Source organism: Streptomyces dysideae, assembly GCF_001514305.1.
In the GTDB taxonomy this organism is placed as follows: domain Bacteria; phylum Actinomycetota; class Actinomycetes; order Streptomycetales; family Streptomycetaceae; genus Streptomyces; species Streptomyces dysideae.
On record NZ_KQ949076.1, the window covers coordinates 472,759 to 530,429 of the forward strand.

The window sequence follows — 57,671 nt, forward strand, 5'->3', positions numbered from 1 at the left end:
CGCCGGTGACCACTTCGTGCTGCCGCAGCTCATCACGGGCGCGGTCCGGGACGAACTTCCGGAACAGCCCCTTGAATACCATGAGTTGCAGCTCGGCTGGCCCCTGGAGCCCTTCGGCCCGGTCGCCGAGGTCGAGGAGGCCAGTGACGCCGAGGACCGGCTGATCGAGGCGCTGTCCGGTGCGGACGTGCTGGTCACCCAGATGGCACCGGTCACCGAACGCGTCCTCGCCGCCTGCCCCGACCTGCGGCTGGTCGTGGTCTGCCGGGGCGGCCCGGTCAACGTCAACCTCGACGCGGCCAAGTCCCGTGACGTACGGGTGTGTTTCGCGCCCGGCCGCAACGCCGCCGCCACCGCCGAGTTCACCGTCGGCCTGATGCTGGCGGCCCTGCGCCGAATCCCCCAGGCCCATGACCTGCTCGCCCGGCAGGGAAGTTGGGCGGGGGCGACCTACTACACGTACGAGCACAGTGGTCTGGAACTGGAGGACCTGCCGGTCGGGCTGATCGGGTACGGGGCGGTGGGCAGCAGGGTCGCGCGGGTGCTGTGCGCGTTCGGGGCGCGGGTGATGGTCTACGACCCGTATGTGCACCATCACGAGATCCACGGTCTGCGGGTCGCCTCGCTCGACAAACTCCTGCGCGCCTCCCGGGTGATCACCCTGCACGCCCGTCTCACCGCCGAGACCCGCGGCCTGATCGGCGCCCGCGAGCTGGCGCTGCTGCCGCCGGGGTCGGTGGTGGTGAACGCGGCGCGCGGACCGCTGCTGGACGAGGGCGCGCTGTGCGACGCGCTGGACAGCGGGCAGGTGTCGGCGGCGGCACTGGACACGTACGAGAGGGAGCCGGTGCCGTCCGGTTCGCGCCTGTTCGGATTCGGCGAGCGGGTCGTCCTCACTCCGCATCTGGGCGGGGCCAGCCGGGCCGTGGCGGAGAAGGCGGCGGCGATCGCGGCCGCGGAGGTGGGGCGTTGGGTGCGGGGGGAGCCGCTGGCGCACCGCCTGACGTGAGTGTCGTACAAGGGCTCGGCTTTCGGATCGGCCCGACTCCGAGAGGCGGCGCCTGATGACGCGGGCGAGTGCGGGCGACGGAGGTCCCCGCGCGAAGTCGGGAGGGGCGTCGGCGGCCGACGGCAACGCGGCGGATTCGCGTGCCGGACCCGCGGCCCCGGATGGATCCGAAAGACAGGCCCTTGGCGCTGAGGAGGCCCTGATGTACATAGGCATCGACGTGGGCACGTCCATGGTGAAGGCCGCGGCCTTCGACGGCACCGGCCGGGAACTGGCCGTCGCGGCCCGCCCGGTGGGCCTCGCCCTGCACGGCGGGGTCGTCGAGCAGGACATGGAGGAGGTGTACGCGGCGGTCGTCGCCGTGCTGGACGAGGTGACCTCGGGGGTGCCCGAGGCGGTCGAGCTGGCCGGGCTGACCGGGCAGGGGGACGGGGTGTGGCTGGTCGACCAGGAGGGGCGGCCGGTGCGGGCCGCGGCCTCCTGGATGGACGGGCGGGCGCACGAACTGGTCGACCAGTGGCTGGCGGACGGCACCTTCGAGACGGTGTTCCGGCGGACGGGGAGCGCCATGTTCCCGGGGTGTCCGGGGCCGCTGCTGGCGTGGCTGGACAGTCGCGAGCCGAAGGCGCTGGATGCCGCGGCCGCCGCCGTCTACTGCAAGGACATGGTGTTCCAGCGGCTGACGGGGCGTTCGCGGGCGGCGACGGATGTGTCGGACGCGTCGATGCCGTTCCTGGACCCGAGGACCCGGGCGTACGACAACCGGGCCGTGGAACTGCTCGGCCTCACCCACCGACGCGGTCTCCTCGCGCCCGTCAGCGATCCGCTGGCGACGGCGCAGACGCGGGGTGAGGGGCTGCCGCCCGGGACGCGGCTGGCGAACGGGCCGTACGACCTGCCGGCCTGTGCGCTGGGCGCGGGGGTGACGGCTCCCGGGGACGGTCTGTTGATCGTCGGGACCTGTCTGGCCAGCCTGGTGGCCACCACCGACCTCGACCTCACCGGCGAACCGGCCGGCCTGTACATCTCCACCGACCGTCCCGGTCACTGGCTGCGCGCGATGCCGGCGATGGTCGGCACGGCGGCCCTGGACTGGGTGCTGTCGACTACGGGCGTCCGGCACGAGGAGGTCGACGGGCTGCTGGCGGAGAGCCCGCCCGGCGCGCACGGGGTCCGCGTCCTGCCGTACTTCGCGCCGTCCGGCGAGCGCGCCCCGTTCGTCGAGCCGCGCCTGCGTGCCGAACTCACCGGCGTCTCCCTGGAGTCGACCCGCGCCGACCTGGTCCGCGCCACCTGCGAGGGCATCGGCTACGCCGCCCGGCACTGTCTGGCTGCCGCCGGCCTGACGGGCTCCCTCGCGGTGTGCGGCGGCGGTACGCGCAGCCCCGCCTGGATGCGGCTGCTGGCGGACGTGCTCGGCCGGCCCCTGCGGGTGGTCGAGGGCGAGGTGGGCGCCCGGGGCGCGGTCCTCGCGGCGGCGGAACGGTATGGGGTCGCGCTGGACGCGGAGGCCTGGACGCGGCCGACGGCGGTCGTCGAGCCGGACGCGGGGCGGGCGGCGTACTACGCGAAGGGATACGAGGAGCATCTGGCGCGGCTGGCGGAGGCGCGCGAGCGGGCGCGGCGCTGAGCCAGAACTCCCGCGCCCATCCCGCAGCCGCCAAGGCACCGGGAACGCGCGCGGCGCCGAGCCCGATCTCCCCCGCCCGACCCCCGGCCGACCAACGCACACGAGCGGGCACGACACCGAGCCAGAACTCCCACGCCCATCCCGCAGCCGCCAAAGCACCGGGAACGCGCGCGGCGCCGAGCCCGATCTCCCCCGCCCGACCCCCGCCCGACCCCCGCACACGAGCGGGCACGACACCGAGCCAGAACTCCCACGCCCATCCCGCAGCCGCCAAAGCACCGGGAACGCGCGCGGCGCCGAGCCCGATCTCCCCCGCCCGACCCCCGGCCGACCAACGCACACGAACCGGCGCGGCACGGGCCGGATCTCCCACGCCCTTCACCCTTCACCTCACGGCCATCCGTACGTCGCCGCACGCATCCCATGATGGCCGTCCAACCGCCCTCCTAAGAAGGGAAGTTGCATGCCCACGCACACCATGAGACGCCGTTCCCTGCTGCTCGCGGCCGCCGCCACCCCGGTGGCCGCGGCCGTACCCGCGTCGGCGGCCGAGGGCCGTCCGGGCGGCCCCGTGGTCATCGGTCACCGCGGTGCCGCCGGCTGGCGCCCCGAGCACACGGCCGCCTCGTACACGTACGGCGTGCAGACCGGCGCCGACTGGATCGAACCGGACCTGGTGCCGACCAAGGACCACGTCCTGGTGGTCCGGCACGAGAACGAGATCTCGCAGACCACGGACGTCTCCTCGCGGGCGGAGTTCGCGGACCGGCGTACGACGAAGACGGTCGACGGGCGGTCCGTGACCGGCTGGTTCACGGAGGACTTCACGCTGGCCGAGCTGAAGACGCTGCGCGCGGTGGAGCGGCTGCCGCTGGTCCGCAACCGCAACACCGTCTTCGACGGCCGCGAGCAGGTGCTCACCTTCCAGGAGGTGGTGGACCTGGCGCGGAAGTTGTCGAGGACGTACGGCCGGACGATCGCCGTGTTCCCGGAAACCAAGCACCCGACCTACTTCCGCTCGATCGGCCTGCCCCTGGAGCCGAAGCTGGCGGAGGCGATCCGCCGCAACCGGCTCGGCCCGCGCGAGTGCGTCGTCCAGTCCTTCGAGCCGACGAGCCTGAAACGGATCGCGGCGCAGCGGCTGGGCGTGCCGCTGTGGCAGGCGCTGGGGACGACGGGCGGGCCGTACGACCTGGTCTCGGCCGGGGATCCGACGACGTACAAGGACATGATGACCCCGGCGGGCCTGGCGCGGATCGCGGAGTACGCGGACTGGATCGGGCCGGACAAGACGTCGATCGTGCCGCTGACCAGCGACGGCACCCTGGGGAGCCCGACCTCGCTCGTGCCGGACGCGCACGCGGCGGGGCTGCGGATCGGGCCGTACACCTTCCGGGCGGAGAACCAGTTCCTGGCGGCGGACTTCCGGCGGGGTACCGGAGGGGGTGATTTCGGGGACGCGTTCGCCGAGTACGCGCTGTACTACGGGCTGGGGGTCGACGCGGTGGTGACCGACTTCCCGGATCTGGCGGTGATCGCACGGTGAGCCGTAGGGGCGCGCCAAGAGAAGAAGGGGAGGGGTTCTTGATCGAGAGAGAATGCCTGACCTGCCGGAGCAGGCAGAAGTTCCAGAAGCTCAACAGCGACGAGAAGGCGGCGGTCCGTGCGGAGAAGGGGGACCGCTACTACGTGGACAACCTCTGGCGCTGCACCGCCGTCGGTTGCCGGTGGTACCAGCCGTACCTCCACCGGGGCGGCGGCGGTCTCCTCCCCGAGGAGTTCCGGATCGAGGAGGCCGCCGCCACCGACTGAGCCCTACAGATTGCTGAAGTCCGGCCCCTTGGTACGGGTCCGCTTGATCTCGTAGAAGCCGGGGACCGAGGCCACGGCGAGGGTGCCGTCCCAGAGGCGGGCGGCCTCCTCGCCCTTGGGGGCGGGGGTGACGACCGGGCCGAAGAAGGCGATCTGCTCGCCGTCGGCGCCGGGGACGGCGATGACCGGGGTGCCGACGTCCTGGCCGACCTTGTCTATGCCCTCCTTGTGGGAGGCACGCAGCTCGGCGTCGAACTCGAAGTCCTTCTGCTCGGCGTAGTCGATCAGGTCGGCGGGCAGACCGGCGTCCGCCAGGGCCCCGGCGATCGCCTCCAGGGTCACGCCCTCGTCGTTGTTGTGGAAGCGGGTGCCGAGCGCGGTGTAAAGGGGGCCGAGGACGTCGGCGCCGTGCTTCTGCCAGGCCGCGGTCACCACACGTACCGGCTGCCACGCCTTGACCTCGAGCATCTCCCGGTACTCCGCGGGCAGCTCGTCGATCTTGTCCTCATTGAGCACGGCCAGGCTCATGATGTGCCAGCGGACCTCGATGTCGCGGACCTTCTCCACTTCCAGCACCCACCGGGAGGTCATCCAGGCCCAGGGGCAGAGGGGGTCGAACCAGAAGTCGACGGGGGTCTTGGCGGTCTCGGACATGGCTCTCCTAGGGATACGCACGTTTGAAGATGCAACAACGCGCCCGTCGCCCGCTTCATTCCCTGCTGCCGGGTGTCAGGGCCGCATGGCAGGATCAGTGCCGTCCGCATGCTGAACACCACCCGAGGGAGTGCCACCCGTGCCCGGTGAGAATCTGTCCCGCGACGAGGCCCGGGAGCGGGCCGCCCTGCTGTCCGTCGACGGGTACGACGTGTCCCTCGACCTGCGTTCCGCGGTGGGCGACAGTGCCGGGGACGGGCCGCGGACCTTCCGGTCCGTGACCACGATCCGGTTCCGCTGCGCCGAGCCGGGCGCGGCGAGCTTCGCGGACCTGATCGCGCCGGGCGTCACCGCGGTCTCCCTGAACGGCCGGGACCTCGACCCCGGTGAGGTCTTCGACGGCTCCCGGATCGTCCTGGAGGACCTGGCCGCCGACAACGAGCTGACCGTCGACGCGCAGTGCGCCTACTCCCGCACCGGCGAGGGCATGCACCGCTTCGTCGACCCCGAGGACGGCGAGGTCTACCTCTACACCCAGTACGAGCCGGCCGACTCCCGCCGGGTCTTCGCCAACTTCGAGCAGCCGGACCTCAAGGCGCCGTTCCGCTTCGAGGTGCGGGCGCCGGAGGGGTGGACGGTGTGGAGCAACGGCGCCGGTGAACTCGTCGACGGGGTGTGGAGGTTCGCCGAGACCAAGGCGATCTCGACGTACATCACCTGCTTCGTGGCGGGCCCGTACCACTACGTCACGGACTCCTACACCAGGGTCTTCGACGACGGTACGACGCTGGAGATCCCCCTCGGCGCCATGTGCCGCAAGGGTCTCGCGCCGTACTTCGACTCCGACGACGTGTTCCTGGTGACCAAGCAGGGCCTGGACTTCTTCCACGACCACTTCGACTACCCGTATCCGTTCGGGAAATACGACCAGGCGTTCGTCCCCGAGTACAACCTCGGGGCGATGGAGAACCCGGGGATGGTGACCTTCCGCGAGGAGTTCATCTTCCGCGGGAAGGTGACACGGGCGTCCTACGAGGGCCGCGCCAACGTCGTCCTGCACGAGATGGCGCACATGTGGTTCGGCGACCTGGTCACCATGGAGTGGTGGGACGACCTGTGGCTGAAGGAGTCCTTCGCGGACTTCATGGGCGCGTTCTCGCTGGTCGGCGCGACCCGCTTCAAGGACGGCTGGATCACCTTCGCCAACCGCCGCAAGTCATGGGCGTACCGCGCCGACCAGCTCCCGTCCACGCACCCGATCACGGCGGACATCCGCGACCTCCAGGACGCCAAGCTCAACTTCGACGGCATCACCTACGCCAAGGGCGCCTCCGTACTGAAGCAGCTGGTGGCGTACGTCGGCCAGGACGCGTTCCTGGAGGGCGCGCGGCGCTACTTCAAGCGGCACGCGTACGGCAACACGCGCCTCGGTGACCTGCTGTCGGTGCTGGCGGAGACCAGCGGCCGGGACATGGGCACGTGGGCGCGGGCGTGGCTGCAGACGGCGGGCGTCAACTCGCTGACCCCGCAGGTGCTGCTGGACGCCGAGGGCCGCGTCGACGAGGTGGCCGTCCTCCAGGAAGCCGCCGAGTCACACCCGGAGCTGCGGCCGCACCGGGTGGCGGTGGGCCTGTACCGGCGGGGCGCCGGGGGCGCGCTGGAGCGGTACGCGCGCGTGGAGACCGACGTCGAGGGGCCGCGCACGATCGTGGCGGAGCTGGCCGGTGCCGAGGCGCCGGAGCTGGTGCTGGTCAACGACGACGACCTGACGTACTGCAAGATCCGCTTCGACACGGCCTCGCTGGAGACGCTGAAGGAACACCTCGGCGCGCTCACCGACCCGCTGGCCCGTGCCCTGTGCTGGTCGGCGCTGTGGAACATGACGCGGGACGCGCTGCTGCCGGCGCGGGACTTCGTGGACCTGGTGCTGCGGTACGCGGGGCGCGAGTCCGACATCGGCGTGCTGCAGATGCTGCACGCGTGGGCGAACTCCTCGCTGGTCAACTATGTGGCGCCCGACTGGCGTCCGGAGGGCGAGCGGCTGCTGGCCGAGGGTGCCCTGCGGGAGCTGCGGGACGCCGAGCCGGGCGGCGAGCCCCAGCTGGCGTGGGCGCGGTTCTTCGCGTCGGTGGCGTCCCGCGCGTCCGACTTCCAGCTGCTCCAGGGCCTGCTGGACGGCACGGCGAAGATCGACGGTCTTGACGTGGACCAGGAGCTGCGCTGGGCGTTCCTGCAGCCGCTGGCCGCGCACGGGATCGCCGGCGAGCCGGTGCTGGCGGCCGAACTGGCCCGCGACGACACGGCGTCCGGCAAGCGCCACCAGGTCCGCTGCCTCGCCGCCCGCCCGTCGGCGGCCGTCAAGGCGCAGGCGTGGGCGCAGGTCGTGGAGTCCGACGCCCTCTCCAACGCCCTGGTCGAGGCGACCATCGCGGGCTTCACCCAGCCGTCCCAGCGGGAGCTGCTCGCGCCGTACGCGGCGAAGTACTTCGCGGCGATCGAACGGGTGTGGGAGCAGCGGTCCATCCAGATCGGCATGGACGTGGTCGGAGGCATGTTCCCGTCCCTCCAGCACTCACCGGAGACCCTCGACGCGACGGACGCCTGGCTCGCCGCCCACGAGGACGCGGCACCGGCGCTGCGCAGGCTGGTGCTGGAGGCGCGGGACGATCTGGCGCGGGGGCTGCGCGGACAGGCGTGCGACGCGGAGACGGCCGACCAGTGACCTCCGGCCTGGTCTCTGGCCCGTGATTCGGCTTTCCGGCACCGTTACGGAATTCAGGCAACAGGAGCCGTAACCCCTGGTCCACCCCTAATGGACCAGGGGTTTCCCTGCCTACTCGGCAACCGAACACCCGTCCTTTAGGGCTGTCTTGTCTGGATTTGTCGACGGGCGTGTAACAGCGGTTAAGGGACGGATCGGATGCGGAAGCCTCCGAGCCATGAACCACAACACGCCACTCCCCCCGCTCTCGCCCCGCCCCCTCCGCCACCTCTCCGAGGTGCACCGCCGGGTACTGACGGCCGCCCAGCTGAAGGCGCACGGCGTCTCGTCGGCGGAAGTGAACGAGCAGTGCCGCCCCGGCGGCCCCTGGCAACAGCTCCTCCCCAGCGTCTACGTCCTCCACCCCGGCCCGCCGACCAGCGAGGAGCGGTTGCACGCGGTGCTGATGTTCGCCGCGCGGGAGCGGACGGCCGGGGTCCCGGTCCAGCCGGGCGCGGAGGAACCGCACCGCCCGGCCTACGCGGAGGCGATGATCACCGGCCTGGCGGCGCTGACCCTGCACGGCTTCTCCGCGACGCCGCCCCTGACCGCCCTGGACACGTTCGACGTCCTGGTCCCGAGGATGCGCCGGCTGCGCTCCACGGGCAGCGCCCGCATCGTCCGCACCCCGGCCATGCCGACCCCGCAGCAGGTGACGGGCGTTCCGGTGGCCCCGGTGCCGCGCGCGCTGGCCGACGCGGTCTCCGAACTGACGGACGCCGGCGCCGTACGCCGCCTCCTGACCGAGGCGGTACGCGGTAGGCACTGCGAACCGGCGTCGGTGGTAAGGGAGTTGAACCAGGCCAAGCTGCTCAGCCGCCCGTATGTGGTGGACGCCGTGGAGTCACTGATCGCGGAGGGCCGGGCCATCTCGGAGGACCGCCTGTACCGGATGGTCTACGAGTACGGCCTCCCCGACCCGGTCTGGAACGTCGATCTGCGCCTGCCGGGCGGCCCGCACCTCGGCGGCCTGGACGCCTACTGGCCGGAGCAGGCGGTGGCGGTGGAACTGGACACGCGGGCACCCCGCCAAGGCCATCGGCAGGACGACGACGCCCTGTGGTCGGAGTACGCCCGCAAACGCGAGCACCTGGAGCGGCTGGGCATCACGGTCGTCCACCTCACGCCGAAGAAGCTGCGGGACGCGATGGAACAGCAGGCGACGGTGGTCCGTACGGCCCTGATGGCGTCGGCGGACCGTGATCCGGCGGCGTATGTCGTGGTGCTGCCGCGCTGACCACCGCGGACGGGGTGCCCCATGAGTGGGGCACCCTGACCGGTGCCGACGGCAGTCCCTGCTGAGGGCCGTCCCCTTGGCCGCGCTCAGAGGTCGTCCACGTCGACCAGGCCGTCCTGGATGGCGCGGGCCACCAGGCTTGCCTTGGTGCGTGCGGGGCGGCCGACGTTCGCGTACTTGATCCGCACCCGGTCCAGATACGAGTTGACCGTCCGTACGGAGATGCCGAGACGCTGCGCGACCAACTCCTTCGACTCCGACTGGAACCACTCGATGAGCACGTTCTCCTCGCGCAGGGAGAGCTGGGGGCGGTCGGCGCGGGTGTTCGTGCCCAGCGCGCCGGCCAGCGCGGGCGGCATGTAGGGCCGCTCGTCCGCTGCCGCCAGCGTCGCCTCGACCAGGTGGTCTCGGCCCTCGCTCTTGGTCAGATAGGTCGCGGCTCCCAGGTCCAGGCAGCTGAGCGCTGTCTTCTCGTCGTCCCGCATCGAGTAGACGACCACCTGCCGCCCGGCGTCGACGAGTCTTCGGAGGCTGCCGAAGGCGGGGCCGCCTTCGCCCAGTTGCAGATCGAGGACGACGACATCGGCCGTGCTGCCCGGCTCGGTCCAGGCTTCCCGTACGGAGTCGCCGGCCGCGACCACGGTGATGGGCCGCCGTGATGCGGCGTACCACGCCTCCACACCCGAGAGGATGGCGGGATGGTCGTCGACGACGACCACGCTGACCGGTGCGTTGTCACTCATGTGAGGTCAACTCCAGAGGCTGCGGGTCTTCTCCAGTCGGCCTCCACCCACACACTTCCGCCGCGCGTCGTTCGCGCCACGGTCACCTTCGCGTCCGTGGCACGGTCGTGTGCCTGAGCGGCCTCTTCCGTGCCGCGGCCGTCGGCGCAGTCCTCGCTGACCACGCTCACGCGTACCGCGCGGGGCGTCCACACGACAGTCACCCGCGCGGTCGAGCGGGTACGGCCCAGAATCACCGCCACCGGGTCGACCAACTCCCTGCGTACCTCCACGGGCACCTCACCCGGCCGACCTCGTACGGCCAGGCTGACCGTCACCCCCTGGTGCTCGACCACCTCGACGCATGCCCGCAACTCGTTCAGCAGCGGGTCGGAGACGGCATCGCTCTCCGCGAACAGGCGGCGCATACGGGCGGCTTCCACGCCGCACCGCAGCCTGACCTCCTCGTCGTGCGGGCTCAGCACACCGTGGCCGAGGCCCACGAGCAGCGGCACTGTCGTCGCCGTCAGCGCGCGGTAGCGCTCCTTGTGATCACGCTGCATGTCCTCGTGGATGCGTTCCCGGGTACGCAGTTCTTCCTCCTGTGCGGCCGCGGTCCCCGCTGCCGGCGCCGTACCGTGCAGCAGGTACGTCATTAGTACACCGACGGAGAGCTGGAAGCCGCAGGCGGATATCGTGGAGATCCCCATGACGGCCGACTCGGCGGCGGTGGGCGCCCCCGACAAGAACACAGCGGTCGCGTTGAGCCCCATATGCGCCCCGAGGAACGCCGCGTACACCCTGACCCGCAGGTCTGCCAGCAGGAACAGCGCATGCCAGCCGACCACTCCGAACGCCCAGTCCGCCGGACCTGTCGACTGCTCCGGCGGGAGCGTGAACGCGCATACCGCCGAAACGGCCAGCACCGAGCCCAGGCTCCACCCGCGCACCCTCGGCGGGATCTGCCTGCCGCGCAGCAGATAGGCGCCCCCGGTCACCGCGACGGCGGCGAGGCAGACGAAGGCGGCTGTCTGGGCCCACGCAGGGCGGTACACGTCCTGGTGGACCATGAGCCGGCGCAGCGAGATGGCGAACTGCCACACCAGGCTGATCAGCAGCACAGCCAGTTGGGCCCCGTAAAGGAGCTGCCCGCGGATGAAGCGGACGACAGCCGTGTGCTGTGGCTGGGCGCGGGGCGGGCGCGGTACGCCCGTCATGTGCGCTCCGTCCCCTGCCTGTGACGCCCGGGCCCCGCCGTGCCAGCGCCACTGCACGCGGGTCCCGGTGCCCGGATGCGAGGTGACGCAAGCGGAGCCTCCGACCGCGTGCATCCTGCCGATGATGGAACCGGAAATGCCCCGGCGCCGTGCGGGGACGGACTCCGGGTCGAAGCCCCGTCCCGCGTCGGACAGTTCGACGACGACGCCGTCCCCCTCCGTCCATGCCCTGAGCTCCGCTTCCCGCACCCCGGCATGGCGTGCCACATTGGTGACGGCCTCCCGGACCCCGTTGAATATCGCGAGCCCAGGGCCGGACGGAATCGCGAGCGGACCATCGACGCGCGTCTTGAGTTGCACCCTGGCCTTTCCCTCACCCTCGGGCACGCAGCCGAGAAGCGCCGCGAGGTCGATGCTCCCCGTCTCGAATCCGGGCACGGCGGACAATGCCTCCAGATCCTGTCTGGCACGTGGAGGCAGCCACGACCAGTCCCGGCCGTCGCCCTGGGAGACCATCAGCAGCGTCGCGCTCGCCGTGTCGTGCAGGGTCGCCAGGTACTCGCGCTCGGTCGCCCTCCGTGCGGCGGCGGCATCTGCCTCCCGGCGCGCCGCCGCCCTGGCCGCGGCCGACCGGTCAGCCGCCCTGGCCAGCGCCCGAACGATGAGGTAAGCGGCCCTCGACAGGGTCACCTGGACAAACATGCGCACCAGGGGGATCAAGTCCGGGCTGTGGCCAGGCGAGGAGAGGACATCGCCCAGCACGCAGACGACGGCCCCCGACGCGGCCAGGGCAGCCCCGGCCACTGGGCGCGTCGCCCACTCGTACTGGAAAGCGACGACGCTGATGCCGACAACCGCCTCCACCATCACATTCCCGCCGTCGCCGCCGAGCACGGGCTGAGACAGCCCCGTCAACACCAACACGGCCGCGTCCAACGTCCACAGCAGGGCGAGCGGGAACAGGCGCGGGCGGCGCAGCGCGTAGAGGCGCACACCACAGGCGAGAAGAGCGGGCACCAGCAGAGACACCGCCAGGGGAATGTCCGCCACGTCCGCCGAGACGACGCCCAGCGCACCGCACAGGCAGACCACCGTGGACCGGAGCCACACCCCGAACCGCTCCAGGGCCAGGTTCAACAGGCGCTCGCTGGACCTGGGGCCGTCCAACGGCTCGGCGGCTCCATCACCGTTCCCCTCGTACCCCCCAAGCCGCATGGAGCCAAGCGTAGTTGACCGGTGTGGGGCGGCCGCTCCTTGTGGGGCGAACGACCGGCACACCCAGTGACCGGGCCGGGCTACTGTCCGCCCAGGCCGCGGCAACCTGGCAAGCCCACGACAAGAACTGCAAGACCTTCACGGACGCCAACGCCCAGAGCCTCGGTTCGGCCTGCGCGGAGGTGCAGAAGCGCGTCACCGACGCCGACTCGGTCAACGGTTACCGCGGGAGAGTGACCGTCAACCCCACTGCGGGTAACTGGATGAAGCCGACCACCTACGTCTTTGGTAGTTGTTGACTTTTCGATCTTGAGGGATGCGCGTCGAACGGGAGTCCCGATTGGGTGATCGTGGGGCGCTTGGCGCATACGGACAGGGCCTCCTGAACAGCTCGTTGGTGTCGAATCACCGAGCAGCAGGAGGCCCTGATGCAGCAGTCTTCCGTGCCGACGGCCGGGCAGTCCAGCTCGGTCACCTGGGAGTGTGACTGTCTGGCTCACCGGTTCGGAAACGCCGCCGACAACGGGTTGCGGCAGCCGCGCTACCCGACGGACATGACGGACGTGGAGTGGGCGGCCGTCCGGCCGTTGCTGCCGGTGCCGGGCTGGATGCGCGGTCGCGATGGCCGGCCGGAGGCGTACTGCCACCGGGCTGTACTCGATGCGATCCGCTACCTCGTCGACAACGGCATCAAGTGGCGGGCGATGCCGGCCGACTTCCCGCCGTGGGACCGGGTGTACGCGTTCTTCCGCCGCTGGCGCGACCATGGCCTGGTCAAGGAGTTCCACGACCGGCTACGTGCGCAGGTCCGCGAGAAGGCGGGCCGCGACGCGGAGCCGACGGCCGCAGTGATCGACTCGCAGTCGGTGAAGGCGGACCGCCCCGTCAGCCACGACGCCACGCTCTACAAAGATCGCAACACCGTCGAGCGCGCCATCAACAAGTTCAAGGAATCGCGAGGGCTGGCCACCCGCTACGACAAGACACCCGAGAGCTACGCCGTAGGACTCCACCTGCGCGGATCCATCCTCTGGCTACGCAGCCTGCCAGCCCTCCCGTGATCTCAACTCAGAACAGGCCCTAGTTTGAGGGGTCTTCGAAGTTGAGCGGTGCGCGGACGCCGACTGGTAAGCCGCGAGGATGTGACAGTTTCCGCGGGAGTGTCACATCCCCGGCTTGCGAGGGCCCTGGAGGCGGACGCCGACCAACAGGGGCGCACCGCTCAAGTTCGAAGACCCAGTTTGAGCAAAGTCAGGTCCTCCGCCTCGCACAGCACTGGCCCGGGAACGGCGTCATCACAGACGCCCTCGGCCGGCTCGAAGCTCTGCCGAACCCAGGCTGACCAGCAGCACTTCGTCCCCACGAGCGGCACCACCACGACCGGAGCCGTGGAACCCGGCGCCCACCCGGTGCGACAGCCGGGCCACCCGCCTGCCCGCAAGCAGAGATCTCCCCTACGAACAAGCAGAAAGGGCCCGTCAGCAAGCTGACGGACCCTCATGCACGATCGATGTTACCTGGAGGCATGGTGATAAACAGCCAGGCGCGCTCTCTCCAGTGGCGCAGCTACCTGGAAGTAGTCGGACCACTCGCCGCCGTTCTTGACACGGCCCCTGTGCGTATCCGAGTACTCCTTCCTGAGAGCGTTGTGGTCATCACTGCCGGGCAGATTCGAGTACTGAATCTTGTGCTCCGCATATGGGTAAACACCGGAGACTTCACCGACGGTGCCATCGTTGAACGACGACATCACGGTCCAGTCGGTGCCCATATCTGAATCGTACGTAACTGGGCCGAGATTTTCGAGGAAACTGCCCCCCCGTGTCATCTGCCGGCACTGGAGTTTGTCGCGGCAGAGCCAGACGTAATTCGAGTTCGCGCCATTGTGGGGGGTGCCGAGCGTCACGACATCCTCAACATAGAGGTACGGCGGCCAGCCGGTCGCATTGAGCGCGACGTGGCGCAGCATGGTGCGAACAATCAGGCCGCCCATGGAGTGGGCGACGATGTCGACCTTCTTACTGTTGTTGCTCGAGTACTTGTCGTAGATGTGCCACGCCATCTTCTTGGCAATGGTGTTGAGCGACGTATTGCGATCGGTGATGTGCCCATCATGGTAGGAGATGTTCCATGAGCAGTTCGTGTTGCCATGGTAGTACCCGTACGTGTATAGGTTTCCGTCCCAGTTTTTCTTGTCCTTGAAGTAGTTCCGAGCTTTCCTCCAGTAGTCGGCGCAGTCGAACTCTGCTTCACCGAACGGATCATATCCGTGGATGAAGATGACGGTTCCCTCGGTGTTGCCGCGGCTCGGCGCGGCGTTTGCGGGAGCGGCCGCAATCCACGTGATCGCCATGGCCACCAGGGCGCTGATGAACAGCCTGGCAAGTCTTCGGGTTCGTCGCATGGACGGGTCCTTTCAAGGAGGCGAGGTGAGCGGGGTTGCACGGGAGGCACCGCGGCCGGTGCCAGTCCCGAACTGCGGACACGCTAGCCAGACTCGGTCGCTGAGTGTGCCGGTCGTTTGCCCCACAGCCGCCCGCGACCATGCTCCTGGGCGACTATCCTGGTTGGGTGTAGCACTTGGTCGGGTAGCCCGGGGGTGAGATTCCCCCGGGCTACTCAGGTTGAACTCGTAGACGTCGCGGGGCGTGACGCTTCGTGATCCCTGCGGTACGACACGACCATGCGGTACGCACAGCGCGGCGGATACACCCCTGTCAATCCCCTCGAGCTGTGGAGATCTTCTAAGCGGCCAGCCCCAGCGGGGAGTTGAAGAGATTCTGTGACCAGGGGTGGCGGTTCGCCGACGGCGAGATCGCGTTCCTCGGCGCATCCAGCGTCAAGATCGAACGCTATCGCTACCGCGGAGCACGTATCCCGACTCCGTGGACCATCGAACCGGCAGCCGGAACAGGCTGACTACAGGGCAAGACGCGTGGAGAGCCGGATGCGTGGAGACACGCACGTCCGGTTCGGGTCGGCGGCTCGGGGAAACGGAACGACGGCAACGTCGTCACCGCGCCCCGAGCCGACCGCACACCTTCACTACACACGTACCCCGCTCGCCCGCTGGCACGTCGGACGGGTGACCCTGCTGGGCGACAGCGCCCACGCGATGGTGCCGTTCCAGGCCCAGGGCGCGGCGCAGGCGATCGTGGACGCGGCCGTACTCGGCGACGCCCTCACGGGTGCGGTCCGGCCCAGGTGCCCGCCGCGCTCGACCGGTATGTGCGGCGACGGCTGGCGACCGCCACGCGCATGCAGGCCGGTGCCGCGCGGGCGGGCGAGGATTTCCACCTGCCGGACGGGCCTCAGGCCGAGGCGCGGAACGCCCGGATGGCGGCGTACGCGGCCGAGCACCGGTTCCTGCCGCAGGCGACCGGGTGGGCGGTCGACGTCCTCGACGAGCCGGCGGGGCCGTGAGGCCGGCAGTTGAGCCCGTTTCAGTCCTTCTTGAGCACCAGCTCCGTGTTCCGGTCGTTCCGGTCGCCCGCAAGGTCCGTGCGCGCCCCGGGGGCGTTGAAGGACAGCTCGCGGTACAGCGCCGCCAGGCCCGGCTGGGACAGGTCCGTGAAGTCGGTGCGGTGTGGGGCCGAGGACTCGATCAGCGTCGTGAAGAGGGAGAGCGTGCCGTCCTTGTTGTCCACCACCTCGATGATGCGGGCGAGTTGGGGGAAGTCGACGTGGGAGGCGGTGGAGATCTCCCAGAAGGAGCGGCCGTCGGGGGCGGAGTGCGGGGTGATGACGTTCTTGTGGATGTGGCCGTTCACCCAGGCGAGGACGTTGCGGTGACTGGCGAGCAGGGCGACGACCTCGGCGCCGCCGACGCGCCGCTCGTTCGGGCGGGCCGGGTCGCGGCGGGTGTTGTCCATCGTCTTGCTGGTGTGATGGCTGAAGACGATCGCGTACGAGTCCTTGTTGTCCCGCAGCGTCTTGTCCAGCCACTTCAACTGGCCCGATCCGATGGACCCTTCGTAGTGGCCGCCGGCGTCGGTGGTGTCGAGGCTGATGCCGATGACGTCGTCGGCGATGCGGAAGCTGTAGTACTGGGTGCCCGCGTCGAGGTTGGCGGTGGAGTAGCCGTGGCCGACGGGGCCGTGACCGCGGTGGGCGGGGTCGAGGTGGGCCCGGATGTACTCGGCGGGGGTGTAGGGGGCGCGGCTCTCGTCCGGCGTGACCGAGCGCATGGAGCGGGCCTGGGCCTTGAGGAGGTCGCGGAAGGCGACGCCCTTGGGGTCCTTGGCGTTCTTGATGGCGTCCTGGAGCTTCTTGGCCTCGGAGGCGGGCAGGTTCATCAGCTTCTTGCCGCCGACGGCGTACTCGGTGAGGTAGTTGTCGCCGTGCGAGGCGTAGCAGCCGAGCGGCATCGAGTCGTGGTTGCCGACCGTCGAGTACCAGGGGATGTTCAGGCCGGGGCTGCGCAGTTCGCGGATCGCGGCGGCGAGGAAGCCCTCGACGTGCGGGAAGCCGAGCTGCTTGTCGGCGTCGCGGACGGCGTCGTCGGGTTGCCAGTACTGCTTGACGCCGCTGTTCTGGACGCCCTCGTACTGGCGCGGGTCACCGGTGTTGGGGGTGATGCGGCCGCCGCTCATCACCTTCAGGAACCAGTCCAGCTCGGACTTGGCGTTGTTGTCGGTGTTGTCGCCGGTGGTCATGGCGAAGTGCAGAGGGGAGCCGGTGACGGGGCCGCCGCGCAGGGCGTTGACCCGCTCTACGAGCGACACCGCGCCCGGCACGGTCAGCGCCTCCTGCGGGCGCCAGGCGTGCACGTCGGTGGAGCGCAGGTACTCCAGGCGCAGCGGGTGCTGACTGTCGATCAGGTGCAGGTCGGTGAGCTGCACGAAGGCGGCGAGTGCGGTACGGCGGTTCGTACGGCCGGACTTGGGCGTGGCGAGGTCGTCGCGGACGACGCGCTTCCAGCCGGGTCCGTCGCCGAGCCGACGGTAGCCGCCGGTGCCACGCGGGCTCGCGAGCGTGGCGAGGGTGGTGCCCCGGGTGTACGGGGCGAGGGGCAGGGCCCATGCCTTGCCGGACGCGGCGAGCGGTGCCTCGTCGGCGGCGGCTGCGGCCGTGGCCGGGTGGGTGGTGGCGGCCTGGCTGTCGGTGGGCCGCAGGGCGTAGCCGACGCCCGCGGAGAGGGACACGGCTCCGGTGGCGGCGAGCAGGGTACGGCGGTTGACCCCCAGCGCTGAGCTGGCGACAGAGCGTATGCGCGACATGGCGCGATCTCCCCGGGTGCGAACGCGTCGGCAGTGGTCGCGGGGCGGTCGCTGTCGCGAACTTCCCGCTCACTTGGGATCGTTGGCACCGGGGATGACCTGCGCATGAACGGGACGGCAACGCGCAGCGCCGATCACCGTACGTGGATCTTGGCTCACCTTCCGCGTCCACGACCGCTCGTCGAACGGCCCGGAGGCGGTCACTCAGTGTTCATCTTCCGGGGTAGTCAAGCTGTTCCGCCACAGCGTCAGCGCGATGTCGATCAGCGGCACCCGGATCAGTCCGGTCACGTCGTCGAGCGGATGCCAGGCCGCCATGTCCGTGGAGCCGCCGGTCTCGTACCGCAGTTCACCGCCGGTGATCCGGCCCTCGTAGACCAGCCGTACGCCGTGGTGGTCGACGCCGGGACGGAACCGACGGGCACGGACGCGCCGAATGGAGTCCACGCCGAGCAGCCTGACCGGCTCGATGCGATACCCGGTCTCCTCCTTGACCTCCCGCCGGACGGTGTCACCGGGATCCTCCCCGTGCTCCATGCCCCCACCGGGCAACACCCACTCGAAGCCATCGCTGTAGAGGGCCGGAGACCGGGCGAGCAGGACCTGCCCGTCGCGGACGCATATGGCGTAGGCCGCCACCCGTAGTTTCTTGCGCACGTACGGAAGTTAATCCGCCGGGGCCGGACAGACGCCCGGGACGTCAGTTGACTTATCACCATTCAGCATCACTCATCCTCCTAAAACTCATCGCGGGTTTTCCCCATACATCCATTTCGATTCGGTCAACTCTCCCCAAACACCAGCCCCTTGGGTAAAGCTGTGCGATCGTCCGGGGTCGTATACCGGACACCCGCGACCAGGGTTGATCGACCCGGGTCGCTCGACGCACGTTCCTTTACCTACAAGGGATGCCGATGACCCTCACCCCCCAGCGCGACCCGAAGCCGGGCGCCAGACGCGCGGCGCGTATAGCCGTGGCCGCAGGTCTGGTCGCCGCGCTCTCCGCGGCCGGGCCCGTGCCCATGGCCCTCGCCGCCGATCCCGCGCCCGTCGCGGCCGACCCGGGCGCGAAGTCCGCGCACGACAAGCTCGGTTCGGACGACGCGGACCTGCTCGCCGAGGCCAAGGCCGACGACGCGAAGAACGTCACGCTGATGATCGCGACCGCCCCGGGGCAGACCGAGCAGGTCGCCGGGCAGCTGGACGCGGTCAAGGGCGGCTCCGTGGGCCGCACCTACGACAAGGTCGGCTACGTCCGGGCCACCGTCCCCACCGCGAAGGCGGACGCGGCCATCGCCGCCGCCGCGAAGCTCTCCTCCGTGCACGGCATCGACCTGCGCGAGGAGATCCCGCTGGACGATCCGGCCGCCGGTTCCGCCGCCAAGTCCGCGTCGGCCACCGCCGCGTACCCCGCCCCCGGCAAGAACACCCCCGCCGAGAACCCGTACAACCCGTCCTTCGAGACCGGCGCCGTCGACTTCGTCGAGGACCACCCGAAGGCGGACGGCCGCGGCATCACCATCGGCGTCCTCGACTCCGGCGTGGACCTGGCGCACCCCGCCCTGCAGAAGACCACCACCGGTGAGCGCAAGATCGTCGACTGGGTGACGGCCACCGACCCGATCGTCGACAGCGACCGCACCTGGCGCCCGATGGTGAACTCCGTCTCCGGGCCCACCTTCACCTTCGGCGGCAAGACCTGGACGGCGCCGGCCGGCTCGTACCAGGTCAGCACCTTCCTGGAGTCGTACACCACCGGCGGCGACGCCGCGGGCGACGCCAACCGTGACGGCGACACGACGGACTCCTGGGGCGTGCTGTACGACGCCGCCGCGGGCACGGTCCGCGTCGACCTGAACAACAACCTCGACTTCGGTGACGACGAGCCGATGAAGCCGTACAAGGACGGCTTCCAGATCGGCTACTTCGGTACCGACGACCCGGCGACCGATGTCGCCGAGCGCCAGCCGTTCGTCGTGGAGATCCGCAAGGACGTCCCGATGGACCCGTTCGGCGGCGACTGGGTCGGCCAGAAGCGCGACTTCGTCAACATCGGCGTCATCGAGTCCGAGCACGGCACCCACGTCGCCGGCATCACCGCCGCGAACGGCCTGTTCGGCGGCAAGATGGACGGTGCCGCGCCGGGCGCGAAGGTCGTCTCCTCGCGTGCCTGCACCTGGACCGGCGGCTGCACCAACGTCGCGCTCACCGAGGGCATGATCGATCTCGTCGTCAACCGTGGCGTCGACATCGTCAACATGTCGATCGGCGGCCTCCCGGCGCTGAACGACGGCAACAACGCCCGCGCCGAGCTGTACACGCGCCTCATCGACACCTACGGCGTCCAGCTGGTGATCTCGGCCGGCAACTCCGGCCCCGGCGCCAACACCATCGGCGACCCGAGCCTGGCCGACAAGGTCATCTCGGTCGGCGCGTCCATCTCCAAGCAGACGTGGGCCGCCAACTACGGCTCGGTCGTGCAGAAGAAGTACGCGCTGCTCCCCTTCTCCTCGCGCGGTCCGCGTGAGGACGGCGGCTTCACCCCGACGCTGGTCGCGCCGGGTGCCGCGATCAACACCATCCAGACCTGGCTGCCGGGCGCCCCGGTCGCCGAGGCGGGCTACTCCCTGCCGGCCGGCTACGCCATGCTCCAGGGCACCTCGATGGCGTCCCCGCAGGCCGCCGGCGCCGCCGCGCTGCTGCTGTCGGCCGCGAAGCAGAAGGGCATCGACCTGACGCCCGGGACGCTGCGCACCGCGCTCACCTCGACCGCCGACCACATCAAGGGTCTGCAGGCGTACGAGGAGGGTGCCGGCCTCATGAACATCGAGGACGCCTGGGACTCCATCCTCGACGGCGCCACCGCCCATGACTACGCGGTGAAGGCGCCGGTCGACACCGCGCTCGACCAGTTCCTGAAGACCCCGGGCTACGGCACGGGCCTCTACGACCGCGAGGGCGGCCTCAAGGCCGGCCAGAAGAAGACGTACGAGATCACCATCACCCGTACGTCCGGCGCCGACAAGGCGATCCGCCACGAGCTGCACCTCGAGAACAACAAGGCGCGCACGTTCCGCATCGTCGGCTCCGACGAGGTCAGGCTGGAGCTGAACAAGCCGGTCACCGTCAAGGTGCGGGCCGAGGCCAGGCACGCGGGCCTCAAGAGCGCGATCCTCGAGGTCGACGACCCGAAGACCGAGGGCATCGACAAGCAGATCCTCACCACGGTCGTGGTGTCGACGCCGGTCAAGTACACGTTCTCCGCGTCGGGCAAGGTCCAGCGCAACAGCACCAGGCACTACTTCCTGACCGTGCCCGAGGGCGCGAAGTCGCTGGAGGTCGCGATGAGCGGGCTGGCCGGCAAGAGCCAGACCCGGTTCATCTCGATCCACCCGTACGGCGTCCCCGTCGACTCGACGTCGACGATCAACTGCTACCCGAACTACACCCACCCGGCCAGCGTCCCCTGCCGCCCCGACCTGCGGTCGTACGCCGACCCGCAGCCGGGCGTCTGGGAGATCGAGGTCGAGTCGCGCCGTACGTCGCCGCTGCTCGACAACCCGTACAAGCTGGACGTCGCCGTCCTCGGCGCGGTCTTCGACCCGGAGACCGTGACCGTTCCCGAGGCCAAGGTCGGCACCCCGGCCACCGCCTCCTGGAAGGTGACCAACAAGTACGCGGCGATCGACGGCAAGCTGGCCGGCGGCCCGCTCGGCTCGTCGAAGAGCGCCCGCCCGACCATCGCCGACGGCGCCACGCAGACCACCACGGTCGACGTGCCCGAGGGCGCCGAGTCACTGGACGTCGTCATCGGCAACGTCTCGGACGCGGCCGCCGACCTCGACCTGGTCGTGTACGACGCTGACGGCACCCAGGTCGGCAGCTCCGCCGACGGCGACTCGGAGGAGGCGGTCTCCGTGCCGTCGCCCGCCGCCGGTACGTACACCATCGAGGTCGCCGGCTACTCCGTGCCGGCCGGTTCCACCGCGTACGACTACCTGGACGTGTTCTTCTCCTCGTCCCTCGGCACGGTCACGGTCGACGAGTCGGCGCCGGTGAAGCTCGGCACGGGCGACTCGGCCACGGTCTCCGGCAGCGTCACCGCGCTGGCGCCGGCGCCGGCGGGCCGTGAGTTCTTCGGCCAGGTCCAGCTGGTGAACGCGCGCGGCACGGTCGCGGGCCTCGGCAGCGTGAAGATCGAGAAGGTCACCCCGTAGCCACTCCGGTACGGCGGTGAGGGCGGGCGTCCGTTGCTCTGCGACGGGCGCCCGCCCTTCGTCATTCGCAGGTGAGGTCGAGCGTGCGCGACTCGGGCAGGTTGCGGATGATCCAGTCCCGTTCGCGGGCGATGTCGTCGTCCCCGATGAGCCAGGAGTCGGGCGCGCTGCCGCCCTTCGGGACGCCGATCAGCACATGGTCGCCCTCACGGAGGCCGGGCACGATGTTCTCCTCGACGACGAAGGCGAGCTCCCTCTCGCCCTGCTCCGGCTTCTCCGGCTTGTAGTAGCGGGTCATGTCCAGGGTGACCCGGAACTCTGCGCCGCCCGGGAGCGGCTCCACGGCGGTGGCCGTGCCCTCACCGACGAGGCGGGCGCAGGCCAGGTAGCGGGCGCCGCCGAAGGCGACCCCGCTCTCGGCGGTGGAGGCCTCCTTGTGGGAGCTGTTGGCGCCCGCGTCCGAACTGAGCGCGCTCTGCCCGGACTGCGAGAGCAGCCAGCCCATGCCGGTCACCACGGCCGCGACGGCTGCCACGGCGGCCGTACCGAAAGCGATGGTGAACGCCCGCCGCCGGACCTTGGACGGCCGTGCGTGAACAGGCCCGGGGGCCTGCTCCGTCTGCTTCGTCTGCTCCGCACCGAGCGCCCGCCCGATGATCCCCAGCTGCTCGCGCAGCGCGGCGACATCGGCGGCGGCCGACCGGTGCTCGGCCAGGAAGGCGGCGTCCTCGCGGACCTCGTCGGGCAGCGGCTCGTCGATGATCGCGGCCATCAGCGCGTCGACGCCGTCGCGGCCCCTGTGCTCGGCGGTCATGTCACACCACCTCGTCCTCGTGCAGGCGGGCGCGCAGGGCCCGTACGGCCGTGTGCAGCCGGCTCTTGACCGTGCCCTCCGGGATGCCGAGCTCGTCGGCTATCCCGCGCACCGGCAGATCGGCGTAGAAACGCAGGACGAGGACCTGACGCTGGGCGTCGGGCAGCTCGTCCAGGCCCTGGGCGACGGCCAGGGAGAGCAGGCTGGTCTCCTCGCCCGAGGGGTGCTCCGACTGCCGCAGCGCGGCCAGCCGCTCGCCGAGCCGATCCTGGCGGCGCTTGGCGCGGTGCCAGTCCATGGCGAGGTTGGAGGCGACGACCGCGGCCCAGGCGGACACATCCCGCGGCGCCTCGTCCCCCTTCGCCGCCCGCTCCAGCAACCGCAGGCGGACCTGCTGCACCCCGTCCGGCAGGTCCGCCTGCGGCACCCCGCCCAGCGCGAGCACCGCCCGCACCCGACGCTCCTGGGCCGCGTCCAGGGGGTCGTCCGGTCCGCCATGGACACCGCCCCCCTGGACGCCGCGCCGAGCCTTTCTGCGCAGCACAGCCACCCCTCCCCTCACCGCGTTTCCTCTACGACGCCGATGGCGCCCAAAACGTTCGGCCCCGTTTCCCGCTGTTTTCCGGCGCCCGGCAGAGGCGTACGTCACACTGCCGCGTGGGCCGGACGGCGGCGGGCAGGGGCCGGGCAGCACAGCTTGCGGTACGGGACCTCCGTAGGGCGAATTCCTGCAGCTCAGTGGGGTGCCAGCCGGAGGACCGGAACCGCGCCCGGCGTGATCGTGTCCCATTCCGCGGGCGCCGGGCACAAAGAAGTGGACAGGTCGGCCGGGGCTGGCCGCATGATGGAAACGCCTCGGCCATGCAACAGGCACCCGCCAGCCACATAAAGGAGTCGTCGTGAGGGTCGGAATCGTCGGAGCCACCGGACAGGTCGGCACGGTCATGCGCAGGATCCTCAAGGAGCGCGCCTTCCCGCTCTCCGAGCTGCGCCTGTTCGCCTCGGCCCGCTCGGCGGGGACGGTCCTGGACGGCGTGACGGTGGAGGACGCGGCGGCGGCCGACTACACCGGGCTGGACATCGTGCTGTTCTCGGCGGGCGGCGCGACGTCGAAGGTGCTGGCCGAGAAGGTCGCCGCACAGGGCGCGGTAGTGATCGACAACTCGTCGGCGTGGCGCCGCGACCCGGATGTACCGCTCGTCGTCTCCGAGGTCAACCCGCACGCGATCGCGAACCGCCCCAAGGGCATCATCGCCAACCCGAACTGCACGACGATGGCCGCGATGCCGGTCCTGAAGCCGCTGCACGCGGAGGCCGGCCTCGAGGCCCTGGTCGTCGCCACCTACCAGGCGGTGTCCGGCTCCGGCCTCGCGGGCGTGGCGGAGCTGCACGGCCAGGCGCAGAAGGTGATCGCCGACGCCGACCAGCTCACCCACGACGGCGAGGCGGTCGACTACCCCGAGCCGCAGGTCTACCAGCGCCCGATCGCCTTCAACGTCGTCCCGCTCGCGGGCTCGATCGTCGACGACGGCCTGAACGAGACCGACGAGGAGCAGAAGCTCCGCAACGAGTCCCGCAAGATCCTGGAGATCCCCGGCCTGAAGGTCTCCGGCACCTGCGTCCGCGTCCCGGTCTTCTCCGGCCACTCCCTCCAGGTCAACGCCCGCTTCGCCCGCCCCCTGTCCCCGGAGCGCGCGACAGAGCTGCTCGCGGACGCCCAGGGCGTGGAGCTGTCGGACATCCCGACCCCCCTCCAGGCGGCCGGCAAGGACCCGTCGTACGTCGGCCGCATCCGCACCGACGAGACGGTCGAGAACGGCCTCTCCCTGTTCATCTCCAACGACAACCTCCGCAAGGGCGCTGCGCTGAACGCGGTGCAGATCGCGGAGCTGGTGGCGGCGGAGCTCAAGGGCTGACATCGGGGTACACGGCAAGCGGGGCGGGGCACTGGAACGGTGCCTCGCCCCGCTGCGTATGGAGGTCGGGAAAGCCGGCCACCCGAAGGTGGGCGGCTGACCGGGGCTCAGGGCCGCCGCACCTCGTACAGGAAGCACCCGTACTCCACGGCCCGCACATGGACGAGCGCCACCCCGGGATCGGCGAACGCCTCCGCGAAGGACGGCTCGAACCCCGTCGCGTCCTCGACCAGCCGTCCGCCGAGGATGCGTCCGTCGGCGGAGTAGCGGCGCACCGTTCGGTGGGCGTTGGTGAAGGGGAGGGCGTCGGTGTCCGGGCCGGCGCACTCGTCCGCGTGGACGAAGACCGGCCCCTGCTCGTCGTACGCCCCAGGATCGGCCCCGTTCTCCGCCGCCCAGCGGCGCAACGGGGCGTACGAGACAAGGGCGATGCGCTCCCCCGGATCGCTGCGGCGCAGACAGCAGCGGAGCGGAGCGCCGCCTTCGGTGTCGGTACCGGGAACCATCCGGCGTCCCCCGTCGTCAGCAGAGCGCAACTCCTTCAGGACCACGGGGGCGATGGGTCGTGCGATGTACGTCGTCATGCCCCCAGGTTCGCGGCCGTCCGTTCCGTCCACCGGCGGGAAACGGACATCGCGTTCCGTGCAGGTCACGTGGAAGGATGGCGCAACCCACACATAACGAGGAGATGACCGCGTGCCTGGCACAAACCTGACTCGCGAAGAGGCGCAGCAGCGGGCGAAGCTGCTCACCGTTGACTCGTACGAGATCGATCTCGACCTCTCCGGCGCGCAGGAGGGCGGCACCTACCGGTCCGTGACCACGGTGCGCTTCGACGTCGCCGAAAACGGCGCCGGTTCCTTCATCGACCTCGTCGCCCCGGCGCTCCACGAGGTGACGCTCAACGGCGACGCGCTCGACCCGGACGAGGTCTTCAAGGACTCGCGGATCGCGCTGCCCGGTCTGCTGGAGGGCCGCAACGTCCTCCGTGTCGTCGCGGACTGCGCGTACACCAACACCGGCGAGGGTCTGCACCGTTTCGTCGACCCGGTCGACCAGCAGGCCTACCTCTACACGCAGTTCGAGGTCCCGGACGCCCGCCGCGTCTTCGCGTCCTTCGAGCAGCCGGACCTGAAGGCCACCTTCCAGTTCACGGTGAAGGCGCCGGAGGGCTGGACGGTCGTCTCCAACTCGCCCACGCCGGAGCCGAAGGACAACACCTGGGCCTTCGAGCCGACGCCGCGCATCTCGACGTACATCACGGCGCTGATCGTCGGGCCGTACCACTCGGTGCACAGCGTGTACGAGAAGAACGGCCAGAGCGTGCCGCTGGGCATCTACTGCCGGCCCTCGCTCGCCGAGTACCTCGACTCGGACGCCATCTTCGAGGTGACCCGGCAGGGCTTCGACTGGTTCCAGGAGAAGTTCGATTACGCGTACCCGTTCAAGAAGTACGACCAGCTGTTCGTGCCGGAGTTCAACGCGGGCGCGATGGAGAACGCGGGCGCGGTGACGATCCGGGACCAGTACGTGTTCCGGTCGAAGGTGACGGACGCCGCGTACGAGACGCGGGCCTCCACGATCCTGCACGAGCTGGCCCACATGTGGTTCGGCGACCTGGTCACCATGGAGTGGTGGAACGACCTGTGGCTGAACGAGTCGTTCGCCACCTACGCCGAGGCCGCCTGCCAGGCCTACGCCCCGCAGTCGCGCTGGCCGCACTCCTGGACGACGTTCGCCAACCAGATGAAGACCTGGGCCTACCGCCAGGACCAGCTGCCGTCCACACACCCGATCATGGCGGAGATCCGCGACCTGGACGACGTGCTCGTCAACTTCGACGGCATCACGTACGCCAAGGGTGCCAGCGTGCTCAAGCAGCTCGTGGCGTACGTCGGTCAGGACGAGTTCTTCCGTGGCGTGCAGGCGTACTTCAAGCGCCACGCGTTCGGCAACACCCGCCTGTCCGACCTGCTGGGCGCCCTGGAGGAGACCTCGGGGCGTGATCTGAAGGCCTGGTCGAAGAAGTGGCTGGAGACGGCCGGCATCAACATCCTGCGCCCCGAGATCGAGACCGGCCCCGACGGTGTGATCACGTCCTTCGCGGTCCGCCAGGAGGCCCCGGCGCTCCCGGTCGGCGCGAAGGGCGAGTCGACATTGCGTCCGCACCGCATCGCGGTCGGCCTCTACAACCTCGACGACCAGAGCGGCAAGCTGCTGCGCGACGAGCGCGTCGAGCTGGACGTCGACGGCGAGCTGACGGCCGTACCGCAGCTGACGGGCAAGCGCCGCCCGGACGTCATCCTGCTCAACGACGACGACCTGTCGTACGCGAAGGTCCGCCTCGACGAGAAGTCCCTGGCGTTCGTCACGGAACACCTGGGCGACTTCGAGTCGTCGCTGCCCCGGGCGCTGTGCTGGGCGTCGGCGTGGGACATGACGCGGGACGCGGAACTGGCCACCCGCGACTACCTCTCCCTGGTCCTCTCCGGCATCAGCAAGGAGTCGGACATCGGCGTCGTGCAGTCGCTGCAGCGCCAGGTGAAGCTGGCGATCGAGCTGTACGCCGACCCGACCGCCCGCGAGGCCCTGCTGACCCGCTGGACGGAGGCCACGCAGGCCCACCTGAACGCGGCGACGCCGGGCAGCGACCACCAGCTGGCCTGGGCCCGCGCGTTCGCGGCGACGGCCCGCACACCGGAGCAGCTGGACCTCCTGGAAGGCCTGCTGGAGGGCACCCACACGGTCGAGGGCCTGGTCGTGGACACGGAGCTGCGCTGGGCGTTCGTGGAGCGCCTGGCGGCGGTCGGCAGCTTCGACGAGACGGAGATCGCGGGCGAGTACGAGCGCGACAAGACGGCGGCCGGCGAGCGCCACGCCGCCACGGCCCGCGCCGCCCGCCCGACGCCGGAGGCCAAGACCGAGGCCTGGTCCTCGGTCATCGACTCCGACAAGCTCCCGAACGCGGTCCAGGAAGCGGTCATCTCGGGCTTCGTCCAGACCGACCAGCGGGAACTGCTGTCCCCCTACACGGACAAGTACTTCGAGGTGGTCAAGGACATCTGGGACTCCCGCTCCCACGAGATCGCCCAGCAGATCGCGGTGGGCCTGTACCCGACGATCCAGGTCTCGGAGGACACCCTGTCCAAGACGGACACCTGGCTGACCTCGGCCGAGCCGAATGCGGCGCTGCGACGCCTGGTCTCCGAGTCCCGCGCGGGCGTGGAGCGGGCGTTGAAGGCGCAGGCAGCGGACGCGGCTGCTGCAGAGTAGCCGTATGTACACCAAGGGGCGCCCGGTGCTGAGGCACTGGGCGCCCCTTCGCATGCTTGCTCAACGCAATGCCTCGAGGACTCGGCTGCGCAGCGCTTCATTCTCGATCGTGTCAGCGGGGCGCCAAGCCGCTGCGGTGACCTCCTCGGTGTGCAGATTGACGACATCTGCCGAGGTACGGAAGAGGAACCGGAAGTCGAAGTGCTGGTGATCCGGCTCGCCCTTGGCGGAGTTGGCCGGGATGTGGTGGGCATCAATGTGCACGGGACGGCGCCCGGCCGGAGTCACAGCCGAGGCCGGGATGCCGGTCTCCTCTGTCAGCTCCCGCTGCGCGGCGGCGAGGAGGCTGACGTCGTCCGCCTCGAGGTGTCCGCCATTAGGAACAGTTCGCATGTCTCAGTTCCCCTCCCGTCTCACTGGCACCCAGTGGAAGCGCCTGAGCGATCTACTGCGAACCATGCGTCAACTGTCTCAGGAAGAGACGGGAAGCTTTGCCCGTTTGTGACCTTAAGTACGGGGTGGCTCGGTCAGTCCTCTGTTCCGACGTCATCAGGCGGGTCGCGTCGAGGCCGTCCCGTCCGTTCGAGGGCTGTCCTCCGCCCAGTCCTCCACCGGTAATGGTGCGTTCACGTACACCGGTCCGCTCGCATCGTCGCGTCCACGCCAATTTGAGCACCTGCCCGCCCTCGCCCACCCTCGTGACCAGGCGCTTCCCCTCTCATCACGTCAGCCTTGCCACCGCAATCCAGACGCATTTCGTACCGCGCGTTACTGCGAACGCTTTGTGGATCAACATCACCGAGTCTCTGCTCACTCATGCCTCCCAGGTGATTCACCATGCGCGCACAAGCGCGAAGACTCGTCACGGCCTTCCTGGCCTTCGTTCTCCTTGCGATATCGGCTGCCGCCCCGTCCTGGGCGGCTCCCCGGGACCGGCCGGGCGGTGCCGCGGCGGGCGTCGCCCAGGTCAAGGCCCGTACGGCCGAGGACCTGCCCGATCCGCCCAAGGCGATGACGCTGGCCGAGCGCCGCAAGCAGGTCGCGAAGGACCGGCACGAACTGTCGCCCATGCGGGGCTACATGACCGCGCCGGAGCGGAAAGCCAAGGGCACGCCTCACGGCCGACCGGACACGGAGCGCATCAAGCGTGGCCCCGCCGCCGAGACGGGCGCGGCCGCGCAGAGCCTCGCCGCCGCGCCCGAGAACCCGGTTTCGGTGTCGGCCTGGGCGACCGCGTACCCCGGCATGCTGTCGATCGGCGGGCAGGTGAAGCTGCCGCAGCGGGGATCGACGTACACCGGGATGTGGCTGTACGTCCTGGACGAGGCGGGCTCCCCCGTCGTCCAGCAAGAGATCAAGAAGTCCACCGACGACCCCAGCGGGGACACCCCGGACACCGGCGCCTGGTGCTACGACTGGTGGTCGAGCAACTCCTACCCCACCGACCAGTGCTTCTGGTGGGCCGGCAGTGAACTGGGCGGAATCCTGGAGGACGGCAAGAAGTACTACGCCTGGGTCTTCCTGAACAACGCCGACGGCTCGAGCCCGGGCGGCACCACCTCGCCACTGGTGGAGGCCTTCTACACGCCCGGCATCCCCGGCGCGGCGGCGGGCATCTGCACCTGTTACGCCCAGGCCCACCGCGCCGACCCGGTCAACACGGCGACCGGCATGTTCTACGAGCAACTCACCGACGCCTCGCTGACGGGTCCGGGGGTGCCGCTGACCCTGGAGCGCACCTATCGGTCCGACTCGACCTCCACCGGTCTGATGGGGCGCGGCTGGGCGACGCCGTTCGACGCGCGGCTGACCCTCGCGACGGGGAAGGCGACGTACCGGACGGGCGACGGGGCGTCATTCGTGTTCACGCAGGCCAGCGACGGCACATACACCGCCCCGGCGGGCACGACGGCCAAGCTGGTCAAGGGGACGAGTACGTACACGGTCACCACCCCGGACCACACTGTGCGGACCTTCGACAGCGCCGGTCTGCTGACCTCCGTGGTCGGCGCGGCGGGCAAGGGCCTGAGCCTGACGTACGTGTCGGGCAAGCTCGCCTCCGTCAAGGACGCCGCCGGTCGCATCACCTCCTTCACACCCGGCGCCGACGGACTGCTGTCCAAGGTGAGCCTGCCGGACGGCACATCGGTCTCATACGGCTACACCGACGGACTGCTGACCTCGGTCACCGACCCGGCCGGCAGGACGTCCTCGTACACGTACGACACGAACAAGCGGCTGTCGTCCTACACCGACCCGGCGGGCGGCAAGGTCAGCAACGTCTACGACAGCGCGGGCCGCATCAAGTCCCAGACCGACCAGAACGGCAAGACCACCACGTTCACCTGGGACGGCAAGAGCGAGTCTCACACCACCGCGCCCGACGGCGGCGTGTGGACCGACGTCTACGCCAGCAACGTCCTGATGGAGACGATCGACCCGTACGGCAAGAGCATCACCTACGACTACGACCGTCAGCTGCGCCCCGCCGCGATCACCGACCAGCGTGGCAACACCACGGAGATGACGTACGACACCGCAGGACGGATGCTCACCCGCACCTCGCCGTCCGCCCTGGGCTACAAGGAGAGCTGGGGATACGACACCGCGGGCAACCTCACCAGCCACACCGACGGCCGCGGCAACAGAACGACGTACACGTACACCGCGAACCGGCTGACGTCGGCGACGGACCCGACGGGTGGCAAGACCGTCTACACGTACACCGCGCTCGGCTCACTGGAGACCGTGACGAGCCCACGCGGCAAGGTCACCACATACGGGTACGACGCCGCGGGCAACCGGACGTCGGTCACCACGCCGCTGGGCGAGAAGACGACGTTCACGTACGACAAAGCGGGCCGCGTCCTGACCAGGACGGACCCGCGAGGGAACGCCTCCGGCGCCGACCTGGCCGCGTACACCACGAAGTACACCTACGACGGCCGCGGTCTGCTCAGCTCGGCCACGGACGCTCTGGGCCGTACGACGACCTACGAGTACAACGGCGCCGAGCAGTTGACATCGGTGCGCAACCCTGCGGGCGACACCGCCACGCTCGGCTACGACGACGCGGGGAACCTGACCCGGACCACCGACCAGGCAGGCAAGTCCCTCACCCGCACCTACGACGCGGGCGGACGGCTCGCCTCCGAGACCGACGCGGCCGGCGGCCGGACCACCTACACGTACGACAAGGTGGGCCGGCTGCTCAGCAGCGTCTCGGCGCGCGGGAACGTCTCCGGCGCCGACCCGGCCGCCTACACCACGTCCTACGTGTACGACTCGGCCGGCAACCTCACCGAGATCACCGGTCCCACCGGGGCGACGACGAAGACTACCTACGACACGATCAACCGGCCGCTCGTGGTCACCGACCCGCTGGGCCACACCACCGGCTACACCTACGACGCCAACAACAACGTCACCAGGACCACCGACGCCGCAGGCAAGACGACCACCGCCGTCTACGACAAGAACAACCGCCTCAGCAGCAGTACCGACCAACTGGGCAAGACCACGACCTACGCCTACGACGCCGACGGCAATCTGCTCAGCCGCACCTCCCCGCTCGGCCACAAGTCGAGCTGGACCTACGACGGCGACGGCCGCCAGGCCACCGCAGTCGATCCGCGCGGCAACGCCACCGGCGCCGACCCCGCCCAGTACACGACGACGTACGGCTACGACCCGGTGGGCAACCCCACCAAGGTCACCGACCCGCTCGGCGGGGTGACCATCACCGCCTATGACGCCCTCGGCAGGGTCGTCGAGCGCAAGGACGCCGACGGGCGCACCACCTCCTACGGCTACGACGACCTGGACCGGCTGACCAAGGTCACCGCCCCCGCCGGCGCGGTCACCGCCTACGGTTACGACAAGATCGGCAACCTCACCGAGCGCACCGATGCCAACGGCCACGTCACCGCGTACGGCCATGACGCGGTGCACCGCCTCACTTCGGTCACCGACCCGCTGGAGCGGAAGACGACCTACGCGTACGACGCGGAGGGCAACGTCACCGGGAAAACCACGCCCCGCGGCACCACCGGGTACACCTACGACCCGCGCGGTCTACTCACCAGGATCGACTACTCGGACGCCACCCCCGACGCGACCTTCGGCTACGACGACGCCGGGCAGCTGACCGCCCGCGCGAACTCCAAGATCTCCGAGGACTTCGTCTACGACGCGGTCGGCAATCTGACCAAGACACGCGGCTTCGCCTACACCTATGACGCCGCCGGGCAGATGCTCACCCGCAAGTACTCCGACGGCAACACGATCACGTACACGTACGACGCCGACGGCCGCACCGCGACGATGGCGGCCGACGGCAAGACCACCACGTACACCTGGGACCCGGCGGGCAACCTGGTCACATCGGCCCTGCCCAACACCGAGACCGAGGACCGCACGTACGACCGGGCGGGCCGGATCATCGCGGTGACCGCCGCCAAGGCGGGCACCACAGTCACCAAGACGGCGCTGACACTGTCCGCGGCGGGCCTGCCCTCGCGCGTCGACGTCACCCGGGTCGGCGTCGGCACCGGCGGCTACGACCTCACCTATGACGCAGCAGGCCGGCTCACCTCCGGCTGCGCGCCGCAGCCCTGGGTCACCGGCTGCCCCGCAGGCCGCACCACGTCCTACACCTACGACAAGGTCGGCAACCGGCTGACCTCCACCCTGGGCACGACGAGCACCAGCTACGCCTACGACGCGGCCGACCAGCTCACCTCGACCACCACCGGCACCACGACCACCGCATACGACCACGACGCCGAGGGCGACCGGACCAAGGCCGGCGCCGACACCTACACCTACGACCTGGCCGGACAGATCTCCGCCGCCACCGTCGGGGGCGCCGCATACACCTACGACCACGACACTAGCGGCAACCAGGTCGCCACCCTCAAGGACGGCGCGGTCACCCACCGCACCCAGTGGGACCCCAACGCCCCGCTGCCGATCCTGGCCACCGAGTACGACAGCGCCTGGGCGGTCAAGCAGTCCTACCGCTACGACCCGCTCGGCCAACCCACCGCCACCAAGACCGGCGCCGGGGCGCTCTTCTACTACCACCACGACACCCAGGGCTCCCCGGTCGACGTCGTCGGCGGCACCGGGACCCTCTACCAGCGCTGGGCCTACGACTCGTTCGGCACCCGCGTCCTGAACACCACCACCAGCGGCGCGCCCGCGAGCACCCCGTCGTACACCGGCGCCCGGTACGAGACCAGCACCGGCAATCTCGACCTGCACGCCCGCCAGTACGACACCGCCACCGGTCGCTTCACGCGGTCCGATCCGGCCGCCCGGGACCTGTCGACGCCGTACGTCTCCGCGTACGCCTACGCCGACAACGTGCCCAGCGTGCTCACCGACCCCAGCGGTCTGACCCCCGACGACCCGAACAACGACCGGGTCGACAGCCTCGGCGAAGCGCTCGGCATCTTCGGCGACGCCTTCGTCGACGTCGCCAAGTCACCCTTCGTGTTCCTCGGGGACCTGGAGGACGCGTTCACCGGTGAGAACGGCGGCGCGGGCGCGTTCGTCGACAAGTACCTTCCCGTCCGCCCCGCCTACCGGCTCTACCGGGCCGAGTACATGCTCCGGCAGCAGGGCTGCGACGCGCTCGCCGATCTGTACGCGGAGACCGCCGACGAAATCGCCCAGCAGCTGGTCCTCACCGAGGTCGGCGGGCTGACCGGGTGGCGGCGAACCGCGGTGGCCACGGAGCGGGAGCTGCAGTCCGGCGGTTCGTCCTTCCGGCGGCCGCGCAGCGAGATGGACTTCGAGCTGGAATGGGCGGACCACGCCTATGGCGCGATCCGCGCCGACGCCCAGCTCGACCGGGTGGCGCAGACCGCGGCGTCGCACGGCTATTCCGCAGCCGACATCAATCAGATCTACAACCACCTGTTCGTCGAATCGCATCAGCTCGATGCGGGAATGCTGCGATTCGATGCCAATCCGCGTATCGCCAGGGCCTGGGAACGCCTTCAGAACGGAAATCCGCACCCCAGTGATTTCGATCTGCTTGCACATGAACTATACGAGTCGAACTGGATGCGTCAGCACGGCGACCAGAACTATCGCCGCGCCCACCAGGCGACCCTGGACGCGGGCCACACCTGGGACGAACATGCGCCCGCGGCGGACGGTATAGGATTCAGGTGATCAAATCCCTGGCGCGAGCGAACTGGTGGAAATCCCCGTGACAGCATCACTGACGTGCAGGAAGATCCTTTCCATCGAAGCGGGATCCGTCTATGCCTGGGAAACCGCGGAAGGGGCCACCGGAAACATCCTGATCGACCCGGAGGAATCAGTCGCCCACCCCTGCACACCGGAGGGAATAACTCTCGGCGACATGCTCCTCGACAAAAACGTCGGGAATGTGGAAAACCCCGACCCGGACCCGGAACTCCGCCGCGCTTTCCTGATCGCGGCATCGGTGATCTTCCAGGAGAGGGAGCGGCAGGGGCGACTGCCTGACAAGATCACTCGTACCTACTGGTAGGCGTCACACCACCACCCGAGGGGCCGTGCTCTCCCAGAGCACGGCCTCTCGGCATTCCACTGGGGGATGGGCACCGTGAGAGCGGCACGGTGGCCCGCGCAGCGGAACCCGGCAACGACCCCATCTACTGCGGCACCAAGTTCTCTCCATCGACGGCGAACCGGTCGAACTGATCAAGTCCTACCATCCCTTGACCATCGCCCGAGGGACGGCCATCACGGACAGGCGAAAGACCAGGGGTGGCACTCCGGCCCTCCTCGCCGAGCTCGGATTCCCTCCGCGTCTGAGCGTGGACCGGGTCTCCGCCCGAGTTCCCACCCAGGAGCAGTACCAGGCCTTGGACCTGCCCAGCGGCCTTCCGGCACTCCGCACGCTGCGCGTCGTATACAGCGACGACGATCGCCCCATCGAAGCCACGGTCATGGTCAAAGCCGGCCATCTGTACGAACTGCAACACGAGTTCACGCCGGAGTGACTGCCGGGGCGCCGTCCGATCAACGACGTTGGCGGCGGAAGTGGTCAACCCGGCCTGATTGACAGAGTGTTGTAGACGGTGACGCCGAGGAGGACGTAGTCGAGGTGGCGTCTGATCAGTTTCCGTTGCCGCCACCCCTGTCGGGCTCCGAAGGGCGCCACCACGACCAGCGCCAACAGCCACCGTCGGAACGCCTGCCGCACCGGCGGCACGCTGTCATGCAGCGCACGTTGGTCGGGTGTCTTGCCGGAGGTCCGGCAGAAGACGGCGGTCACAGAGTTCCTTTCGCTGGACGCGATGCGCGGTGCAATCACCGTCGCAGCGGCTCGCCTGCCACGTCCATCGAATCTCTTCGAGCGTTTCGTTCAGAGAAACTGAACGATCGCGGCCGGCTGATCGCCTTCGGCCTGAGCTGCCCCGCCACAGTCGCCCCGAACGCCAGCCCCATCCCCACCACCTGCACCGGCGTCAGCGCCTCCCCCAGCACCGCCCAGCCGACCACCGCCGCCGTCAGCGGCGACAGCGGGCCGAGGAAGGTGACCTGGGTGGCGGTGAGGCGGCCGATGCCGCGGAACCAGAGCCAGTACGCGACCGCCGTGTTGGCCAGCGCCAGGTAGAGGTAGCCGCCGACCGCCCGGCCGTCGAGGGCGGGGGGCGCGCCCTCGATCAGGACGGCGAGCGGGGCGATGAGCAGGCCGCCGGCAGTGAGCTGCCAGCCGGTGAGGGCGAGCGGGCCGACGCCCTCGGGGCGGCCCCACCGCTTGGTCAGTACCGTGCCGGCGGACATGGACGCGGTGGAGGCGAGCGCCGCCAGCACGCCGAGCGGGTCCAGCGCCCCGGCCGCCTTCAGTACGACGAGGCTGACGCCGAAGGCGGCCACGATCCCGGTGAGCAGCGTCCGTAGGGTCGGCCGCTCCGCCAGCAGCACCGCCGCGAGCCCGGCGACGAACAGCGGGCCGACCGAGCCGACGACCGCCGCCATGCCGCCCGGCAGCCGGTACGCGGACAGGAACAGCAGCGGGAAGAAGGCGCCGATGTTCAGCGCGCCGAGGACCGTCGCCTTCCACCACCAGGCGCCGCGCGGGAGGACACGGGCGAGCGCGAGGAGCAGCAGGCCGGCGGGCAGGGCACGGATCAGGCCGGTGAACAGGGGGCGGTCGGCCGGAAGGAGCTCCGTGGTGACGGCGTAGGTGGTGCCCCAGGAGATGGGGGCGAGGGCGGTGAGGGCGGTGATCGCTGTCAAGGCGGCCGGGCGGCTGGTGGCCATCGGGAGCATCCTTCGAAGAAACAGTTCGATGGTAGGTCAATGGGAAGTAGCTTAGCATTAAGCTACTTCCCGTCAAGCCACTTTCTTGCGGGTGACCGTCCGGCCGCCGATACTCGGCACATGAAGAAGGACTCCGTCGACGCGATCATCGACCAGTGGGCGGCCGTGCGGCCCGACCTCGACACTGCCGCGATGGAGGTCTTCGGGCGGATCTACCGGCTGGCGCGCGTGATGGGCGACCGTACGGAGAAGGCGTACTCCCGGTTCGGGATCTCGCGCGGCGAGTTCGACGTCCTGGCGACCCTGCGCCGCGCCGGCGAGCCGTACACCCTCTCGCCCCGCCAGCTGTCGGCGACGCTGATGCTCACCACGGGCGGCATGACCGGGCGCCTCGACAAGCTGGAGCGGGCCGGGCTGCTGCGCCGCTCCCCCGACCCGCACGACCGCCGGGGCCTCCAGGTCACGCTCACCGAGCCGGGGTTGACCGTCGTCGACGAGGCGGTCGGCGCGGGCCTGGCATCCCAGACGGAGGTCCTGTCCACCCTGGACGACGAACAGGCCAGCCAACTGGCCGACCTGCTGCGGGAGTTGCTCGCGGGGACGCGGGAGCCGTAGACATCCGGGCCGCTCAGCCCACGTGCGCGGCTACCGCGTCCTCGATCGCCGCGGCGTCCGCCCCGTCCGCCGCCCAGGCCACGTATCCGTCGGGGCGCACCAGCACGGTCGTACGGCGGTCGCTCGCCCAGCGCTCCACGGTCAGCCGGTCCTTGCGGGCGCCCTGTTCGCCGTACGCCCCGCTTGCCGCGTCCGCTTCCGGGGTGATCAGTACGAACCGTCCACCCCGCAGGGCCTCGTAGAGGCGGCCGCTTTCGAGGGTGGCGTCGGGGGCGCGGGTGCCGGCGAGGCGGTGGGCGCCTCGGGGAGCCTGGTAGGTGTAGCCGATTCCGGTGACCTGGGCGGCCATCTTGCGGCCGATCGGGGGGAAGGCGTTGACGACGGTGGTGACGGCCGCGCGCAGCGCCAGTGTCCAGGGGCGCTTGGCCATGGCGAGGCGGACCAGGCCGCCGCTGCTGCGCAGGACCGCCTTGCCGACGGGGTGACGCTCGGACTGGTAGGTGTCGAGGAGTTCCGGTGCCGCGTGACCGTTGATCACCTGGGCCAGCTTCCAGCCGAGGTTGGCCGCGTCCTGCAGGCCGGTGTTCATGCCCTGGCCGCCGGCCGGGGTGTGGACGTGCGCGGCGTCACCGGCGAGGAGGACGCGGCCGACGCGATAGGCGGGCGCCTGGCGTTCGTCGCTGTGGAAGCGGGACATCCAGCGGGCGTCGTGCATCCCGAAGTCGTGACCGAAGGCGAGCCGGACGACGTCCTTGATCTCGTCGAGGCCGAGGGGCTCGCTGTCGGGGACGTTGCGGGAACGGTTCCAGCCGATCACCCGGTAGTAGCCGTCACCGAAGGGCGCGATGAAGGCGAAGGCGTCGCCGACGGCGTTGACGGTGAGGAGCGTCTCGGGCTCCCGGGCGAGCCGTACGTCCGCGAGGACGACGGAACGGATGACGGAGTGGCCGGGGAAGGGCAGGCCGACGGCCTCGCGTACGGCACTGCGCATACCGTCGGCGCCGACGACGTACGCGGCACGCAGTGACTCCGTCGCCCCGCCGGGGCCGCCGACCTCGACCGTGACGCCGTCCGCGTCCTGGGCGAGGCCGGTCAGCTCGGTCTCGTAGCGGAAGTCGACGCCCGCCTCGACCGCGCACCGCTTCAGGGCCTTCTCGACCTCGTACTGGGGGAGGACGAGGAGGTGGTTGAAACGGGAGGGGAGGTCGGTGAGGTCGAGGGTGAGCCGGGTGAAGAGGCGGAGGCGGTCGAGGCGCTGGCCGAGGGCCTCCAGGTCGTCGGCGAGGGCGCGGGCGTCGAGCTGCTCGAGGGTGCGGGCGTGCAGGACGAAGGCGCGGGAGAGGTTGCTGATCTTCTCGGGGCGCTTCTCGACGAGGGTGACGGGGACGCCGGCGGCGGCGAGGTCGCCGGCCAGCAGGAGGCCGGTGGGGCCGGAGCCGATGACGATCACGGGGTGCGGGGTGCGGTGGGTGCCGGTGCCGGTGCCGGTGCCGTTCATGGTGGCCTCCTGATGCCAACGCTTGTTTGCCAACGCCTGTTTGCCAACGCTCGTTGACCAACATAGCGACGGACGGAGACGAACGTCAACACTTGTTGGCCTACAGATGTTGGCCTACGCTTGTTGGCGTGAACGCCAGCAACAGCAGCCCCACAGACTCCGGATCCGGTCCCGCCCGCCGCCGCTCCGGCACCACCCGCGACGCCATCCTCACCGCGGCCCGCGAGCGCTTCGCGACCGACGGCTACGAGCGGGCCACCATCCGCGCCATCGCCAAGGACGCGAACATCGACCCGTCCATGGTGATGCGCTACTACGGCAACAAGGAGGGCCTGTTCGCGGCCGCCGTCGCCGTCGATCTCAAGCTGCCGGACCTGGGTGACCTCCCCCGGCAGGAGGTCGGCCGGGCGCTGGTGACGCACTTCCTCGCCATGTGGGAGCAGAACGAGGTGCTGACGGCTCTGCTCCGGGTCGGCGCGACCAATCAGGACGGGGCCGAGCGCATGCAGGGCATCTTCCGCGAGGAGGTGGTGCCGATCGTCGTCCGGGTGTGCCCCGACCCCGAGCAGGTCCCGGCCCGAGCCGGGCTCTGCGCGAGCCAGCTGCTCGGTCTGGCGCTCACCCGTTACGTCCTGCGCTTCCCGCCCGTCGTGGCGCTGGCCCGCGAGGAGATCGTGGCCTGGCTGGCGCCCACCCTGCAGCGGTACCTGACGGCGCCCAGCCCCTGAACCGCGCCCGGCGCGGAACGAGCCGAGGGCGCCGGCCTCGCCCACGTACGGCGGATGCGCGTACGTACGGCGGGGTCGGCGCCCTCGTGAGAGCGTGCGGTGAGCCCGGCGGCGGGCTCACGCCGTGGCTCAGGCCTTCGCCTTGGCCTTCGGCAGGCGGTCCGTGGAACGGTCCAGGATCATCACGAGGCCCGTGATGACCGCGAACAGCCCGATCGGGGCCACCACGTAGAGGCCCAGCGTCTCGATGACGCTCAGGCCTGGGCCGGGGTCGTCGCCGTCGTCGCGGGCGACCGCGAGCGCGGGGGACGACATGAGCAGCATCATCAGCGTCGTACCGGCAGCCAGGGCGCCGGCGCGCAGGGCGTTCTTCTTGTCCACGGGCCCAAAAGTACCGAACCCCCTGGGGGGCCGCGCGCCCGGGGTGCCATACGAGAAGCCCGCCCTGATCAACCCCGCCCTATCAACCCCCCGCCCGCAGCACCTCCACCAACGCATGCAACCTCGGCGAAGCCGCCAGCTCCTCCAGCGTCACCGGCCTCCCCTCCGCGTCCGCGACCGGCAGCCGCCAGTTCGGGTACTGGTCCCACGTGCCCGGCAGGTTCTGTGGGCGCCGGTCGCCCACGCCGTCCGGGAGCCAGACGCCGATCATCCGGGCGGGTGTGCGGAGCAGGAAGCGGTGGACGGCCTGGACCTCGGCCTCCTCCGCCGACGTGGCGTGGCCGCCGCCGGTGCCGTGCAGCAGCCCGAGTTGGGTGAGGAGGGCCAGCCACTCCCCCGTGTCGGCGGCCGCGTCCGCCCGTTCGGCCTCCAGGGGGCGGGTCAACAGGCCCAGACGGTCGCGGAGTTCGACATGTTCGCCGGTGAGGCGGGCGGCCGTGGGCGGGAGGTCGTGAGTGGTAGCGGTGGCCAGGCAGTCGGAGCGCCAGTGGTCGGGGGGCAGGGGGCGGCCGTCGCCCTCCCAGTCCCGTTCGAACCAGAGCACCGACGTCCCGAGCACCCCACGCTCGCGCAGCGCCTCCCGTACCCCGGGCTCGACCGTGCCCAGGTCCTCGCCGATCACCACCGCCCCGGCCCGCGCCGCCTCCAGTACCAGGATGGCGAGCATGGCCTCGGCGTCGTAGCGGACGTACGCGCCCTCCGTCGGCGGCTGCCCCTGCGGTACCCACCAGAGCCGGAAGAGGCCCATCACATGGTCGATGCGCAGGGCGCCGGCGTACCGGAACAGCGCCCTCAGCAGCAGCCGGTACGGCGTGTAGCCGGACGCGGCCAGCCGGTCGGGCCTCCAGGGCGGCAGGCCCCAGTCCTGGCCGCGGGCATTGAAGGCGTCCGGTGGGGCGCCCACCGACATGCCGGCGGCGAAGTACTCCTGCTGGGCCCAGGCGTCGGCGCCCTCGGGGTGCACGCCGACCGCGAGGTCGTGCACGATCCCGACCGGCATCCCGGCCTCGCGCGCGGCCCGCTGGGTGGCGGTGAGCTGGGCGTCGGTGAGCCAGGCGAGACGGCAGTGGAAGTCGACCCGGTCCATCAGCTCCCCGCGGGCGCGGGCTGTTTCGGCCGACCTCGGATCCCGTAGCCCTTCCGGCCAGCTGCGCCAGTCCGAGCCGTGCACCTCCGCCAGCGCACACCAGGTCGCGTGGTCCTCGAGCGCCTCGCCCTCCTCGGCGAGGAAGTCGGCGTAGGCGGCCTGCCGGCCGGGCTCGAGGGGCACCTCGCGCACCAGCTCCAGCGCCTCCCGCTTGGCCTCCCACACCGCGTCGCGGTCGATCAACGCGCCCTTCTCCAGCACCGATTCGCGCAGCCGCCCGGCCCGCTCCAGCAGCGCCCGCACCCGCTCGCGGTCCTCGACGTACCCGAACTCGGGCACGTCCTCGACCCGCAGGTGCACCGGGTCGGGGAAGCGCCGGGAGGACGGCCGGTAGGGGGAGGGGTCGGTGGGGACTCCGGGTACCGCCGCGTGCAGCGGGTTGACCTGCACGAATCCGGCGCCGAGCGCGCGGCCGGCCCAGGCCGCCAGTTCGGCGAGGTCGCCGAGGTCGCCCATGCCCCAGGAGCGCTGGGAGAGCAGGGAGTAGAGCTGGACGAGCAGGCCGTACGAGCGTCCGGTCGGCGTGGGCAGCCGGGCCGGGGCGACCACGAGGTGGCTGTGCGCCGTACGTCCGTCGGGGGCGGTGGCCGTCAGCCGGTGGACACCGTGCGGGAGTTGGTCGGCGGCGACGCGGGTCTCGCCCTGTTCGGTCTCGATGCGCAGGCGGGTGCCGGACGGCAGGGCGGCGAGCGCGTCCGGCGTACCGCCGCCCCGGCAGACCAGCGTGGGCGGCAGCAGTCGCTCGCGCAGCTCGCGTTCGCGGGCGGCGAGTGCGCGGGCGACGGCGCCGGGGGTGCTCGCGTCGATGTCCAGGGCGGCCAGGGCCAGGGTGACCGCGGTGGCGGAGGCCGCGACCACGCGGTCCGGGGAGGGGCGGTAGAAGGGGGCGACGCCATGCAGCTCGGCGAGCCGGGAGAGGTCCTCGGACGGGGATACGGAGGGGGGTTCGGCCGACGCCTGCGCTGTCATCTACTACCTCGCGGGGTCCATCTCCGGGGCCGCGGACTCACTGGTCAGCGGCGCGGCGTCGGCGAGTGGGGGCTCGCTGGTGAGGGGCTGCTCGGCGTCGGGCAGGGGCGGTTCGCTGGTCAGGGGTGCCTCGGCGCAGGCTCCCTCGGCGCTGAACACGCAGTAGTGCGGCGCGGCGGGCTCGGGTTTGGAAAGGGCCGAGAGCAGAAGGTGTGCCGATGCGGCCACGGGGGCCTCCTTGTCGAGTACGGCGACCTATGGCCTGCCCTGCGGGTCGCGCGGGTCAGGCCCTTGCGGGTTACCGCAGCCCTACCCAGCGGGCGCGGCGGCAGACGTACAGAACGGAAGAACGTGCCTCTCGTCACATTCTGCCGACCGATGAGGGCCGCGTTCGAGGTCATCGGGTGGCAACCAACAGCGGGCTGGTGAGCTTAGCCGTTGAGGGTTTGCGGGTCGGCGGGGCCGAGGACGGGGTCGACGCTGATGAACTGGCCGAGGGTGGGGTCGTATTCGCGTGCGCCGATGCGGGTCAGGCCGGTAGTGGCATCGCGGGCTTTGCCGAGGAGTCGTTGTCGTCGGGCCACGCGGTGGTGTCGCCGACGGGCTGGCCACGGTCGGCGCCAGTCGACGCGCACCAGCCGACGTGTTTGGCCGCGACCACCGCCGCGGCGACGATCAACCCTGCCGACAGCACCGTTGCCGAGGTCGACCCCGCCCGACGCTCCACAGGCACGAACGAATGAATCTATCGCCACCGCCGGGCACCGGCTTGCACCATCACTTTCTCCGCTTCTCCCCCGGAGAGCATGGGGTGCAACAGTTCGACATAGCCCACCTGCCCAGTCAATGATTTCTTCAGCTGTTTCAAGTTACGGGCACTGTGTGAGAATCCTCCTCGCTTTTCAACAACGTTCAGGGCCAGCGCAAGCGCCTCGATGTCCATCGTGAGATAGATGGCATCCGTCTCGACCTTGACATCGGTATCCACAGTGCCCTCACGCACATCTAGTTGCACTTCGTACGCCAATTCGCTGACCTTGTAGCTAGAAACCGGAATGACGTCTCGCCCCTCTTCTGGCCCGATGAGGTCCAGCCTCGCTGCGGTTTCGGCGTAGGCTGCGCGCACTTCTTGAAAGAATACCTTCGCTGATGGAACCATTAGGTCGCCTACTCTCCTTTACGTTTCTTGAGTCTACGGACGGATCCTGTAGACCTCCCATGTGGGAGTTTTCACCGAACTCAACCTGCCGCCAACCGTACCCTTCCCCTTGAAGATACTTTAGCTCCCTCTGAAACGTATTTCCTTTTGAGTAGAGAGGCTTTCCCGGATCTGCGACCAGGCGTATCGACCGCCCCTCGGTCGGAGCTTTGTCGATGAAGCGCTTATTTCGCTGCCAGGTCCACCCACCGGTACCGCCCTTGCCGGGTCTTCGAAGTTGAGCGGTGCGCGGACGCCGGGCGCCGACTGGTAAGCCGCAGGGATGTGACAGTTTCCGCGGGAGTGTCACATCCCCGGCTTACGAGGGCCTGGGGGCGGACGCCGACCAACAGGGGCGCACCGCTCAACTTCGAAGACCCCCCTTGCCACCTTTCGATGTGCCGACGATTGCAAGGTAGTCAACGTCAAATTTCTCCCCCGCACGAGCTGCGCGATGCCTCGTGATGTCGCGAGTGGCCCCGAGGAGACGAGTGGAGTTGTGAACGAGAACCGGTATCTCGCCCGCCAGCACATAGTGCGTGTGCAGGCCAGGCCGCTCCTACCTGCAAGTTTGCTGGTCAGCGGGCGATTTGACAGTCGCCGGATGTTCGCGCTCGTGCGCTGGAGTCTGCTGGTGTTGCCGTCACTACTGCCGTCAGTGGTCTACACCGCCTGGGGAATTCCGGGAATTCCGAATGCGTGTCAAGCGGCTTTGTCGTGCACGTCAGCGGTACCCCGCTGCCCGCCGGCCTGCGCCCGCGCCGCCCCACCACCACGCCCGGTCACCCCCGCTTTCCACGCCCTCTACCGCGCAGACCGCCGCCGGCGTGCCGCGCACGGTACTGGGCCGGGCCCTGCTCCTGGAGACCGCGCTGCCGCTGGCCCCCGCCGTCCTGGTGGCGGGCACGGGCGGCATGGCGATCGGCATCTGGTACGCGGCGCTCACCAGGGAGCACGTCACTCCGGGCATCCCGTGGGTGGCGCTGCTTGTGCCGGTGGCGGTGTACGGCTGCTGCCTGCTGGCCGCGACGACGGCACTGCCTTTGCTGCGGCGGTCGGTGCGGCCGGGGGAACTGCGGTACGTGTGACGGGGGCATGGCCCGTGAACCGTCCGGCCCCGGGGGCGCAGGGGACCCCCGGGCCGCACCCGTACCCGGTCCCTTTCCGCCGAACCAACCGCCCCACAGCCGTCGATAGAGGGGGTGTGAGACTGTTCCGCCCCATGGGGGGCCACCGGGAGAAGGACGAGGCGGACTCGGACGCGGCGCTGCTGCGCGCCGTCGCGGGCGGGGACTCGGCGGCGATGGCCGCGCTGTACGACCGGCACGCCGGGTGGCTGCACGCGCGGCTGCGGCGGCGCTGTGCCGACCCCGAGGTCGTGCGCGAGGTGCTGCAGGACACGTTCGTGGCCGTGTGGAGGTCGGCGGACGCGCACCGGGGCGAGGAGGCCGGCGGCTGGCTGTGGACCATCGCCGCGCGCCGCCTGGTCGACGCGCGGCGGGCCCACGAGCGGGCCACGCGGCTGGAGACGGCGCCGATGGACGAGGCGCCGAGCGGGTACGCGCCTGCGGCTGCCGCGCCGTCCGCCGAGGAGCGGGTGCTGGCGGGGCTGGAGTACGGCGATGTCGGCACCGCCCTCGACCGGATCTCGCCCGAACTGCGCGACGTACTGCGCGCCACGGTCGTCGACGGGCTCACCACCCGCGAGACCGCCCGGCTGCTCGGCATACCCGAAGGCACCGTCAAGTCCCGTGCGATGCGCGCCCGCACCGAACTCCGCGCCGCCCTCGCCCAGTTGAACCCGTCGCCGTTGGGAGGCCCGGCATGACCGGCTGGCACACGTCCGACGACCTCGTCACCCGCTACACGGACGGCTCCCTGCCGGAGCCGGACGCCTGGTCGCTGGAGAAACACCTGGAGTCCTGCGGCGACTGCGCGGCCCGGGTGTCACAGGCGGTACGGGAGACGGCGGCGGGGGTGACGCTCGCCGAGGTACGGGAGGCCGTACTGGGCGCGGCGCCCACCACGTCACCGGCATCGGCATCGGCATCCCTGTCCCGGTCCCAGTCCCGGTCCCGCCGGCGCCTCCCCTTCCCCTCCGTCGGCTCCCGTACCGCCCGTGTCCTGTGGGCCGCCGGGCCCGCCGTGCGCGGGGCCTGGCTGCCGGCCGTGCTGCTCGTGGCGTTCGGCGCGGTCGCGCTGGCCTACGGTGCCGACTTCGACGCGGCACGGCCGCTGCTGCTGGCCGTCGCCCCCGTCGTACCGGTCGTCGGGGTCGCCCTGTCCTACGGCGCGCACGCCGACCCGCTGCACGAGATCACCGCGGCGACACCGTCGGCCGGGCTCCGGCTGATGCTGACGCGGACGGCCGCGGTACTGGCCGTCAGCCTGCCGCTGCTGACCCTGGCCGGGCTGCTGCTGCCGGCCTCGGGCGCCCCGGCCGCGGCCGCCTGGCTGCTGCCCGGCCTCACCCTGACCCTGGCCTCCCTGGCCCTGGCCGGTTACACCGGGTTCCGCACCGCCACCGCGGTGACCGGCGGCGGCTGGCTGTGCGCCGTACTCGCCCCGGCGCTCACCGCGCGGGGTGGGCTGACCGCACGGCTGGCCGACCAGCTCTCGGCCTACCTCGACGGCGCCCCGGCGCAGGGCGCGTGGGCGGCGGCAGCCGTCCTCTGTGCCGCGCTGCTGGCCACCCGCCGTCGGGCCTACGACCGCCTGGAGCGGCGTTGACGACGCCCCCGGCCTCTCTGGATCTCCCCTCCCACTCCTCCCCTGGAGCCCCCTTGCCCACCATCCGAGTGACCGGCCTGCACGTCCGGCACCGCAAGACCGTCGCCCTCGACGCGCTGGACCTCGACTTCGGCCCCGGCGTCCACGGACTGCTCGGCCCGAACGGCGCCGGCAAGACCTCACTGATCCGGGTCCTCGCCACGGTCGCCGAACCGAGCGGCGGCCGGGTGGAGATCCTCGGCGAGAACACCGGCGAGCAGCGGCGGCGCGGCACCGTACGGCGTCAGCTCGGCTATCTGCCGCAGGAGTTCGGCTACTACCCGGGGTTCACGGTGCGAGAGTTCGTCGCGTACGTGGCCTGGCTGAAGGAGATGCGCACCGCCGACGCCCCGGCCGCCGTGGAACGGGCCGTCGGCCGGGTCGGCCTCGCCGACCGCATCGACACGAAGGTCAGGACGCTGTCCGGCGGCATGGTCCGCCGCGTCGGCATCGCCCAGGCCATCGTCAACGACCCCCGGGTGCTGCTCTTCGACGAGCCGACCGCCGGTCTCGATCCGGAGCAGCGCGTCGAGTTCCGGGAGCTGCTGCGCGAACTGGGCGCCTCGGCCACGGTCATCGTCTCCACCCACCTCGTGGAGGACGTGGCGGCGGCCTGCACGGAGGTCACCCTCGTCGACGCGGGCCGGGTCGCCTGGCGCGGCACGCCCGGCTCACTCGCCGCGCTCGGCGAGTCGGCGGGCGCGGCGGGCAGCGCCGGCGACAACGCGATCGAGCGCGGCTACACGGCCGCGCTGCGCGCCCACCGCGACTCCGGCCGGCCCCAGACCCTCGAAGGGACGGCGCGATGACCCTCGTAGCGAAAGAAGCGGAAGCAGCGGAAGCAGCGGAAGCGGCGCGGGAAGCGGGGAGCGGGAAGCGCGCGGCTCCCCCCAACCACCCCCTGCGCGCCGAGTTCCTGCGCGGCTTCGCCCCCTGGGCCGGTGCGGCCGTCCTCCTCACCCTCGCCGTGGGGATGGCCGCCGCCGCGGCGGAGTGGCAGGGCGGCTGGGCCGAGACCCGCGACCGGCTGCACGTGGGAGCGCAGCTGCTGGGCGTCCCGCTGGCCCTGGCCGCCTGCTGCTGGCAGGGCGGCCGGGAGCGCAGACGCCGTACCGGAGAGCTGATGTCGGCGGCGGCACGCGGTCCGCTCGCCCGGTTCCTGGCGTCCGCTCTGCCGGTCGCGTGCTGGGTGGTCGCCGGGTACGCGGTCGCCACCGGCCTCGCCCTGCTCGCCACCGCCTTCTACGCCACCGGCGACCGGCCGCACCTCGTCGTACCGCTCACGGACGCGGTCGCCCTGGGGTCCGCCGCCGTGGTGGGCCAGGTGGTGGGCCGTCTGGTGCCCTGGCGGCTGACGGCACCGGCGCTGGCGGTGGCCGGGTATGTCGGCGTCGGTGTCCTGGCGTACGAAGGGACGAGTCCCGTGCGGCACCTGTCCCCGCTCGCCGACGGCTCGGTCACCGATGTGCCGGTGTGGTGGCAGCCCCTGGCGATGGCCGCGTGGACGGGCGGTCTGGCGACGGCGGCGGTTCTCGCGTACGCCGCCCGGCGCCGGTTCACGGCCCTGCTTCCGCTGGCCGCCGCGACCGCCGCGGGGGCGCTGCTGGTGCAGACCGGCGACGGCCTGTGGCACGCCGACCCGCTGGCCCGCCGCCAGGTGTGCGACACCTCCACGACCCCGCAGATCTGTGTGAACGCCCGCTACGAGGGCCTGTTGCCGCAGGTCACGGAGGCTCTGTCCGGTCTGACGGGCCGCCTGGAGGGCGTAGAGAACCTGCCGGTCCGCTTCGCGGACCTGCCGAGGCGGCCGAAGCCGGACGAGGCCGAGCTGCCGATGATCACGCCGATCGGCTGGTCCGTCGTACGGGGTCGGCTGACCGATCCGCGGGAGTTCGCGTGGGCGGCCGGCATGGCGCTGTACGGCCGGGGGGAGTGCGAAACCACCGACCCGCGCGTGGCCCGGATCGACGACGCCGTGGAGGCATACCTGGCACCCAGTCCGCTGCAGCAGGACTTCGACGAGGCGGACGCCAAGGGCGGCAAGGCCGAGCGCGACCGGCTGAAGGAGCGGATCGAGGCCCGCGCCCGGCTGGCGGGGATGGGCGACGAGGAGCGCCGCGCCTGGTTGTCCGAGTACTTCGCGACGGCCGACGAGTGCGACCCGAAGGAGGTGCCGGCGCTGTGACAGGTCGACCGAGGGAGGTGCCGGCGCTGTGACAGGTCGACCGAGGGAGGTGCCGACGCCATGACCGTGCGACCCGAAGAAAGTACCGGCGCCATGACCGTGCGACCCGAACGAGGTGCCGACGCCATGACCGTGCGACCCGAAGGAGCTGCAGGCGCTGTGACCGGCGGTCTTCTCCTGTACGCCCGCTCGCGCACCCTCCCGCTCACGGTCGCCTCGCTCGCCGCGACCGGCGCCCTCGCCGTGTGGGCCGCGCACGGCCTGGACGCCTACCTGGACCCGAGCCGGCGGGTCCCGGTGGTCGCGCTGGCCCCGCTGCTCGCGGCCGCGGCGATCGGCGCGAGCCTGTACAGCGCGTCCGAAGAACTGGACCGCACGGCCGTACGCCCCTGGTGGCGGCGGCGCCTGGTGCAGCTGCTGGCGCTCACCGCCCTCGCCGCGGTCCTGCTGCCGCCGGCCGTCCTCGGGCATGTGTCCTCCTTCGGCCCGCCCGCCATGATCCGCAACACCCTCGGCTGTACGGGCCTCGCCGCGGCCGCGGCGGCCCTGCTCGGCGCCCGGCTGAGCTGGCTGCCGGTCTTCGGGTACGTCAGTGCGGTGTACATGGGGGCCGCCGGGGTGCACGGGGGCGTGGTGCCGGTGTGGGCGTGGCTCGTGCAGCCGGCCGGGGAGTGGGACGGGTGGATCGTCGCGCTCGTCGCCTTCGGCGCGGGAGGCGTGCTGTACGTGGTGCGGGGGGCGCGGCCGGAGGGGCCGCGCGGCTGATCGAGCGCGTCGAGGGCGTCGAGGGCACACCGGCAGGCCGGGCGCGGGGTGTTCCCGCGTCCGGCACCAGCCCGCCCCACCCTCACCGACGTATGCAAAAGCCCGGATCGTCTCAGGCAGAGATGCCGTCGATCCGGGCCAAGGCGTCGTCCGCGCCGAACGGCTGCAAGTACGGCAGCCAGCGCGGGTCCCTATGGCCGGTCCCGATGATGCGCCAGGCCAGGCCGGTGGGCGGAGCGGGTTTGTGGCGCAGCCGCCAGCCGATCTCGAAGAGGTGCCGGTCGGCCTTGACGTGGTTGCAGCGGCGGCACGAGGCCACCACGTTGTCCCAGACGTGCTTGCCCCCGCGGCTGCGCGGGATGACGTGGTCGACGCTGGTTGCGACGCCACCGCAGTACATGCACCGGCCCCCGTCGCGCGCGAAGAGCGCCCTGCGGGTAAGAGGAACGGGCCCCCGATAGGGAACCCGGACGAATCGCTTGAGCCGGACCACGCTTGGTGCGGGGACTGAGATGGTTGCGCTGTGCATAAAGGCGCCGGACTCCTCGAGGCAGACTGCCTTGTTCTCGAGGACGAGGACTAGCGCGCGGCGGAGCGGTACGACGCCGAGCGGCTCGTACGACGCGTTGAGGACCAGGACATGCGGCACGGATGCCTCCTTGGGCGTCGGCGGCGCGTGGCTCGCGCCGGGACGATCTGTAGTCAGTCTCCCCTCTTGCCTGGTGGAAGCGCCACCATGTCCCGGTAACGGGCTGGGAGTGTTTTCGACCACACCTTTCTTCATCCCCAGGTGAGCACGGTCTCTCCCTCGAACATTGCAGCGATCCACACACGATGCACCGTTAGTGTGGTGGGTCTGCCGCCCTGGTGACCTTTCCGTGACCCTTCACCATCCGACCATCTGCCGGGCGGCGGACCGCTGCGCCTGGAGGTACCTGCCGTGTCCCTGTCCGCCGTCCTACTGGCCGTCGGCTCCTCGCCGTCGCCGACTCCCTCGGAGTCCCCGACCCCGGCGGTCCCGTCGATCGAGGAGGCCCAGGAGAACGCGACCCAGGCCGCGAGCTGGGTCGAGCAGAACTGGTCGACCTGGCTCGCGATCGGCCTCAGGGTCCTGCTGATCGTGGTGATCGCGGCGATGCTGAGAGTGGCGGTGCGGCGGGCGATCACCAAGCTCATAGACCGCATGAGCCGCACGGCACAGGCGGTCGACGGCACGGCGCTGGGCGGCCTCCTGGTGAACGTCGAACGCCGGCGTCAGCGCTCCCAGGCGATCGGCTCGGTACTCCGCTCGGTGGCCAGCTTCGTGATCATGGGCACGGCCGCGCTGATGATCCTGGCCACGTTCCAGATCAATCTGGCCCCACTGCTCGCCTCCGCCGGTGTCGCGGGCGTGGCGATCGGTTTCGGCGCCCGCAACCTCGTCACGGACTTCCTCTCCGGCGTCTTCATGATCCTCGAGGACCAGTACGGCGTCGGCGACGAGATCGACGCGGGCGTCGCCACCGGCGAGGTCATCGAGGTCGGCCTGCGAGTGACCAAGCTGCGCGGCCCCAACGGTGCGATCTGGTACGTCCGCAACGGCGAGGTCAAGCGCATCGGCAACCTCTCGCAGGGCTGGTCCACGGCCGGGGTGGACGTCACGGTCCGCGCCTCCGAGGACCTGGACAAGGTCAAGCGCACGCTCGACGAGGTCGCCGAGAAGATGAGCAAGGAGGAGCCCTGGAACGAGCTCCTCTGGGGCCCGATCGAGGTCCTCGGCCTGGACAGCGTGCTGCTGGACTCGATGGTGGTGCGGGTGTCGGCGAAGACGATGCCCGGCAAGTCCCTGACGGTGGAACGCGAACTCCGCTGGCGCATCAAGCGCGCCTTCGACGCGGCGGACATCCCGATCGTCGGCGGCCCGGCCACCCCGGCGGACGAGACCCCCGACTCCGACCCGACGGCGGGGATGGCGGCGCCGTCGGCGCACTCCAACACTTCGTCGCCGTAGGCACAGGCGGCTACGCCGCTCACGCCGCCGAGTGTGATGAAGTAGGACTTACGAGGGAGGCGGTATCCGGGGAGCTCCGGGTGCCGCCTCCTTCTTACGTGCGGGGATCGGCGTAACGGTTCAGCACACTCGTTCGAGTGAACGGTCATGACATTCCGGCGCGCACGTCAGGCGTGGGCTCCATTGTTCTGCCGGGGCACCCGGCGCGGGCTTAGCCTGGCATTGCATCAGTGCGACAAGGAGAACCAGCGATGAGCGCCGAACCGATTATGGAGCCGGTGATGACGCAGGTGGACCCCATCGATCTATTGATCGCGTTCGAAGAGGCGTCGCCGATGCCGATTCGACCCGAGTACGTCGAGGGGACGGTCATCGTGCCGCCGCAGCCGGACTACAAGCACAGCAAAGGCGCCGTCAAGCTTGCCGTCCAATTCCACACCGCCGGGATCGACCTGGCCGGCATGGGCATGGGTTTCCGCGCCGCCCACAAGGACGGCAGCACCATGGCCCTGGTCATTCCGGACTTCTATGTCCTGTACCGCGAGCCCACCGAACTCGACGAGTCGTATCGCAAGGCCCACAAGGGCTGGTACCCCATCGGCATGATCGCCCTGGTGGGCGAGGTCACGTCAACCAATCACGCGATTGACATAGGCGCCAAACTCTCGGCTTACGCCGCCGCCGGTATCCCCGCCTACGTCCTGATCAACCGCAACACGAAGACGGCCCACTGCTACACAGACCCAATCGTCCCCGGCGACGACCCCACCGAGGCGTACTACGACGCCGACACGAAGGTCGACCTCGGCGAGCCCCTCTCCCTCCCGGCCCCATACCCCACCCTGGACACGGCGCCCTTCCTGGAGACCGATCGAAAAACGGTGCTCCCGCCCTCCGCGTCCTGATCAATCCAGGACGAGGGCGATTGGGCGAGATCTTGGGGAGCGGTCGCGGAGCGTCACCCCGGTGTTCGATTGCGATGGGTCGGGTCGTCGCGGCCAAGTAATTCCCGAGGCGAAGACGTTGTCGAGCAACGGAGATCGTCAAGGTGTCCGAGGGGCGAGCAGGCGTCGTAGTGCCGTCGGTGTACGGCCCAGGTACTGGCGCATGGTCCTGGTCATGTGTGCCTGGTCGGCGAAGCCGAGGTCTGCGGCGAGTGCGCCGAGGCTGCTCTCACCCTCCTCCAAGCGGTCGAGGGCGCGGCCAATGCGGACGCGGTTGCGGTAGCGGGTCACTGAGAGCCCCGTTTCGCGGCTGAAGGATCGGCTCAGGCGGTAGGGCGAGACGCCCAGCACTTCTGCGAGCGGGAGCAGTCCGTCCGAGGCCGGGTGGCCTTCGGTGATCGCCTGGCGGGCTGCTGCGACGAGAGCCGCTTCGTTTCCAGGGGCTTGTGCACTGAGCGGTGTGGGCCCGGAGACGACTTGGCCTACAGCGGTGGCGAGCAGGCTGAGCAATTCTTCCGCCAGCGCGTAGTCGACGTCTCCGGTCCGGGCGGTCGCCAGGAGCCGGCGATGGGTGAGGTCGAGGCGGGCATCGACGTACACGATCTGTGTGGCCAGGCGCGCGACGTCGCCGGCCATGACGTGCCAGAGCGTCGGCGTCAGGCTGATGGATGTGCAGTCGTCGCCTCCGGCGGGATGGGCGAAGTGCTCTTCCTCGCCCGGCACGCCGACGTAGGCCATTGTCGAGTCGATGTCGGCGTCGGCTCCGGCTGCGCGCCTGCGGAACCGGCCACGGCGCACGAGCACCACCCGGTAGTCCTGACGCACTTCGGTCTCCGACCAGCGCGCATGGTCGTCCTGGCATGTCACAGCCGTGATGCTGAAGTCGGGTCGGGTAGTGAGAGTGGTGGCTGAGAGCACTCTTGAACGCTACGCCGAGGGTCTGACAATCACCCGCGCAAGGATGTTCAAGACGGGGATCTACTGCCGCGAGCAGGCTGGTTGACGTGCCCCGGCCCCGCCGCCCTGCCCAGTGCACCGGGCTGCCTCGTCGGGGCACATCACACGTCACCAGCACCCATACGAAGGGGTCATTGGCATGCCCGCCCTCGCAGAGTTCACCGCGGTCGTCATCGACTGCGCCGATCCGGCGATACTCGCCGAGTTCTACAGGAAGGCCACCGGCTGGGAAATCACCTACAGCGACCAGGACTTCTCCTCCCTGGGCAACGGCGGTCCGGTGCAGATCGCCTTCCAGCGCATCGAGGGCTACCAGGCGCCGGGCTGGCCCGACGCCCGAACTCACGCGCACCTCGACCTCACCGTCACCGACCTGGAGAGCGCCGCCAAGGAGCTGCTCGCCATCGGGGCGGCGAAGCCCGAGTTCCAGCCCGGCGAGGGCAAGTGGGTGGTGCTCACCGATCCCGAGGGGCACCCGTTCTGCCTCACCACCGGCGACTGACCACCCGGCAAACAGGAGAGACCCCCACATGGCTCACATCCACAAGGAATTCCAGATCAGGAGCGCCCCCGAGAACGTCTGGGCGGCGGTCCGCGACGTCAGCGAGATACACCGGCGCCTGGCACCCGGCTTCGTCACAGACACGCATCTCAAGGCGGATACCAGAGTCGTGACCTTTGCCAACGGCGTCGTGGTGCACGAGCTCCTCGTTGACATCGACGACGAAGCCCGCCGGGTTGCTTATGCAGTGGTCGGCGGGTCACTGGCCCCCAAGCACCACCACGCATCGATGCAGGTTTTCGCAGACGGCAAGGAACACAGTCGGTTCGTCTGGATCACCGATGTGACACCCGACGACCTCGCGGGCCCTATCGCCGAGATGGTCGACCAGGGAGCACGCGTGATCAAGCAGGCCCTGGAGACCCAAGCCGCGGCGGACAACTGACCGAGCGGCCTGGAAGTGCGGCGCGGCTCCGGCAAGGGCCTGGCCCCGATGGAGCCGTGTCCGCAATTCGTGTGAGACCGCGTACGCCTCGTCGTCAGACAAGTGGGAGTGACGCTCCGACCACGGCCTCACCCCAGACCCGGAGGACGCGGCCGCGCTCTACCGGCAACTGTGCAAAGCCATCGAGGACGGCGAGAACGAGCCCGGCGCCGCCGACTTCTACTACGGCGAGATGGCCTACCCGACAGATGCGCCGCCGCGACCGCACCGCCACCCCGCCCGGTGAACGGGGCCTGCTGTGGGGGTATTGGCTGCTGTCCGGCTACGGCCTGCGCGCCTCGCGCGCCCTGGGCCGGCTGGTAGTTGCCGTGGCGGCCACTGTCCTGGTCATCATGGGCCTTGGCCTGCCAGCCGAACCAGCTCACCTGAACCACCACGATCCGCTCGCCGCGCACGTCCGTCAGATACGTGAGCATGAGCAGACCGCGGCTCTCCGTGCGCACGCCCGGCCCGGGTCCGGTGTAGGCGGAGCCCTCCAGGAAGACCATGGACTCCCGTACGGCGACCTCGTTGGCCAGCCGCTCGGTCTCGGCGCGGGCCGCATCCAGGAGTCCGTCGAGCAGGTCGTCCTGAAACGGCTCCCAGTGCCAGCCAGCCACCGGCGACCTCACGGTGCGCAGTTCGTACGATCTCCCCGGCTTCACGGATGGCACGGTCCCGTACGGCCGGGTCCGGGTCGCTGACGGCCTGCTCGGCGGCGTGCAGCCGGCCGCCGTCTCGGGGTGCCGCTCGATCTCGACCACCACGCCCCACGGCCGGTAGAACATGCGGATCGGTACGACGCTGTCCTCGTCGCCGGCCCGCACGAAGGCTCTCTGCAGGTCCTCGAAGAACTCGGGCAGGCGAGAGGGGGCCACGGTCGCCACAGCCTGCCGCAGGGCAGGAAGCGTCAGCTCGGGGCGCGGGATCAGGCGAGCATCCCCGTCCTCATACGGCATGGTCATCGGCCGCCCCTTCCGCTCGTCGAGCACCGTTCCGGGACATGCCCACGCTGGCGCCATTCCTGTCACGCCTCTGTACGCATCGGCGGATGGACGATGCGGAGGGGCGCCGTGAGTTTCCACTCCGCCCAGACCGTCTTGCCGACGCCGAGACGGGGTCGTACGCCCCAGTCGTCCGCGAGCGCCCCGACCAGTGCCAGCCCCCGCCCGAACTGTTCCTCGCCCCCGCATCACGCGGACACGGCACCCGCTCCCCGCGCGGATCGCTGACCTCCGCGCTGAGAACCGTGGCGGTGGCGGTGAGCCGTACGCGGATGAGCCGGTCCCGCAGGCTGCCGTGCAGCAGGGCGTTGGTCATCAACTCGGAGACGACGAGGGCGACATCGCCGGCGAGGGCCGCGTATCCCCACTCGGCGACGAGACGGGCGGCGCGGCGGCGAGCGAGGGGGACGCTGCGGAGGACGGGGGTGTAGTCGAGGAGGTCTTCGTGGAGGACGGGGGCGGGATCGGGGGTGGTGGGGGGTTGGGGTTCGGGCATGAGTGCACCTCCAGATGACGCCGCTGTGTGGGCGACTGTGTACCGAACGTAGTGGGGCGCTCGCTTCAGAGGCAATCGATTCAGGGAAGTTCTTCCCCAAAATGCTTAAGCGGTCGACTCGGTGACGTCCCGGGGACACACTGTGACCGTGAAGCGATCAACCCAGCCCGTAGGCAACCGGGCGTCAACTGTCCTGGGACGTCGGCTCGGTGGAGAACTGCTGCGCCTGCGCGACGCTGCGGGCAAGACCCAGCAGCAGGCCGCCGAGTCCATCAACGCGACCGGCACCAAGATCGTGAAGATGGAGCGGGGCTGGGTGCCGATGCGGGATCCGGACATCCGGGTGCTGTGCGAGTTCTACGGCTTGGACGACCCCAAAGCCCTCGCCCAGCTCCTGGACTTGGCCCGGCTGGACCGCGAACGCCGTAAGGCCAAAGGCTGGTGGCAGGACTCGCCCCACCCGGGCACGCTCTCCGAGTACATCGCGCTGGAGGACGCGGCCAGCCGCGTACGAACGTGGGAACTCTCCCTGATCCCCGGGCTGTTCCAGACCGCTGAGTACGCCCGCTCGCTTGCGGTGAGCGAGGGCGCGGGGGTATGGGAGGACCCCAACGAGATCGAGCGCCTCGTCGAGATCCGTATGCGCCGCCAGGCACGCCTGCGCGATGAGCGCCCGCTTGAGGTGTACGCCATCGTCTGGGAAGCGGCGCTACGACAGTTGATCGGCGGCCCGGGCATCATGCGCGCGCAGCTGGAGCACCTGCTGAAGGTGGCCGAACTCCCGAACGTCCGCCTACAAGTACTGCCGTACCGCGCGGGCGGACACCCCTGCATTACAGGCCCGTTCACCATCATCTCGTTCGCCGAGAGCGAGGCTGTGGACGTGGTCCACGCGGACACCATCATGTCTACTGTATGGGCCGAGAACGCGGCCGAGAGCGCGACGTACGGCGCGTTCTTCGACCGTACGGCCCGGCTGAGCCTCGCCCAGCGCGACTCGGCCCTGCTGATCGACACCATTCGACAGGAGATCTGACCCATGCCCGAGTTCGACTTCGTGAAGTCCAGCTACAGCAACACCGGAGGCCAATGCGTCGAAGTCGCCCGCAACATCCCCCGTACCGTCGCCGTCCGCGACTCCAAGACCCTCGACGGCCCCATACTCCGGCTCACCCCCAAGGCCTGGGAGGAGTTCACCGCGTCACTTACCTGAGGGACCCCCACGCCTCAGTCGAACCACTCCCGCCACCGCGGCCCCGGCGCCTCGCATCGCCCGTCGGCGACCGCCTCCTCGTAAGCCCGCCGGGCGAGTTCCTCAAGCTCCCGACCGGCCGGCGGCTCGCTGCCCACAGCGGAGATCCGCGATACGGCGACCAAACAGTCCCCGCCCCGCACGTCCCGCGTAGCCCAGAAGACGAAAGAAACGCCCGCGAGGATGACGGCCAGCGAGGCGAGGGCGAGGAGTGAACGGTGGCGATCACGCGACATTCGCGCAGCCTAGCCGTCGAGCCGTACGCCCCTACGCCACCCAGCAGTACAGCCCCCGCCCCGGCAAGCGCCTCGACCAGCCGTCGGGAAACCGCGAACACGATGAGGCCGTCAATGGCCGTTTCGCTTTGTGCTGTTGCAGGTGTCGAACTCATTCGAAGGGCCGTTGACCGAAGGCCGACCTGAACTCCGGCGTGGAGGACACAGCCCTACTGATCCTGGAATGGCGCGGGGAACAAGGTGTCGGCGCCATGGCACGCCGTCCCCTCGGCCGACCCGACCCCCCTTCAACCCGGGGCGCGTACTTGTAGATCGTTTTCCTGCAGACGGCGAAAAGCTTCGCGGTGGACGTAGCGCTGTTCCCGGGGCGGGCGAACAGGTCCGGGGCGTGACGCACCTGTCCTCGGTCGTGGCCGGCGGGCAGCCGAGACGTGCGCCGCGGGCGGGGCAGCATCCAGGCCCCTGCCAGTCGAATTCCGCCGATCAGCAGATCCGCCGTTGATCAGGCACTCCCGCCCCCGGCTACGACCGGGGCTGCGCTCTACACCTGACCCGATTGCGCCCATTATGACCCGCATGTACGGCATAAGGATACGGCGTATACGATGCCAAGATATGAGGGGATGAAATGAAGAGGAAACTGGCCAGGGTGGCCCCGTGTCCGCTCTTGCAGCCCTCGCGATGGCCGCCTCCCCAGCAACAACACTGGCGAGCACAGCGGCAGACACAGTCCAGCACTGCAACCGCACCAGCACCGCCACCTCGCACCACCACGGAAACCCACACACCCCGTGCGAGTGCGGAAACCCCCACTCGCACAACAAGGACAGAAACCCACGCATCCCGCACACCTTCTGCAACCCGCACTCACACAAGGGAACCGGCGTCATAGGCCTCCCTCCGCCGACCGACGGCAGCGGCACCGAGAATCCCGGCGGCGGAGGCGGCGCGGGTAACCCCCAACCGCCCACCAATAAAAACGACGGAGGAGGCAATGATCCTGCTCCGCCGACCGACGGCGGAGGCGTCGAAAATCCTCCGCCTCCAAGTAACGACGCCGGAAGCGGAACTGGTGGCGATGCCCCTCCCCCGACCGATGGCAGCGGAGCGGGCGGCGGAGGGGTCACACCACCGCCGCCAACTGGCGACGGCGGTGGCGGCGGAGGCGAAGTACCACCACCACCGCCTATCGACGACACAGGAGGCGGAGATATCGGTAATCCGCCTCCGTCGACTGGCGGAGGAAGCGGAGACCCCGCCGATACTCCTCCGCCGACTGGCGACGGAAGCGGCGTCGACGATACCCCTCGGCCCCCGGGCGGAGACTCCGGGGATCCTCCTCCGCCCCCGAGTAGCGACGGCAGCGGCGACGCCGCTGATCCTCATCCACCGACTGACGACGGCGATGGTGGAGGAGGAGGCGTAACACCACCGCCGCCGACTGACGAGGACACTGGCGGAGGCGGAGTCGAAGTACCACCGCCGCCGACTGGCGACGAAAGCGGCGGAGGCGTCTCTGATCCGCCA

The 57,671-nt window shown here is 70.3% G+C and carries 48 protein-coding genes and 6 pseudogenes (1 of these 54 running past the window's edge); 32 read left to right on the forward strand and 22 right to left on the reverse strand.

Annotated elements, in window-relative coordinates; all coding sequences use genetic code 11:
- The 4 genes from AQJ91_RS05380 to AQJ91_RS05395 form a co-directional block, all read left to right on the forward strand.
- A protein-coding gene (locus AQJ91_RS05380; protein WP_067016886.1) for a 2-hydroxyacid dehydrogenase crosses the window boundary here: on the forward strand, positions 1-1,009 show its 3' portion. It extends 32 nt beyond the left edge of the window; only the last 1,009 of its 1,041 coding nucleotides appear in the window; the start codon falls outside the window, past its left edge; its stop codon occupies positions 1,007-1,009.
- A gap of 202 nt (positions 1,010-1,211) precedes the next feature.
- Positions 1,212-2,639, forward strand: a complete 1,428-nt coding sequence (locus AQJ91_RS05385; RefSeq protein WP_067016888.1) for an FGGY-family carbohydrate kinase — start codon at positions 1,212-1,214, stop codon at positions 2,637-2,639.
- Between the two features lie 463 nt (positions 2,640-3,102).
- Positions 3,103-4,185, forward strand: coding sequence for a glycerophosphodiester phosphodiesterase (locus AQJ91_RS05390; RefSeq protein WP_199847852.1), 1,083 nt, complete (start codon positions 3,103-3,105; stop codon positions 4,183-4,185).
- A 38-nt stretch (positions 4,186-4,223) separates the two neighbouring features.
- Positions 4,224-4,451 (forward strand): hypothetical protein, encoded by a 228-nt coding sequence (locus tag AQJ91_RS05395; RefSeq protein ID WP_067016890.1) that lies wholly within the window; start codon positions 4,224-4,226, stop codon positions 4,449-4,451.
- Between the two features lie 3 nt (positions 4,452-4,454).
- Here the strand turns inward: AQJ91_RS05395 and AQJ91_RS05400 are convergent, their stop codons facing one another.
- Positions 4,455-5,105, reverse strand: a complete 651-nt coding sequence (locus AQJ91_RS05400) for a mycothiol-dependent nitroreductase Rv2466c family protein (protein WP_067016892.1) — start codon at positions 5,103-5,105, stop codon at positions 4,455-4,457.
- A gap of 139 nt (positions 5,106-5,244) precedes the next feature.
- Here AQJ91_RS05400 and pepN (AQJ91_RS05405) point away from each other — a divergent pair, with 139 nt between their 5' ends.
- Positions 5,245-7,827, forward strand: a complete 2,583-nt coding sequence (gene pepN, locus AQJ91_RS05405; RefSeq protein ID WP_067016894.1) for an aminopeptidase N — start codon at positions 5,245-5,247, stop codon at positions 7,825-7,827.
- 217 nt (positions 7,828-8,044) lie between these two features.
- A complete protein-coding gene (locus AQJ91_RS05410; RefSeq protein WP_067016896.1) occupies positions 8,045-9,103 on the forward strand; it encodes a hypothetical protein in 1,059 nt (352 codons plus the stop codon).
- Positions 9,104-9,189: 86 nt separating this feature from the next.
- Here the strand turns inward: AQJ91_RS05410 and AQJ91_RS05415 are convergent, their stop codons facing one another.
- Together AQJ91_RS05415 and AQJ91_RS05420 are read right to left on the reverse strand one after the other, a co-directional pair.
- Positions 9,190-9,846, reverse strand: a complete 657-nt coding sequence (locus tag AQJ91_RS05415; RefSeq protein ID WP_199847853.1) for a response regulator transcription factor — start codon at positions 9,844-9,846, stop codon at positions 9,190-9,192.
- On the reverse strand, positions 9,843-12,257 hold the full coding sequence (locus AQJ91_RS05420) for a sensor histidine kinase (protein ID WP_234381809.1): 2,415 nt from the start codon (positions 12,255-12,257) through the stop codon (positions 9,843-9,845). The genes AQJ91_RS05415 and AQJ91_RS05420 overlap by 4 nt, the downstream gene beginning before the upstream one ends.
- A gap of 14 nt (positions 12,258-12,271) precedes the next feature.
- On the opposite strand from AQJ91_RS05420, the gene AQJ91_RS05425 reads away from it, so the two are divergent.
- Together AQJ91_RS05425 and AQJ91_RS58105 are read left to right on the forward strand one after the other, a co-directional pair.
- Positions 12,272-12,556 carry a hypothetical protein gene (locus AQJ91_RS05425; RefSeq protein ID WP_159054484.1) on the forward strand — a complete coding sequence of 95 codons (285 nt, stop codon included), beginning with the start codon at positions 12,272-12,274 and terminating at the stop codon, positions 12,554-12,556.
- 129 nt (positions 12,557-12,685) lie between these two features.
- Complete coding sequence (locus tag AQJ91_RS58105; protein WP_407696825.1) at positions 12,686-13,318, forward strand: transposase; 633 nt, start codon at positions 12,686-12,688, stop codon at positions 13,316-13,318.
- A gap of 452 nt (positions 13,319-13,770) precedes the next feature.
- Here AQJ91_RS58105 and AQJ91_RS05435 read toward each other — a convergent pair whose 3' ends face one another.
- On the reverse strand, positions 13,771-14,661 hold the full coding sequence (locus AQJ91_RS05435) for an esterase/lipase family protein (protein WP_067016900.1): 891 nt from the start codon (positions 14,659-14,661) through the stop codon (positions 13,771-13,773).
- 543 nt (positions 14,662-15,204) lie between these two features.
- Here AQJ91_RS05435 and AQJ91_RS58110 point away from each other — a divergent pair.
- A pseudogene (locus AQJ91_RS58110) lies at positions 15,205-15,390 on the forward strand (hypothetical protein); the annotation flags it as partial.
- Positions 15,391-15,461: 71 nt separating this feature from the next.
- Positions 15,462-15,680 carry a hypothetical protein gene (locus tag AQJ91_RS55200; protein WP_067016903.1) on the forward strand — a complete coding sequence of 73 codons (219 nt, stop codon included), beginning with the start codon at positions 15,462-15,464 and terminating at the stop codon, positions 15,678-15,680.
- 20 nt (positions 15,681-15,700) lie between these two features.
- On the opposite strand, the gene AQJ91_RS05445 is transcribed toward AQJ91_RS55200, so the two are convergent.
- Both AQJ91_RS05445 and AQJ91_RS05450 read right to left on the reverse strand, forming a co-directional pair.
- Positions 15,701-17,476, reverse strand: a complete 1,776-nt coding sequence (locus tag AQJ91_RS05445; protein ID WP_067016905.1) for a TIGR03767 family metallophosphoesterase — start codon at positions 17,474-17,476, stop codon at positions 15,701-15,703.
- Between the two features lie 204 nt (positions 17,477-17,680).
- Positions 17,681-18,133, reverse strand: a complete 453-nt coding sequence (locus tag AQJ91_RS05450) for an NUDIX hydrolase (protein ID WP_199847854.1) — start codon at positions 18,131-18,133, stop codon at positions 17,681-17,683.
- Positions 18,134-18,390: 257 nt separating this feature from the next.
- Between AQJ91_RS05450 and AQJ91_RS05455 the strand changes: the two genes are divergently transcribed.
- Positions 18,391-21,693: a S8 family serine peptidase gene (locus AQJ91_RS05455; protein ID WP_067016910.1), complete on the forward strand. Its 3,303-nt coding sequence runs from the start codon at positions 18,391-18,393 to the stop codon at positions 21,691-21,693.
- Positions 21,694-21,754: 61 nt separating this feature from the next.
- On the opposite strand, the gene AQJ91_RS05460 is transcribed toward AQJ91_RS05455, so the two are convergent.
- Together AQJ91_RS05460 and AQJ91_RS05465 are read right to left on the reverse strand one after the other, a co-directional pair.
- Positions 21,755-22,507, reverse strand: a complete 753-nt coding sequence (locus AQJ91_RS05460; protein WP_067016912.1) for a hypothetical protein — start codon at positions 22,505-22,507, stop codon at positions 21,755-21,757.
- Between the two features lies 1 nt (position 22,508).
- A complete protein-coding gene (locus AQJ91_RS05465; protein ID WP_067016914.1) occupies positions 22,509-23,051 on the reverse strand; it encodes an RNA polymerase sigma factor in 543 nt (180 codons plus the stop codon).
- Positions 23,052-23,406: 355 nt separating this feature from the next.
- Between AQJ91_RS05465 and AQJ91_RS05470 the strand changes: the two genes are divergently transcribed.
- Positions 23,407-24,423: an aspartate-semialdehyde dehydrogenase gene (locus AQJ91_RS05470; protein ID WP_067016916.1), complete on the forward strand. Its 1,017-nt coding sequence runs from the start codon at positions 23,407-23,409 to the stop codon at positions 24,421-24,423.
- A gap of 107 nt (positions 24,424-24,530) precedes the next feature.
- Here the strand turns inward: AQJ91_RS05470 and AQJ91_RS05475 are convergent, their stop codons facing one another.
- Complete coding sequence (locus AQJ91_RS05475) at positions 24,531-25,007, reverse strand: DUF1203 domain-containing protein (protein ID WP_067016918.1); 477 nt, start codon at positions 25,005-25,007, stop codon at positions 24,531-24,533.
- Between the two features lie 112 nt (positions 25,008-25,119).
- Here AQJ91_RS05475 and pepN (AQJ91_RS05480) point away from each other — a divergent pair, with 112 nt between their 5' ends.
- Positions 25,120-27,696: an aminopeptidase N gene (pepN, locus tag AQJ91_RS05480; RefSeq protein ID WP_067016920.1), complete on the forward strand. Its 2,577-nt coding sequence runs from the start codon at positions 25,120-25,122 to the stop codon at positions 27,694-27,696.
- 60 nt (positions 27,697-27,756) lie between these two features.
- Here pepN (AQJ91_RS05480) and AQJ91_RS05485 read toward each other — a convergent pair whose 3' ends face one another.
- Positions 27,757-28,089: an NUDIX domain-containing protein gene (locus AQJ91_RS05485; protein WP_234381810.1), complete on the reverse strand. Its 333-nt coding sequence runs from the start codon at positions 28,087-28,089 to the stop codon at positions 27,757-27,759.
- 618 nt (positions 28,090-28,707) lie between these two features.
- On the opposite strand from AQJ91_RS05485, the gene AQJ91_RS05490 reads away from it, so the two are divergent.
- The 3 genes and pseudogenes from AQJ91_RS05490 to AQJ91_RS05495 form a co-directional block, all read left to right on the forward strand.
- Complete coding sequence (locus tag AQJ91_RS05490; RefSeq protein ID WP_067017222.1) at positions 28,708-33,879, forward strand: DUF6531 domain-containing protein; 5,172 nt, start codon at positions 28,708-28,710, stop codon at positions 33,877-33,879.
- 37 nt (positions 33,880-33,916) lie between these two features.
- On the forward strand, positions 33,917-34,222 hold the full coding sequence (locus tag AQJ91_RS53365; protein WP_159054485.1) for a hypothetical protein: 306 nt from the start codon (positions 33,917-33,919) through the stop codon (positions 34,220-34,222).
- 124 nt (positions 34,223-34,346) lie between these two features.
- A pseudogene (locus AQJ91_RS05495) lies at positions 34,347-34,697 on the forward strand (UTRA domain-containing protein); the annotation flags it as partial.
- A gap of 24 nt (positions 34,698-34,721) precedes the next feature.
- On the opposite strand, the pseudogene AQJ91_RS05500 reads toward AQJ91_RS05495, so the two are convergent.
- Both AQJ91_RS05500 and AQJ91_RS05505 read right to left on the reverse strand, forming a co-directional pair.
- Positions 34,722-34,972: pseudogene (locus AQJ91_RS05500) on the reverse strand (DMT family transporter); the annotation flags it as partial.
- A gap of 35 nt (positions 34,973-35,007) precedes the next feature.
- Positions 35,008-35,964 (reverse strand): EamA family transporter, encoded by a 957-nt coding sequence (locus AQJ91_RS05505; RefSeq protein ID WP_067016924.1) that lies wholly within the window; start codon positions 35,962-35,964, stop codon positions 35,008-35,010.
- Between the two features lie 120 nt (positions 35,965-36,084).
- On the opposite strand from AQJ91_RS05505, the gene AQJ91_RS05510 reads away from it, so the two are divergent.
- The gene (locus tag AQJ91_RS05510; RefSeq protein WP_067016926.1) at positions 36,085-36,579 is read left to right on the forward strand and encodes a MarR family winged helix-turn-helix transcriptional regulator; all 495 of its coding nucleotides are present in this window, start codon (positions 36,085-36,087) and stop codon (positions 36,577-36,579) included.
- 13 nt (positions 36,580-36,592) lie between these two features.
- On the opposite strand, the gene AQJ91_RS05515 is transcribed toward AQJ91_RS05510, so the two are convergent.
- Positions 36,593-38,077: an FAD-dependent monooxygenase gene (locus AQJ91_RS05515; protein ID WP_067016927.1), complete on the reverse strand. Its 1,485-nt coding sequence runs from the start codon at positions 38,075-38,077 to the stop codon at positions 36,593-36,595.
- Between the two features lie 128 nt (positions 38,078-38,205).
- Between AQJ91_RS05515 and AQJ91_RS05520 the strand changes: the two genes are divergently transcribed.
- Positions 38,206-38,805, forward strand: a complete 600-nt coding sequence (locus tag AQJ91_RS05520; protein WP_067016929.1) for a TetR/AcrR family transcriptional regulator — start codon at positions 38,206-38,208, stop codon at positions 38,803-38,805.
- Between the two features lie 129 nt (positions 38,806-38,934).
- Here AQJ91_RS05520 and AQJ91_RS05525 read toward each other — a convergent pair whose 3' ends face one another.
- The 5 genes and pseudogenes from AQJ91_RS05525 to AQJ91_RS05545 form a co-directional block, all read right to left on the reverse strand.
- Positions 38,935-39,186: a hypothetical protein gene (locus AQJ91_RS05525; RefSeq protein WP_067016931.1), complete on the reverse strand. Its 252-nt coding sequence runs from the start codon at positions 39,184-39,186 to the stop codon at positions 38,935-38,937.
- Between the two features lie 82 nt (positions 39,187-39,268).
- Positions 39,269-41,362 carry a 4-alpha-glucanotransferase gene (gene malQ / locus AQJ91_RS05530; RefSeq protein WP_067016933.1) on the reverse strand — a complete coding sequence of 698 codons (2,094 nt, stop codon included), beginning with the start codon at positions 41,360-41,362 and terminating at the stop codon, positions 39,269-39,271.
- Positions 41,363-41,365: 3 nt separating this feature from the next.
- A complete protein-coding gene (locus AQJ91_RS05535) occupies positions 41,366-41,590 on the reverse strand; it encodes a hypothetical protein (RefSeq protein WP_067016935.1) in 225 nt (74 codons plus the stop codon).
- 206 nt (positions 41,591-41,796) lie between these two features.
- Positions 41,797-41,984, reverse strand: a pseudogene (locus AQJ91_RS58115) (RHS repeat-associated core domain-containing protein); the annotation flags it as partial.
- Between the two features lie 123 nt (positions 41,985-42,107).
- A complete protein-coding gene (locus AQJ91_RS05545) occupies positions 42,108-42,521 on the reverse strand; it encodes a hypothetical protein (RefSeq protein ID WP_067016939.1) in 414 nt (137 codons plus the stop codon).
- An 848-nt stretch (positions 42,522-43,369) separates the two neighbouring features.
- Between AQJ91_RS05545 and AQJ91_RS05550 the strand changes: the two are divergent.
- The 6 genes and pseudogenes from AQJ91_RS05550 to AQJ91_RS05575 all read left to right on the forward strand — a co-directional run.
- Positions 43,370-43,648: pseudogene (locus AQJ91_RS05550) on the forward strand (ABC transporter permease); the annotation flags it as partial.
- A gap of 134 nt (positions 43,649-43,782) precedes the next feature.
- On the forward strand, positions 43,783-44,388 hold the full coding sequence (locus AQJ91_RS05555; RefSeq protein WP_067016942.1) for an RNA polymerase sigma factor: 606 nt from the start codon (positions 43,783-43,785) through the stop codon (positions 44,386-44,388).
- A complete protein-coding gene (locus tag AQJ91_RS05560) occupies positions 44,385-45,290 on the forward strand; it encodes a zf-HC2 domain-containing protein (RefSeq protein ID WP_067016945.1) in 906 nt (301 codons plus the stop codon). The genes AQJ91_RS05555 and AQJ91_RS05560 overlap by 4 nt, the downstream gene beginning before the upstream one ends.
- A gap of 53 nt (positions 45,291-45,343) precedes the next feature.
- Complete coding sequence (locus AQJ91_RS05565) at positions 45,344-46,138, forward strand: ABC transporter ATP-binding protein (protein WP_234381811.1); 795 nt, start codon at positions 45,344-45,346, stop codon at positions 46,136-46,138.
- Positions 46,135-47,514 (forward strand): hypothetical protein, encoded by a 1,380-nt coding sequence (locus AQJ91_RS05570; RefSeq protein WP_079084686.1) that lies wholly within the window; start codon positions 46,135-46,137, stop codon positions 47,512-47,514. Before AQJ91_RS05565 ends, AQJ91_RS05570 begins: the two co-directional genes overlap by 4 nt.
- Before the next feature lie 126 nt (positions 47,515-47,640).
- Entirely contained in the window at positions 47,641-48,279 is a 639-nt protein-coding gene (locus AQJ91_RS05575; RefSeq protein WP_067017227.1) for a hypothetical protein, read from the forward strand.
- A gap of 112 nt (positions 48,280-48,391) precedes the next feature.
- On the opposite strand, the gene AQJ91_RS05580 is transcribed toward AQJ91_RS05575, so the two are convergent.
- Positions 48,392-48,928: an HNH endonuclease gene (locus tag AQJ91_RS05580; RefSeq protein WP_067016949.1), complete on the reverse strand. Its 537-nt coding sequence runs from the start codon at positions 48,926-48,928 to the stop codon at positions 48,392-48,394.
- 291 nt (positions 48,929-49,219) lie between these two features.
- Between AQJ91_RS05580 and AQJ91_RS05585 the strand changes: the two genes are divergently transcribed.
- A complete protein-coding gene (locus AQJ91_RS05585; protein WP_067016952.1) occupies positions 49,220-50,269 on the forward strand; it encodes a mechanosensitive ion channel family protein in 1,050 nt (349 codons plus the stop codon).
- Positions 50,270-50,520: 251 nt separating this feature from the next.
- Positions 50,521-51,174: a Uma2 family endonuclease gene (locus AQJ91_RS05590; RefSeq protein WP_067016953.1), complete on the forward strand. Its 654-nt coding sequence runs from the start codon at positions 50,521-50,523 to the stop codon at positions 51,172-51,174.
- 138 nt (positions 51,175-51,312) lie between these two features.
- Here AQJ91_RS05590 and AQJ91_RS05595 read toward each other — a convergent pair whose 3' ends face one another.
- A complete protein-coding gene (locus AQJ91_RS05595) occupies positions 51,313-52,080 on the reverse strand; it encodes a helix-turn-helix domain-containing protein (RefSeq protein ID WP_234381813.1) in 768 nt (255 codons plus the stop codon).
- Between the two features lie 229 nt (positions 52,081-52,309).
- Between AQJ91_RS05595 and AQJ91_RS05600 the strand changes: the two genes are divergently transcribed.
- From AQJ91_RS05600 to AQJ91_RS58120, 3 genes and pseudogenes are all read left to right on the forward strand, one after another.
- Positions 52,310-52,672, forward strand: coding sequence for a VOC family protein (locus AQJ91_RS05600; RefSeq protein WP_067016957.1), 363 nt, complete (start codon positions 52,310-52,312; stop codon positions 52,670-52,672).
- Positions 52,673-52,700: 28 nt separating this feature from the next.
- Positions 52,701-53,117, forward strand: coding sequence for an SRPBCC family protein (locus AQJ91_RS05605; RefSeq protein ID WP_067016959.1), 417 nt, complete (start codon positions 52,701-52,703; stop codon positions 53,115-53,117).
- A gap of 151 nt (positions 53,118-53,268) precedes the next feature.
- Positions 53,269-53,533: pseudogene (locus AQJ91_RS58120) on the forward strand (pentapeptide repeat-containing protein); the annotation flags it as partial.
- Positions 53,534-54,104: 571 nt separating this feature from the next.
- Here the strand turns inward: AQJ91_RS58120 and AQJ91_RS48805 are convergent.
- Positions 54,105-54,656 carry an ATP-binding protein gene (locus AQJ91_RS48805; protein ID WP_324617970.1) on the reverse strand — a complete coding sequence of 184 codons (552 nt, stop codon included), beginning with the start codon at positions 54,654-54,656 and terminating at the stop codon, positions 54,105-54,107.
- Between the two features lie 148 nt (positions 54,657-54,804).
- Between AQJ91_RS48805 and AQJ91_RS05620 the strand changes: the two genes are divergently transcribed.
- Together AQJ91_RS05620 and AQJ91_RS05625 are read left to right on the forward strand one after the other, a co-directional pair.
- Positions 54,805-55,692, forward strand: a complete 888-nt coding sequence (locus AQJ91_RS05620) for a helix-turn-helix domain-containing protein (protein ID WP_067017229.1) — start codon at positions 54,805-54,807, stop codon at positions 55,690-55,692.
- Between the two features lie 3 nt (positions 55,693-55,695).
- A complete protein-coding gene (locus AQJ91_RS05625; protein WP_067016965.1) occupies positions 55,696-55,869 on the forward strand; it encodes a DUF397 domain-containing protein in 174 nt (57 codons plus the stop codon).
- 14 nt (positions 55,870-55,883) lie between these two features.
- Here AQJ91_RS05625 and AQJ91_RS05630 read toward each other — a convergent pair whose 3' ends face one another.
- On the reverse strand, positions 55,884-56,144 hold the full coding sequence (locus AQJ91_RS05630) for a hypothetical protein (RefSeq protein WP_067016967.1): 261 nt from the start codon (positions 56,142-56,144) through the stop codon (positions 55,884-55,886).
- 994 nt (positions 56,145-57,138) lie between these two features.
- Here AQJ91_RS05630 and AQJ91_RS05635 point away from each other — a divergent pair.
- A complete protein-coding gene (locus AQJ91_RS05635) occupies positions 57,139-57,570 on the forward strand; it encodes a hypothetical protein (RefSeq protein ID WP_067016969.1) in 432 nt (143 codons plus the stop codon).
- Positions 57,571-57,671 lie beyond the last annotated feature (101 nt).

Coding starts and splice junctions, on each gene's coding strand:
- AQJ91_RS05385 (WP_067016888.1), top strand. CDS start 1,212: ATGTACATAGGCATCGACGTGGGCACGTCCATGGTGAAGGCCGCGGCC.
- AQJ91_RS05390 (WP_199847852.1), top strand. CDS start 3,103: ATGCCCACGCACACCATGAGACGCCGTTCCCTGCTGCTCGCGGCCGCC.
- AQJ91_RS05400 (WP_067016892.1), bottom strand. CDS start 5,105: ATGTCCGAGACCGCCAAGACCCCCGTCGACTTCTGGTTCGACCCCCTC.
- AQJ91_RS05410 (WP_067016896.1), top strand. CDS start 8,045: ATGAACCACAACACGCCACTCCCCCCGCTCTCGCCCCGCCCCCTCCGC.
- AQJ91_RS05415 (WP_199847853.1), bottom strand. CDS start 9,846: ATGAGTGACAACGCACCGGTCAGCGTGGTCGTCGTCGACGACCATCCC.
- AQJ91_RS05420 (WP_234381809.1), bottom strand. CDS start 12,257: ATGCGGCTTGGGGGGTACGAGGGGAACGGTGATGGAGCCGCCGAGCCG.
- AQJ91_RS58105 (WP_407696825.1), top strand. CDS start 12,686: ATGCAGCAGTCTTCCGTGCCGACGGCCGGGCAGTCCAGCTCGGTCACC.
- AQJ91_RS05435 (WP_067016900.1), bottom strand. CDS start 14,661: ATGCGACGAACCCGAAGACTTGCCAGGCTGTTCATCAGCGCCCTGGTG.
- AQJ91_RS05445 (WP_067016905.1), bottom strand. CDS start 17,476: ATGTCGCGCATACGCTCTGTCGCCAGCTCAGCGCTGGGGGTCAACCGC.
- AQJ91_RS05455 (WP_067016910.1), top strand. CDS start 18,391: ATGACCCTCACCCCCCAGCGCGACCCGAAGCCGGGCGCCAGACGCGCG.
- AQJ91_RS05460 (WP_067016912.1), bottom strand. CDS start 22,507: ATGACCGCCGAGCACAGGGGCCGCGACGGCGTCGACGCGCTGATGGCC.
- AQJ91_RS05475 (WP_067016918.1), bottom strand. CDS start 25,007: ATGACGACGTACATCGCACGACCCATCGCCCCCGTGGTCCTGAAGGAG.
- AQJ91_RS05485 (WP_234381810.1), bottom strand. CDS start 28,089: ATGCGAACTGTTCCTAATGGCGGACACCTCGAGGCGGACGACGTCAGC.
- AQJ91_RS05490 (WP_067017222.1), top strand. CDS start 28,708: ATGACGCTGGCCGAGCGCCGCAAGCAGGTCGCGAAGGACCGGCACGAA.
- AQJ91_RS05505 (WP_067016924.1), bottom strand. CDS start 35,964: ATGGCCACCAGCCGCCCGGCCGCCTTGACAGCGATCACCGCCCTCACC.
- AQJ91_RS05510 (WP_067016926.1), top strand. CDS start 36,085: ATGAAGAAGGACTCCGTCGACGCGATCATCGACCAGTGGGCGGCCGTG.
- AQJ91_RS05515 (WP_067016927.1), bottom strand. CDS start 38,077: ATGAACGGCACCGGCACCGGCACCGGCACCCACCGCACCCCGCACCCC.
- malQ (WP_067016933.1), bottom strand. CDS start 41,362: ATGACAGCGCAGGCGTCGGCCGAACCCCCCTCCGTATCCCCGTCCGAG.
- AQJ91_RS05545 (WP_067016939.1), bottom strand. CDS start 42,521: ATGGTTCCATCAGCGAAGGTATTCTTTCAAGAAGTGCGCGCAGCCTAC.
- AQJ91_RS05555 (WP_067016942.1), top strand. CDS start 43,783: ATGGGGGGCCACCGGGAGAAGGACGAGGCGGACTCGGACGCGGCGCTG.
- AQJ91_RS05560 (WP_067016945.1), top strand. CDS start 44,385: ATGACCGGCTGGCACACGTCCGACGACCTCGTCACCCGCTACACGGAC.
- AQJ91_RS05570 (WP_079084686.1), top strand. CDS start 46,135: ATGACCCTCGTAGCGAAAGAAGCGGAAGCAGCGGAAGCAGCGGAAGCG.
- AQJ91_RS05575 (WP_067017227.1), top strand. CDS start 47,641: ATGACCGTGCGACCCGAAGGAGCTGCAGGCGCTGTGACCGGCGGTCTT.
- AQJ91_RS05590 (WP_067016953.1), top strand. CDS start 50,521: ATGAGCGCCGAACCGATTATGGAGCCGGTGATGACGCAGGTGGACCCC.
- AQJ91_RS05600 (WP_067016957.1), top strand. CDS start 52,310: ATGCCCGCCCTCGCAGAGTTCACCGCGGTCGTCATCGACTGCGCCGAT.
- AQJ91_RS05605 (WP_067016959.1), top strand. CDS start 52,701: ATGGCTCACATCCACAAGGAATTCCAGATCAGGAGCGCCCCCGAGAAC.
- AQJ91_RS48805 (WP_324617970.1), bottom strand. CDS start 54,656: ATGCCCGAACCCCAACCCCCCACCACCCCCGATCCCGCCCCCGTCCTC.
- AQJ91_RS05625 (WP_067016965.1), top strand. CDS start 55,696: ATGCCCGAGTTCGACTTCGTGAAGTCCAGCTACAGCAACACCGGAGGC.
- AQJ91_RS05630 (WP_067016967.1), bottom strand. CDS start 56,144: ATGTCGCGTGATCGCCACCGTTCACTCCTCGCCCTCGCCTCGCTGGCC.
- AQJ91_RS05635 (WP_067016969.1), top strand. CDS start 57,139: ATGATCCTGCTCCGCCGACCGACGGCGGAGGCGTCGAAAATCCTCCGC.